General features: G+C 67.0%; 53 protein-coding genes and 1 riboswitch (2 of these 54 only partly in view). Of the genes, 32 read left to right on the top strand and 21 right to left on the bottom strand.

Annotated features, from left to right (window positions below; all coding sequences use genetic code 11):
• A protein-coding gene (locus tag AC07XB_RS21285) for a copper chaperone PCu(A)C (RefSeq protein ID WP_416050237.1) crosses the window boundary here: on the top strand, positions 1-153 show its 3' portion. Its footprint begins 327 nt before the window's first position; 153 of the gene's 480 nt are visible here — the last part of the coding sequence; the start codon falls outside the window, past its left edge; the stop codon is at positions 151-153.
• Positions 154-187: 34 nt separating this feature from the next.
• Here AC07XB_RS21285 and AC07XB_RS21290 read toward each other — a convergent pair whose 3' ends face one another.
• Positions 188-1,123 (bottom strand): LysR family transcriptional regulator, encoded by a 936-nt coding sequence (locus AC07XB_RS21290; protein WP_492830313.1) that lies wholly within the window; start codon positions 1,121-1,123, stop codon positions 188-190.
• A 94-nt stretch (positions 1,124-1,217) separates the two neighbouring features.
• Between AC07XB_RS21290 and AC07XB_RS21295 the strand changes: the two genes are divergently transcribed.
• On the top strand, positions 1,218-1,730 hold the full coding sequence (locus tag AC07XB_RS21295; protein WP_492830315.1) for a DMT family transporter: 513 nt from the start codon (positions 1,218-1,220) through the stop codon (positions 1,728-1,730).
• Here AC07XB_RS21295 and AC07XB_RS21300 read toward each other — a convergent pair whose 3' ends face one another.
• The 3 genes from AC07XB_RS21300 to AC07XB_RS21310 form a co-directional block, all read right to left on the bottom strand.
• Positions 1,731-1,958, bottom strand: a complete 228-nt coding sequence (locus AC07XB_RS21300; protein WP_492373909.1) for a cysteine-rich CWC family protein — start codon at positions 1,956-1,958, stop codon at positions 1,731-1,733.
• Positions 1,955-2,182, bottom strand: a complete 228-nt coding sequence (locus AC07XB_RS21305; protein ID WP_492812879.1) for a zf-HC2 domain-containing protein — start codon at positions 2,180-2,182, stop codon at positions 1,955-1,957. Before AC07XB_RS21305 ends, AC07XB_RS21300 begins: the two co-directional genes overlap by 4 nt.
• Positions 2,183-2,272: 90 nt before the next feature.
• Positions 2,273-2,851: a sigma-70 family RNA polymerase sigma factor gene (locus AC07XB_RS21310; RefSeq protein ID WP_183032177.1), complete on the bottom strand. Its 579-nt coding sequence runs from the start codon at positions 2,849-2,851 to the stop codon at positions 2,273-2,275.
• A 259-nt stretch (positions 2,852-3,110) separates the two neighbouring features.
• Here AC07XB_RS21310 and argB point away from each other — a divergent pair, with 259 nt between their 5' ends.
• Genes argB through slmA form a run of 3 tightly spaced genes read left to right on the top strand, consistent with a single transcriptional unit; the run spans position 3,111 to position 5,734 of the window.
• Positions 3,111-4,040 carry an acetylglutamate kinase gene (gene argB, locus AC07XB_RS21315; RefSeq protein WP_006162725.1) on the top strand — a complete coding sequence of 310 codons (930 nt, stop codon included), beginning with the start codon at positions 3,111-3,113 and terminating at the stop codon, positions 4,038-4,040.
• 57 nt (positions 4,041-4,097) lie between these two features.
• The gene (locus tag AC07XB_RS21320; RefSeq protein WP_492373912.1) at positions 4,098-5,078 is read left to right on the top strand and encodes an HAD-IA family hydrolase; all 981 of its coding nucleotides are present in this window, start codon (positions 4,098-4,100) and stop codon (positions 5,076-5,078) included.
• Positions 5,075-5,734: a nucleoid occlusion factor SlmA gene (gene slmA / locus AC07XB_RS21325; protein WP_043343042.1), complete on the top strand. Its 660-nt coding sequence runs from the start codon at positions 5,075-5,077 to the stop codon at positions 5,732-5,734. Before AC07XB_RS21320 ends, slmA begins: the two co-directional genes overlap by 4 nt.
• Positions 5,735-5,788: 54 nt before the next feature.
• Here slmA and AC07XB_RS21330 read toward each other — a convergent pair whose 3' ends face one another.
• The 5 genes from AC07XB_RS21330 to creB form a co-directional block, all read right to left on the bottom strand.
• A complete protein-coding gene (locus AC07XB_RS21330) occupies positions 5,789-6,610 on the bottom strand; it encodes a DUF817 domain-containing protein (protein ID WP_492830355.1) in 822 nt (273 codons plus the stop codon).
• A 103-nt stretch (positions 6,611-6,713) separates the two neighbouring features.
• On the bottom strand, positions 6,714-7,271 hold the full coding sequence (locus AC07XB_RS21335; RefSeq protein WP_492812884.1) for a metal-dependent hydrolase: 558 nt from the start codon (positions 7,269-7,271) through the stop codon (positions 6,714-6,716).
• A gap of 16 nt (positions 7,272-7,287) precedes the next feature.
• Positions 7,288-8,718, bottom strand: a complete 1,431-nt coding sequence (gene creD / locus AC07XB_RS21340; protein WP_492373914.1) for a cell envelope integrity protein CreD — start codon at positions 8,716-8,718, stop codon at positions 7,288-7,290.
• Positions 8,719-8,828: 110 nt separating this feature from the next.
• Positions 8,829-10,271, bottom strand: a complete 1,443-nt coding sequence (gene creC / locus AC07XB_RS21345) for a two-component system sensor histidine kinase CreC (protein ID WP_492373915.1) — start codon at positions 10,269-10,271, stop codon at positions 8,829-8,831.
• Between the two features lie 41 nt (positions 10,272-10,312).
• The gene (gene creB, locus AC07XB_RS21350; protein ID WP_492830317.1) at positions 10,313-11,011 is read right to left on the bottom strand and encodes a two-component system response regulator CreB; all 699 of its coding nucleotides are present in this window, start codon (positions 11,009-11,011) and stop codon (positions 10,313-10,315) included.
• A 357-nt stretch (positions 11,012-11,368) separates the two neighbouring features.
• On the opposite strand from creB, the gene metX reads away from it, so the two are divergent.
• Together metX and metW are read left to right on the top strand one after the other, a co-directional pair.
• Complete coding sequence (gene metX / locus AC07XB_RS21355; protein WP_416050246.1) at positions 11,369-12,541, top strand: homoserine O-succinyltransferase MetX; 1,173 nt, start codon at positions 11,369-11,371, stop codon at positions 12,539-12,541.
• A complete protein-coding gene (gene metW / locus AC07XB_RS21360; RefSeq protein WP_416050247.1) occupies positions 12,538-13,149 on the top strand; it encodes a methionine biosynthesis protein MetW in 612 nt (203 codons plus the stop codon). The genes metX and metW overlap by 4 nt, the downstream gene beginning before the upstream one ends.
• A gap of 40 nt (positions 13,150-13,189) precedes the next feature.
• On the opposite strand, the gene AC07XB_RS21365 is transcribed toward metW, so the two are convergent.
• Positions 13,190-14,107, bottom strand: coding sequence for a LysR family transcriptional regulator (locus tag AC07XB_RS21365; RefSeq protein ID WP_492830319.1), 918 nt, complete (start codon positions 14,105-14,107; stop codon positions 13,190-13,192).
• A 121-nt stretch (positions 14,108-14,228) separates the two neighbouring features.
• Here AC07XB_RS21365 and AC07XB_RS21370 point away from each other — a divergent pair, with 121 nt between their 5' ends.
• Together AC07XB_RS21370 and AC07XB_RS21375 are read left to right on the top strand one after the other, a co-directional pair.
• A complete protein-coding gene (locus AC07XB_RS21370) occupies positions 14,229-15,176 on the top strand; it encodes a DMT family transporter (RefSeq protein WP_492830321.1) in 948 nt (315 codons plus the stop codon).
• A 99-nt stretch (positions 15,177-15,275) separates the two neighbouring features.
• Entirely contained in the window at positions 15,276-16,106 is an 831-nt protein-coding gene (locus AC07XB_RS21375) for an acyl-CoA thioesterase (protein WP_492373919.1), read from the top strand.
• Between the two features lie 60 nt (positions 16,107-16,166).
• Here the strand turns inward: AC07XB_RS21375 and AC07XB_RS21380 are convergent, their stop codons facing one another.
• Positions 16,167-17,423 (bottom strand): muropeptide transporter, encoded by a 1,257-nt coding sequence (locus AC07XB_RS21380; RefSeq protein ID WP_174426061.1) that lies wholly within the window; start codon positions 17,421-17,423, stop codon positions 16,167-16,169.
• Positions 17,424-17,608: 185 nt separating this feature from the next.
• Here AC07XB_RS21380 and AC07XB_RS21385 point away from each other — a divergent pair, with 185 nt between their 5' ends.
• Positions 17,609-18,607 (top strand): M48 family metallopeptidase, encoded by a 999-nt coding sequence (locus AC07XB_RS21385; protein WP_492373920.1) that lies wholly within the window; start codon positions 17,609-17,611, stop codon positions 18,605-18,607.
• A gap of 75 nt (positions 18,608-18,682) precedes the next feature.
• Positions 18,683-19,156 (top strand): excinuclease ATPase, encoded by a 474-nt coding sequence (locus tag AC07XB_RS21390; RefSeq protein ID WP_492812900.1) that lies wholly within the window; start codon positions 18,683-18,685, stop codon positions 19,154-19,156.
• A 97-nt stretch (positions 19,157-19,253) separates the two neighbouring features.
• Here AC07XB_RS21390 and argC read toward each other — a convergent pair whose 3' ends face one another.
• Positions 19,254-20,201 (bottom strand): N-acetyl-gamma-glutamyl-phosphate reductase, encoded by a 948-nt coding sequence (gene argC / locus AC07XB_RS21395; RefSeq protein WP_183032188.1) that lies wholly within the window; start codon positions 20,199-20,201, stop codon positions 19,254-19,256.
• A gap of 108 nt (positions 20,202-20,309) precedes the next feature.
• On the opposite strand from argC, the gene AC07XB_RS21400 reads away from it, so the two are divergent.
• Positions 20,310-20,477: a type II toxin-antitoxin system MqsA family antitoxin gene (locus AC07XB_RS21400; protein ID WP_492373922.1), complete on the top strand. Its 168-nt coding sequence runs from the start codon at positions 20,310-20,312 to the stop codon at positions 20,475-20,477.
• A 30-nt stretch (positions 20,478-20,507) separates the two neighbouring features.
• Here AC07XB_RS21400 and AC07XB_RS21405 read toward each other — a convergent pair whose 3' ends face one another.
• A complete protein-coding gene (locus AC07XB_RS21405; protein ID WP_492373923.1) occupies positions 20,508-21,284 on the bottom strand; it encodes an exodeoxyribonuclease III in 777 nt (258 codons plus the stop codon).
• A gap of 30 nt (positions 21,285-21,314) precedes the next feature.
• Here AC07XB_RS21405 and pyrE point away from each other — a divergent pair, with 30 nt between their 5' ends.
• The 4 genes from pyrE (at position 21,315) to AC07XB_RS21425 (ending at position 25,301) form a co-directional block, all read left to right on the top strand.
• Entirely contained in the window at positions 21,315-22,004 is a 690-nt protein-coding gene (gene pyrE / locus AC07XB_RS21410) for an orotate phosphoribosyltransferase (RefSeq protein ID WP_492373924.1), read from the top strand.
• Between the two features lie 185 nt (positions 22,005-22,189).
• The gene (locus AC07XB_RS21415; RefSeq protein WP_492812905.1) at positions 22,190-22,930 is read left to right on the top strand and encodes an acetoacetate decarboxylase; all 741 of its coding nucleotides are present in this window, start codon (positions 22,190-22,192) and stop codon (positions 22,928-22,930) included.
• Between the two features lie 96 nt (positions 22,931-23,026).
• A complete protein-coding gene (locus tag AC07XB_RS21420; RefSeq protein ID WP_441640848.1) occupies positions 23,027-23,809 on the top strand; it encodes a 3-hydroxybutyrate dehydrogenase in 783 nt (260 codons plus the stop codon).
• A gap of 139 nt (positions 23,810-23,948) precedes the next feature.
• The gene (locus AC07XB_RS21425; protein WP_492373925.1) at positions 23,949-25,301 is read left to right on the top strand and encodes a DUF3734 domain-containing protein; all 1,353 of its coding nucleotides are present in this window, start codon (positions 23,949-23,951) and stop codon (positions 25,299-25,301) included.
• 47 nt (positions 25,302-25,348) lie between these two features.
• Here the strand turns inward: AC07XB_RS21425 and AC07XB_RS21430 are convergent, their stop codons facing one another.
• From AC07XB_RS21430 to AC07XB_RS21445, 4 genes are all read right to left on the bottom strand, one after another.
• Complete coding sequence (locus tag AC07XB_RS21430) at positions 25,349-26,158, bottom strand: polyphosphate kinase 2 family protein (protein ID WP_492373926.1); 810 nt, start codon at positions 26,156-26,158, stop codon at positions 25,349-25,351.
• A 48-nt stretch (positions 26,159-26,206) separates the two neighbouring features.
• The gene (dapF, locus tag AC07XB_RS21435; protein WP_459372642.1) at positions 26,207-27,073 is read right to left on the bottom strand and encodes a diaminopimelate epimerase; all 867 of its coding nucleotides are present in this window, start codon (positions 27,071-27,073) and stop codon (positions 26,207-26,209) included.
• A 100-nt stretch (positions 27,074-27,173) separates the two neighbouring features.
• Complete coding sequence (locus tag AC07XB_RS21440) at positions 27,174-28,067, bottom strand: lipid A biosynthesis lauroyl acyltransferase (protein ID WP_492373927.1); 894 nt, start codon at positions 28,065-28,067, stop codon at positions 27,174-27,176.
• Entirely contained in the window at positions 28,064-29,002 is a 939-nt protein-coding gene (locus AC07XB_RS21445) for a lysophospholipid acyltransferase family protein (RefSeq protein WP_492373928.1), read from the bottom strand. Before AC07XB_RS21445 ends, AC07XB_RS21440 begins: the two co-directional genes overlap by 4 nt.
• 386 nt (positions 29,003-29,388) lie before the next feature.
• Between AC07XB_RS21445 and metK the strand changes: the two genes are divergently transcribed.
• The gene (gene metK, locus AC07XB_RS21450) at positions 29,389-30,552 is read left to right on the top strand and encodes a methionine adenosyltransferase (RefSeq protein ID WP_043343105.1); all 1,164 of its coding nucleotides are present in this window, start codon (positions 29,389-29,391) and stop codon (positions 30,550-30,552) included.
• Between the two features lie 253 nt (positions 30,553-30,805).
• Positions 30,806-31,759, top strand: a complete 954-nt coding sequence (gene kdoO / locus AC07XB_RS21455) for a Kdo hydroxylase KdoO (RefSeq protein ID WP_492373929.1) — start codon at positions 30,806-30,808, stop codon at positions 31,757-31,759.
• 187 nt (positions 31,760-31,946) lie between these two features.
• Here the strand turns inward: kdoO and AC07XB_RS21460 are convergent, their stop codons facing one another.
• Positions 31,947-33,368 carry a coniferyl aldehyde dehydrogenase gene (locus tag AC07XB_RS21460; RefSeq protein WP_492373930.1) on the bottom strand — a complete coding sequence of 474 codons (1,422 nt, stop codon included), beginning with the start codon at positions 33,366-33,368 and terminating at the stop codon, positions 31,947-31,949.
• 292 nt (positions 33,369-33,660) lie between these two features.
• Between AC07XB_RS21460 and AC07XB_RS21465 the strand changes: the two genes are divergently transcribed.
• Positions 33,661-35,340, top strand: a complete 1,680-nt coding sequence (locus AC07XB_RS21465; RefSeq protein ID WP_492830325.1) for a GMC family oxidoreductase — start codon at positions 33,661-33,663, stop codon at positions 35,338-35,340.
• 42 nt (positions 35,341-35,382) lie between these two features.
• Here the strand turns inward: AC07XB_RS21465 and AC07XB_RS21470 are convergent, their stop codons facing one another.
• Entirely contained in the window at positions 35,383-36,927 is a 1,545-nt protein-coding gene (locus AC07XB_RS21470) for a methyl-accepting chemotaxis protein (protein ID WP_492812914.1), read from the bottom strand.
• Between the two features lie 186 nt (positions 36,928-37,113).
• Positions 37,114-38,775 (bottom strand): acyl-CoA dehydrogenase family protein, encoded by a 1,662-nt coding sequence (locus AC07XB_RS21475; protein ID WP_492830327.1) that lies wholly within the window; start codon positions 38,773-38,775, stop codon positions 37,114-37,116.
• A gap of 267 nt (positions 38,776-39,042) precedes the next feature.
• Here AC07XB_RS21475 and AC07XB_RS21480 point away from each other — a divergent pair, with 267 nt between their 5' ends.
• From AC07XB_RS21480 to AC07XB_RS21520, 9 genes are all read left to right on the top strand, one after another.
• Entirely contained in the window at positions 39,043-40,434 is a 1,392-nt protein-coding gene (locus tag AC07XB_RS21480; protein WP_492812918.1) for an RtcB family protein, read from the top strand.
• Between the two features lie 191 nt (positions 40,435-40,625).
• Positions 40,626-40,727, top strand: a riboswitch (TPP riboswitch).
• A 103-nt stretch (positions 40,728-40,830) separates the two neighbouring features.
• On the top strand, positions 40,831-42,717 hold the full coding sequence (gene thiC, locus AC07XB_RS21485; protein ID WP_441641114.1) for a phosphomethylpyrimidine synthase ThiC: 1,887 nt from the start codon (positions 40,831-40,833) through the stop codon (positions 42,715-42,717).
• 141 nt (positions 42,718-42,858) lie between these two features.
• Positions 42,859-44,037, top strand: a complete 1,179-nt coding sequence (locus AC07XB_RS21490) for an FAD-dependent oxidoreductase (protein WP_492812920.1) — start codon at positions 42,859-42,861, stop codon at positions 44,035-44,037.
• Between the two features lie 12 nt (positions 44,038-44,049).
• Positions 44,050-44,247: a sulfur carrier protein ThiS gene (thiS, locus tag AC07XB_RS21495; RefSeq protein ID WP_150989923.1), complete on the top strand. Its 198-nt coding sequence runs from the start codon at positions 44,050-44,052 to the stop codon at positions 44,245-44,247.
• Positions 44,248-44,253: 6 nt separating this feature from the next.
• Positions 44,254-45,102, top strand: coding sequence for a thiazole synthase (locus AC07XB_RS21500; protein ID WP_492830329.1), 849 nt, complete (start codon positions 44,254-44,256; stop codon positions 45,100-45,102).
• Positions 45,099-46,232: a thiamine phosphate synthase gene (locus AC07XB_RS21505; RefSeq protein WP_492812922.1), complete on the top strand. Its 1,134-nt coding sequence runs from the start codon at positions 45,099-45,101 to the stop codon at positions 46,230-46,232. Before AC07XB_RS21500 ends, AC07XB_RS21505 begins: the two co-directional genes overlap by 4 nt.
• A gap of 343 nt (positions 46,233-46,575) precedes the next feature.
• Positions 46,576-47,079: a GNAT family N-acetyltransferase gene (locus AC07XB_RS21510; protein ID WP_492373936.1), complete on the top strand. Its 504-nt coding sequence runs from the start codon at positions 46,576-46,578 to the stop codon at positions 47,077-47,079.
• A 59-nt stretch (positions 47,080-47,138) separates the two neighbouring features.
• Positions 47,139-47,915, top strand: coding sequence for an AAA family ATPase (locus AC07XB_RS21515; protein ID WP_492830331.1), 777 nt, complete (start codon positions 47,139-47,141; stop codon positions 47,913-47,915).
• A complete protein-coding gene (locus tag AC07XB_RS21520; protein ID WP_492830333.1) occupies positions 47,916-48,233 on the top strand; it encodes a hypothetical protein in 318 nt (105 codons plus the stop codon).
• Between the two features lie 20 nt (positions 48,234-48,253).
• Here AC07XB_RS21520 and AC07XB_RS21525 read toward each other — a convergent pair whose 3' ends face one another.
• Positions 48,254-50,023 carry a sigma-54 interaction domain-containing protein gene (locus AC07XB_RS21525; RefSeq protein WP_492830335.1) on the bottom strand — a complete coding sequence of 590 codons (1,770 nt, stop codon included), beginning with the start codon at positions 50,021-50,023 and terminating at the stop codon, positions 48,254-48,256.
• 162 nt (positions 50,024-50,185) lie between these two features.
• Between AC07XB_RS21525 and AC07XB_RS21530 the strand changes: the two genes are divergently transcribed.
• The 4 genes in view from AC07XB_RS21530 to AC07XB_RS21545 are tightly spaced (at most 51 nt apart) and all read left to right on the top strand, a layout consistent with a single transcriptional unit that may run on beyond the window.
• Complete coding sequence (locus AC07XB_RS21530; RefSeq protein ID WP_043343137.1) at positions 50,186-51,733, top strand: acyl-CoA carboxylase subunit beta; 1,548 nt, start codon at positions 50,186-50,188, stop codon at positions 51,731-51,733.
• A gap of 51 nt (positions 51,734-51,784) precedes the next feature.
• Positions 51,785-52,795 carry a tripartite tricarboxylate transporter substrate binding protein gene (locus tag AC07XB_RS21535; protein WP_492830337.1) on the top strand — a complete coding sequence of 337 codons (1,011 nt, stop codon included), beginning with the start codon at positions 51,785-51,787 and terminating at the stop codon, positions 52,793-52,795.
• Position 52,796: 1 nt separating this feature from the next.
• Positions 52,797-54,908, top strand: coding sequence for an acetate--CoA ligase family protein (locus tag AC07XB_RS21540; protein WP_492830339.1), 2,112 nt, complete (start codon positions 52,797-52,799; stop codon positions 54,906-54,908).
• Positions 54,905-56,051, top strand: the 5' portion of a protein-coding gene (locus AC07XB_RS21545) for an acetyl-CoA carboxylase biotin carboxylase subunit (protein ID WP_492830341.1). It continues 302 nt past the right edge of the window; 1,147 of the gene's 1,449 nt are visible here — the first part of the coding sequence; its start codon is at positions 54,905-54,907; its stop codon lies beyond the right edge, outside the window. The genes AC07XB_RS21540 and AC07XB_RS21545 overlap by 4 nt, the downstream gene beginning before the upstream one ends.

The following is a 56,051-nucleotide window of genomic DNA, read 5'->3' on the forward strand; positions in this document are numbered from 1 at the left end:
CTCAAGGCGCCGCTGAAGAAGGGTGACACCGTGCCGCTGACGCTCAAGATCGAGCAGGGTGGCAAGGTGACCGAGCAGAAGGTCGACGCCGAAGTGCGCGACCTCACCGCAACGGCGCCGGCCGCCGGCGCGCACGGTGACCACAAGCACTGAAGCACTGAGCCGTACAGGCAGCTAGCTGGGCTGCCTAGCTGCGCAGGCTGATCGCGTCGTCCGGCTCGTCGCCTGCGGCCACCGCGATCACGCGGTCGCGCAGCCAGCTATGGCCGGGATCGGCGTCGGTACGGTCGTGCCAGATCAGGCTGAAGCCAAAGCCCGGCAGGGGGAAGGGCGGATCGAACACCGCGAAGCGTGGGTCCTCCTCGAACGCGGCCAGGCTGCGGCGCGCAGTGGTCAGGACCAGGTTGGTGCCGGCAATCAGCGCTGGCGCCACGCTCCAGTGGGGCAGCACGCAGGCAATCTTGCGCCGCCCGCCCACCTTGGCCACAGCGGCGTCGATGGCATCTTCGCGCTCGCTGTGGGCCGCCACCAGCACATGCGAGCGGGCCAGGTACGCCACCTGGTCAAGCTTGCCCAGGCCGCGCACCGTGGCCGCATCCACCATGCAGGCATAGGTTTCCTCAAATAGCTCCGTGCAGTGCACGCCTTCCGGGGGCTGCCCGAACACGCCCAGCGCCAGGTCGATCTCGCCGTCCGCGACCTTGGCTGTCATGGCTTCGCGGCTGGCCTGGCTGACCACCAGGTCGATGCCAGGCGCGATCTTGCGCACCGCGCGCAGCAGGCCGGGCAGCAGCGCCATGGCGCCGTAGTCGGACATGGCCAGGCGGAAGCTGCGGCGCGCCGTGGCGGGCTGGAAGCCGGAAGGCCCCAGCAGGATGCGTACCTGCGCCAGCGCCTCGGCCAGCGGGCCCGCCAGTTCGTGGGCGCGCGCGCTCGGCACCAGGCCGCCCTGGCCACGCACCAGCAGCGGGTCGTCCAGCAACTGGCGCAGGCGGCCCAGCGCGTGGCTCACCGCAGGCTGGCTGAGGTGCAGGCGCAGCGCGGCGCGCGAAATATGTCGTTCGGCCAGCAGGGCTTCCAGCACCACCAGCAGGTTCAGGTCGATACCGCGGAGATCATTCATGCGGCGCATATTAACGCTACGAAACGAGAATTGGTAATTCGCGGCGCAATATTTCACACTGGGGCATCCAATTTTTGGCGAAGGAGATGCCGCAGTGCCTGGTATAAATCACTTTTCGCTGGCGCTTGCCGGCCTCGTTCCCGTCCTGGTGGCCATTGTTTCCGGGGCGGTGATCCCATTTCAGGCCGGCGCCAACGCCGCGCTCGGGCGCAGCCTGGGCCATCCGCTATGGGCCACTGTGGTGTCGCTGCTGGTCAGCCTGGCGGTGGTGGTGCCGCTGCTGTGGCTGCTGAAGGTTCCGCTGCCCTCGCTGGCGGTGGGCGGGCCGGGCTGGATGTGGGTCGGTGGCGTGGCGGGCGTGTTCTACATTACCGTGGCACTGGTGCTGGCTCCGCGCCTGGGCGCAGGCGGCTTTATCGCGGCGGTGGTGGCGGGGCAGATGGTGGGCGCGCTGCTGCTGGACCAGTTTGGCCTGGCGGGTTTCGCGGCGCGCGCCGTGACGCCGGGGCGCATGGCCGGCGCCGCGCTGGTGGTGCTGGGGGTGGTGGTGATGCAGTTCGCCGCGGCGGGCGCGGGCAGCACAACGCCAGCGCAGTCGGCGAACTGATCAGCCCTTGGTTTGCGCCTGGCCGGCATCCTCGCGGCGGCGTGCCAGGCAGGCGGGGCAGAGGCAGTGCTGGCCCGGCACGATCTGCCGGGCGGGCAGCAGTGGCTGGGTGGCGCACCAGCAGTGGGGCAGGCCGGCGGCATAGCCGCAGACAAAGCCGGCGCCGCAGGCGCTGCAATGCTCGATGGGGCGCAATTGCCCCGTCAGCACCGTGGCCGGATCGCTCACGGCTTGTCCCCGGGCAGCTCGTCTTCCTGGCCCAGCCGGGACATGGCGGAGCGCATCAGCCGCATCTGGCCCGAAAAATTGGTGCATGCATCGCAAATGGCCATGTGTCCGCGCATGCGCACGCGCTCGAACCAGCTCAGCGGCCGGTCCATGCTTTCCATGGTCAGGTGGTGGATCTCGCGGCAGTTTGGCAGCAGCCGGCGGTGGGGTGGCGTGTCAGGCATGGCTTCCTTCGGTCGGAGAGGCGGTTTCGGGCCGGGGCAGCTTGCCTGGCTGCCCCGGCCTGCTTACAAGCTCGGGCGAGCGTCAGGCGCTCACGCCTTCTGCCCAAACCAGTTCAGTTCCAGGCACTCGCGCAGGCGCATGCGGGCTCGGTACAGCATGACCCAGGCATTAGTCGTCGTGATCTCGAGTTCCTGACAGATTTCTTCGGTTTCCAGCTCCAGCCATTCCCGCATCATGAAAATCCGGCCGATCTTGGCGGGCAGCTTGTCCACGCACAGCTGGAGGATCTCGAAGAACTCGCGGCGCTCCAGCGCGCGGTCCGGGTTGCCCCAGTCGGAAGGTGGCGTATGGTAGTGGCCGTTCTTGGCGAACAGGGCGTCGAAGGCATCGATATCCGACTGCGCCTCGCCGTCCTCGTCGCCGCCGCCCAGCGTCAGGCGTACTTCGCGCCGGCCGCTGCGCAGCGTATCGATGATCTTGTGCTTGAGGATGCCGATGAGGTAGGTCTTCAGCGCGGACTGGCCGCTGAAGCGCTCAGGGTGTTCCAGCGCGGCCACCAGGGTGTCGGAGACGGTATCCTCGGCCAGTGCCTGGTCGCGTAGTTGCAGGCGGGCGAAGCGCAGCAAATGGGGGCGCAGGGCGCTAAGATCGTCGGGGTGCAGGCTCATTGTGTTGCCGCTATTCGATGGCGATGCGACTGTTGGACAACCGTTGGACAACTGTTGCGTGGATAGAACGCCATGGTGCGCCGCAGTACGCATGCACCGGTTTTGAACCCCGCTGCACCACCGTCTGCACGCGTGCGCCACGGTTTCTTGTAAAATCGGCGCCTGCCGCGGCCGGAGGTGGCCTATTCGGGGTAAAAAGCCCCTTAACCAATCGCTCACCGCCGGTCAGAATTGCCATGATACCTGTTGAATCTCACGGATGTCCCTTGCCATGAACGCCGACACCCCTGGGCCTGCCGCTACCGCGGTGGCCGCAATTGCCCCAGCCCTCAAGGCCGAAATCCTTGCCGAGGCGCTGCCCTATATCCGCAAGTTCCACGGCAAGACCATTGTGGTCAAGTACGGCGGAAACGCGATGACCGAGGAAAAGCTCAAGCACGGCTTCGCGCGCGACGTGATCCTGCTCAAGCTGGTCGGCATGAACCCGGTCGTGGTTCACGGCGGTGGCCCGCAGATCGACGAAGCCCTGAAGAAGGTCGGCAAGGTCGGCACGTTTATCCAGGGCATGCGCGTCACCGATGAAGAGACCATGGAAGTGGTCGAATGGGTGCTTGGCGGCGAAGTGCAGCAGGACATCGTCATGCTGATCAACCAATATGGCGGCCAGGCCGTGGGCCTGACCGGCAAGGACGGCGGCCTGATCCGCGCCAAGCGCCTCAAGATGCCGGACCGCGAAAGCCCCGGCGCCTTCATCGACATCGGCTTCGTGGGCGATATCGAGGCCATCAACCCGGCGGTGGTCAAGGCCCTGCAGGACGACGCCTTCATCCCGGTGATCTCGCCGATCGGCTTTTCCGACGACGGCCAGGCCTACAACATCAACGCCGATGTGGTGGCGGGCAAGATGGCCGAGATCCTCAAGGCCGAGAAGCTGGTCATGATGACCAACATCCCGGGCGTGATGGACAAGGCCGGCAACCTGCTGACCGACCTGTCGGCGCGCGAGATCGAGGAACTGTTCGCGGATGGCACCATCTCCGGCGGCATGCTGCCCAAGATCTCGTCGGCGCTGGACGCGGCCAAGAGCGGCGTGAATTCGGTGCACATCATCGACGGCCGCATCGAACACTCGCTGCTGCTTGAAATCCTGACCGAACAAGCGTTCGGTACCATGATCCGTTCGCACTAGAACGCATCTACGGCAGCGCGCGCCGCGCGCTGCCGCTTCACTTCTTTTTCTTCCTGCGTGCCCACTATTTCCCCGCCCTTGCGCCGCAGCCTGCGCGGTGCGCGCCGACGCCGCCCCGCGGGCGACAATTCCGGCCGCACGGTCTGGCTGTTCGACCTCGACAACACGCTGCACGACGCGTCGCATGCGATCTTTCCCGCCATCAACCAGTTGATGACGGCGTATGTCGCGCGCGTGCTGGGCAGTGACGAGGCCATCGCCAGCGAGGTTCGGGTGAAGTACTGGCAGCGCTATGGCGCGACGCTGCTGGGCATGATCCGCCACCACAACGTGGACCCGGCCGACTTCCTGCGCGCCGCGCATGATTTCCCCGAACTGGCGGAGATGGTGCGGGTGCAGCGCGGCCTGGTCGGCCACCTGCGCCGCCTGCCCGGGCGCAAGATCCTGGTGACCAACGCACCGGAGCAATACGCGCGCGCGGTCATGAAGGTGGCTGGCATCCAACAGTGTTTCGAGCGGGTGGTCGCGATTGAGGACATGTGGGTGCACGGCCATCTGCGGCCCAAGCCGGACCGGCGCATGTTGCGCCGGTTGCTGGTGCAGCAACGGGTGGCGCCGCACCGTGCGGTGCTGGTGGAAGACACGTTGTCCCACCTCAAGCGCTACGCGGGCACGGGCATTCGCACGGCCTGGGTGACGGGCTACCTGCGCACGCTGGCGCCATCGCGTCCGCACGACGTGCCGATGCCCGCGGGCTCCGCGGTGGCGGGCGCCAGCGGTGACGCCGTGCTGCGCAGCACGCTGGATGCGCAGGACCGGCAGCACACCGGCCACGCCGCGCAGGAACATTCGGTGACGCTGGTGGCGGCCGAGACGCAGGATCCGCCCGCGCTGGCGACTGGCACGACAGCGCCGCAGGCGCTGCCGGCATCGGCGCCGCGCGTGCGGGCGCGGATCGTAAATCGCCCCGGCTATGTGGACGTAAAAGTACAATCCATGCATCAACTCCAACGACGAATGCGGAGAATCGGGTCATGATGCACAGTAACGGGCACCCATCGGGTGCGGCTCCGGCCGCTGCCGGGCAGGGCGCAGGCGCGGACGGGGCGCCGGCACGCAAACGCCCGCGTCCTGGCGAGCGGCGTGTGCAGATCCTGCAGACGCTGGCCGGGATGCTGGAAGTGCCGCGCGGGGAAAAGGTCACCACCGCGGCGCTGGCGGCCAAGCTCAGCGTATCGGAGGCGGCGCTGTACCGCCATTTCGCCAGCAAGGCGCAGATGTTCGAAGGCCTGATCGGCTTTATCGAGCAGACCGTCTTCGGACTGATCAACCAGATCACCACCCAGGAAGAGCATGGTTTGCGCCAGGCGCACGCCGTGGTGCGCATGCTGCTGTCCTTTGCCGAGAAGAATCCCGGCATGACGCGCGTGCTGACCGGCGAAGCGCTGGTGGGCGAGCATGATCGCCTGCAGGAGCGCATCAACCAGGTAGTGGACCGGATCGAGGCCTCGCTGCGGCAGTGCCTGAAGATCGCCATCAGCCAGGGTGCGTTTCCGCCCGACGCCGATGTGCCGGTGCGCGCCGCGCTGATCGTGGCGACCGTGCAGGGGCAGTGGCATCGCTATGCCAAGAGCGGCTTTCGCAAGCTGCCGAGCGAGAACGCGGACGCGCAGTTGCGCGTGTTGCTCGGCTAGGCCGCGCCATCGGCCATGAGAAAGGGCAGGCTCGCGCCTGCCTTTTTTTCGTCATCAGGCCGCCGGCACATGGATGCTGGCCTTGATGTGCTTCAGGTTGGCCACGATGGTAAACGTCATCACGATCAGCAGGGACCAGGAACTCCACTTGCCCACATGCACCGCCGACCACGCGCCAAGCTGGTTGGGGTAGTGCCATACCGCGAAGAACGTGCTGATGTTCTCCGCGATCCAGACGAACAGCCCGATCAGCACGAAGGCCAGCAACAGCGGCATCTCGCGCTCGCGGTCCAGCGGGCGGAAGCGGACTGTGGTGCGCGCGTACAGGCCTGCGATGCCACAAGCCAGGTACCAGCGGTAGTCACCGATAAAGTGATGGGTGAAGAAGTTCGCGTAGACCAGCGCCGCCATCAGGCCCGCCATCCAGTACGGCGGGTGATTGCGCACATTCACGTCCAGCATGCGCCAGGCCTGGATGATGTAGCTGCCTACCGCCGCGTACATGAAGCCCGAGAACAGCGGCACGCCCAGCACCTTGGTGTACGCAAAATCCGGGTAGCTCCAGGACTGGATGCCACCCGAGACCTTGAACACCTCCAGCGCGAAGCCCACGACGTGGAACAGGCTGATGGCCTTTAGTTCGTCCAGCGTTTCCAGGCGCGCCCACACCATCGCCGCCTGGATGCCGAGCGCGGCTGCCAGCAGCAGGTCGTAGCGCGGGATACCAAGCAGGCCGCCGCGCGGGACAGCGAACACGCAGAGGAAGAACAGCCCCGCGAACAAGCAGGAGCGCGCCTCCTTGACGCCGAAGGCCAGGAACTCGCACAGCCCGCGCCGCGCGCCGGTCAGCGCAAGGCCAGGGCGTGGCGCGGTCAGGATACGGTCGAGCCGGTTATGCGCGGGGCCATGGCCGTAGTGCAGCCCAGGGCGCAAGCGGGGCGAATCGCGCATGCGTGTAGCGGTGGTTGTCATGCTGGCGTCAGTCCGCACAGGCGCGCACCGGCACGCGGCGATCGACAGGCCTGATGCGATCGCACCAGCGGCGCAGCGCAGCACCGAGCGTGGCGAACGCCAGCAGCGGCAGGCCGATCCACGCACACTCCAGCCAGAAGCGCGCAGCGCCAAACAGGCCCGCGCCGGCCAGCGGCAGCGGCCGCCATGGCAAGGTCACGCGCTGCGCCGTCAGCGGGTAGAAGAGCGCCGTGCCGATGCCGCGGTCGGTCAACAGGTCCAGCAAGGGATGCGACACGGTGCTCAGTGCGATGAACAGGAACGCGATGCCGCGCTGCCAGCCGCAGCGCCGCGCCGCCAGCGCGGCCAGCAGGCCAAGCGCCACCGCGAAGCCGATCGAGTGGGTCAGGCCGCGGTGGCCCAGCAAGGTGTTGTAGCGCACCCCGGCGTACCAGACGTTGAGCATGTCGACATCCGGCACGATGCTCGCCGCGACGCCAGCCAGCACCAGGCCGGCCGGCACCCGCCGCCGTCCCAGCACGGCCGCCAGCGCGAGTGGCGGGGCGCAATGAAGGTAGGTTGGCATGGCGTTGCGCCTTCGCTCAGGCTGATGCCGAGGCGGCAGCGCCGGCGTCTTCTTCGCCGGCCGGGGCGGCAGGCTTGTCGCGCAGCGGCTGCCATGCGGCGCCCGCGGCGTACCAGTCGATGCGCCGGGTCATGACCATGATGGCAGCCAGGATCACGAACATCAGCAGCGAGCCCAGCATCAGCGCATTGTCCTCCGACAGCAGCAGGCCATAGAGCGCGCCGTACAGCACCGTCAGCAGCGTGGCAAAGGCCAGCCCGCGCCGCCAACTCTGCAGCACGAACGACAAGTAGAAGCCCAGCAACCCGATGCAGGCACCGCTGGCCGCCAGGTAGGCCAGCGCGAACGAGATATGCTCGGACAGGCTCAGCAGCAACAGGAAGAACACCGCGAGCGCCAGGCCCACCAGCAGGTACTGGATCGGGTGGATGCGCAGGCGCTTGATGAGCTCGAACATGAAGAAGCCGGCGAAGGTCAGCAGCACGAACATGGCGCCGTACTTCACCGCGCGCTCCGCCTGCAGGTAGATGTTGACCGGATCGATCAGCGTCACCGACACCGTTTCCAGCGTGCCGTCGCCCGAGCCAGCGAGCTGGCCGCGAGCCTTGGTGTTGTACGAGGTCACGCTCCAGTTGCTGCGAAAGCCTTGCGCGGTCACGCTGCGGGTGCGAGGCAGGAAGTCACCGTCGAAACTCGGATGCGGCCAGGCGGAATCGAGCGAGATATCGTTCTGGTCGCCCACCGGGGTGAAGGCCAGCGACTGCGCGCCCAGCAGCGGCAAGGTCAGCGAGAACGGCACCACGCGCTGGGCCTGTGCGGACCTGCCATCCAGGCCGGGCTTGGCGGCCTTGGCGGGCGGCAGGTCGATCTCGGCGTGCAGGCCTTGGGACAGGCTCTTGAGCAGTGCGCCTTGCTCCAGCTTAAGCGCCTTGCCGTCCAGCTCGAACGCAGGCGCCGCCATCAGGCCGCGCGTGTCGCTGATGCCGATCGTGATGTATGGCTGGCCCACCTCAAAGCCGACGTGGCCGGCCGAGCGCGGCAGCTCGGCCGGATCGGGCAGCGCGATGGTGCCCTGCCAGCGGCTTTGCATCTCATACACCAGCACCTTGTGAATGCCGCGATAGCGCTCGCTCGGCGTGACCTCGCCCTTGACGCGCAGCGTGGTGGGGAAGACCAGCAGCTGCCCGGCCTCCGCCTGCAGCACGGTGGCATTCGGCCGCTTGGGGTCGCTGCTGTCCGTCACACGCAGGATCTCCTTGTACGGCAGCACCAGCACCGGGCCGGTCAGGGTTTGCGGGCCGGCGTAGCTCTGCCAGACGCTGCGCACCGCTTCCTCGCGGTAGTGCTTGCGGTCCTGCACGGCGTTGCCCACGAGGTGCAGCGGGATCAGGATCAGCAGGATCAGGAACGCCGTGATGGCGGACTTGAAAAACAGGATTCGGTTCATGGCGGCAGGCGCGCGGGAGTGACGATGCCGCTAGCTTAGGCTTGCCATGTGAGCCGCCGCGGAAGCCTGCGTGAAGCGATTCGCGCGCTTGTGTGTTGAGTGTGAAGCCGCTATGCCGCAGGTAGCGTCAGCGTCGCGCACGCGCCACCCTCGGCGCGGTTGGCCAGCGTGATGTCACCGCGATGCAGCGTGGCGATCTCGCGTACGAAGCACAGGCCCAGCCCGGTGCTCTTGTCTTGCCCGCCGGGGCGCGGCAGCGAGTAGAAACGCTCGAACAGGCGCGGCAGCGCATAGTCGGGAACGCCGGGGCCGTGATCGGTGACGCGCACGGCGATCATGTGAGCGGGCTCATTGCCGTGCGCCACGGACACGTCGACCGTGCTGGCCGCTGGCGCAAAGTCGATGGCATTCTCCAGCAGGTTGCCCAGCGCCTGGTGCAGCAGGAACGGATCGCCTCTCACCACCGCTGCGGGCTGGCCCGGCGGCAGCAAGCGCAGCGTCAGGTCGCGCTGGCGGGCGCGCGGCTCCAGCTCATGCAGCAACTGCTCGATCAGCGGCTCCAGTGCAACTGGCGCGTGGGTCTCCAGGCTCTGGCGTTGCTCCAGTGCCGCGAGCGCCAGCAGCTTGCGGATCATTTCCTCAAGCCGCTGCGCCTGCCGCCGGATATTGGCGACGAAGCGGTTGCGGTCGGCGGCCGGCATGTCCTCCTGCAGCAGCTCGGCGGCGCCGCCGATGGCCGCCAGCGGGCTCTTCATCTCGTGCGTCAGCGTGTGGATATAGTGCTCGACGTACTGCTTGTCCTCCAGCCGCAGGCGCATGCTCTCCACCGAGCGCCCCAGCTCGGCCAGCTCGCTGGCGCCGCGCAGCGGCATCTCGGCACGCTCGCCCGACGCCACCGCACGCGCGTAGCGCTGCAGGCGGCGCAGGCCGTGCACCAGCCACAGCGTGCAGGCCAGGCCGATCACGAACGCACCGCCCATCAGCAGCAGGCCGTTGAGCAGGATCTTGCGCTGGCTGCGCTCGATGAACGGCGCCATGGTCACATTGGGCTTGGCCACGGTCAGCACGCCGATGGTCTTGTTGCCGTCGCGGATGGGGGCTGCCACGTGCATCACCGTGCTGGCGTCGTCGTCGGGGTTGGCGCGGGTGCTGCGCGCGCCGTACTCGCCGCGCAGCGTGCGGTAGACGTCGTTCCAGCGCGAGTAATCCGCGCCCACGGCGGCCTCGCCGGAATCGAAGCGCACGATGCCGCGCTCGTCCGTGATGTAGATGCGGTAGCCCACCGCATCCTTGTGCATGCCCCACACATTGGCGTCGACCTTGTCCTCGCGCAGCCGCGCCAGGCGGCGCGCGAAGGCGCCGTTGGCAATGCGGCCGCTCTTCATGTCGTCGGCGGCCAGCACCGCCAGCACGTGGGCGGTGTCGACCAGCGTGTCTTCCATGGCCTGCCGCACGCCGGGCTTGACCTCCTGCACGAACACCCGCAGCGTGAGGAAAGCCGCCAGCCCGACGATCAGGAAGAAGCCGAGGAAGATGCGAAGCCCGATATGCATGCGTGGCCGTGGTTGGGTTGTGAATAAAGTGGAAGCGCGGCTCAGCTTTCGAGCGAATACCCCATGCCGCGATGGGTGCGGATCGAATCGCACTCGGGATCGAGCGCGCGCAGCTTGGCGCGCACCGTCTTGATATGCGTGTCGACGGTGCGGTCGATGGTGTCGACCGCGTCGTGCCAGACCAGGTCCATCAGCTGCGCGCGCGAATAGATGCGCCCGGGGTGCTGCAGCAGCAAGGCCAGCAGCCGGTACTCGTAGCGGGTCAGGTCGAGCCACTGGCCGCGCCAGGCCAGGCGCGCGCCGTCGGCATCGAGCGTGAAGCCTTCAGGCGGCGCCGGGGCTTGCACCGGCTCCTGCGGTGTTGCGCGCTTGCCGGCACGCCGCAGGATCACGCGTACCCGCGCCGCCAGCTCGCGCGGCGAGAAGGGCTTCACCACATAGTCGTCGGCGCCGATCTCCAGGCCGACGATGCGGTCGATTTCCTCGTTGCGCGCGGTGAGGAAGATCACCGGCACATCGGAGAAGGTGCGCAGCGTGCGGCAGACTTCGAAGCCATTGATGTCGGGCAGGCCCACGTCCAGGATCACCAGGTCCGGCGCCTGCGCGCGCAGGCGCGCCAGCGCGGCGCTGCCGAGCGCGCAGTGCTCGACCGTCATGCCTTCGGTGGAGAGCGCATAGAGGATGGTGTCCGCGATCGCGGATTCGTCTTCGATGACCAGGATGCTGGGTGGTTTCGTCAAGGCTGGATTGGCGTTTGGTTGGCGTCTGGCGGCGCGCCGCCGCCGGCGCGTTTGTTTGCTCTATAATAAGCGGGTCGCGCCGATTTGAAGACTGGCTTGCGGGCGCGCGGCGGCATGGTAACCCCTGGAGGATTGGTTTTGGGGGTTCCGGCAGCCAATATAAATGCGGCTAAAGAGGTGGGTCGGTTCCCTGCCACGCAAGGCACCGGCACGCGGGACGCAAGACCCGTGCAAAACCCGATTTGGCTGCGCCGTCGTTGATGCTGTGCTTGATGTCAGGTTTGATGTCATCCGCAGGCAACGTCCACGCAAGGCCGGTCGGGTTTTTTTACGCCTGTTTGCCAACGGGCTTATTCCATGACAGACGTAGCTCCGCCTCCTGCCGCGCTTGCCCTGCCGACCGACTCGGTCGGCATCGTCGCGCCGCAGTGCATGCATTTCACCGAGCCGTTGAAGCTGCGCAACGGCACCTCGCTCGCCGACTACGACCTGATGGTCGAGACCTACGGCACGCTCAACGCCGCCCGCTCCAACGCTGTGCTGGTGTGCCACGCGCTTAACGCCTCGCACCACGTGGCCGGCGTGTACGAGCACGACCTGCGCGATGTCGGCTGGTGGGACAACATGGTCGGCCCGGGCAAGCCGCTCGACACCGACCGCTTCTTCGTCATCGGCGTCAACAACCTTGGCTCCTGCTTCGGCTCGACTGGCCCGATGAGTGCCAACCCCGCCACCGGCCAGCCCTACGGCGCCACCTTCCCGGTGGTCACCGTGGAAGACTGGGTCAATGCCCAGGCGCGCGTGGCGGACCGGTTCGGCATCACCCAGTTCGCGGCGGTGATGGGCGGCAGCCTGGGCGGCATGCAGGCGCTGGCCTGGAGCCTGATGTACCCGGATCGGCTGCGCCACTGCATCGTGGTGGCCTCCACGCCCAAGCTGTCGGCGCAGAACATCGCCTTCAACGAGGTCGCGCGCAGCGCCATCCTGTCGGACCCCGATTTCCACGGCGGCAACTACTACGCGCACGGCGTCAAGCCCAAGCGCGGCTTGCGCGTGGCGCGCATGATCGGCCATATCACCTACTTGTCCGACGAGGACATGGCGGAGAAATTCGGCCGCGAGCTCAAGACCGATGACATCCGCTTCTCCTTCGATGTCGAGTTCCAGGTGGAGAGCTACCTGCGCTACCAGGGCGATAAGTTCGCCGAGTACTTCGATGCCAACACCTACCTGCTGATCACGCGCGCGCTCGACTACTTCGATCCGGCGCTGGCCTTCGGCGGCGATCTCACGCGCGCGGTGTCGCAGACGCAGGCCAGCTTCCTGGTGGCCAGCTTCACCACCGACTGGCGCTTCGCGCCCAATCGCAGCCGCGAGCTGGTCAAGGCCCTGCTCGACAACAAGCGCCCGGTCAGCTATGCGGAGATCGATGCGCCGCACGGGCACGATGCCTTCCTGCTGGACGACCCGCGCTATCACAACCTGATGCGCGCCTACTACGAACGCATTGCCGAGGAGATAGGCGCATGAATGCCGCGGCCAACCCCAATATCCTGGCGCTGCGCCCCGACTTCCGCGCCATCGCGCGCTGGATCGAGCCCAATTCCACTGTGCTCGACCTGGGCTGCGGCGACGGCAGCCTGCTGCGCGTGCTGCAGGACGAGCTCGACGTGCAGGCCTACGGCATCGAGATCCAGGACGAAGGCGTGCTGGCATGCGCGCAGAAGGGCGTGCATGTGATCCAGCAGAACCTGGAAGGCGGCCTGGCGCTGTTCGAGGACAAGAGCTTCGATACGGTGATCCTGTCGCAGACGCTGCAGACCATCCACAACACTGCGCAGGTCCTGCGCGAGACGCTGCGGGTGGGGCGCGAATGCATCGTGTCCTTCCCCAACTTCGGCTACTGGCCGCACCGGCTGTCGGTGTTCCGCGGGCGCATGCCGGTGTCGGAGGCGCTGCCGTACCAGTGGTACAACACGCCGAACGTGCGGGTGCTGACCATCAGCGACTTTGAATCGCTGGCGTCCAAGGTCGGCCTGCGCATCCTTGACCGCGTGGTGATGCACGAGGGCGTGACGGTCAACTGGGGCTCGAACTGGCGCGGCAGCCTGGCGGTGTACCGGGTTTGCGCCACCTGAGCCGGCGAGGGCGCGGGGCTGCGCTTAGCCGCCCGCCGCGCTAGCCGCTGGTTTCCAGCGCGGCCTGCGCCACCAGGTAGTCGATAAAGGCGCGCACCTTGGGGGCCAGGTGGCGGGTTGGCGTGTAGACCGCGAAGGCCGTGCCCACGTAGGGTTCGAGGATTTCCCAGTTGTCCAGCACCGGCACCAGGCTGCCCGACGCCAGCGCCACGGCGGCTGAGAAATCCGGCACCAGCCCGATGCCGCCGCCGGCCTGCGCCATGGCGACAATGGCCGCGCTGTTGTTGAGCGTGACCTTCGGCGGGATGCGCAGCGCCACGGTCTGCCCGTCGCGCTTGCGCCGCAGGCTCCAGCGCTCGCCAAAGGCGCCATAGCCCAGGTAGAGGCAGCGATGCCCGGCCAACGCCGCCGGCTCGGCTGGCGTGCCATGCCGCGCCAGCCAGCCGGGTGCTGCCACCAGCCGGTAACGCACCGCGCGGATTGGCCGCGCCGCCAGCCCCGGCGCCAGTTCGCGCGCAATGCGGATGGCCACGTCCACGCCTTCTTCCACCAGGTCCACCAGGCGGTCCGCCAGTGTCAGTTGCAGGTCCAGCGCGGGGAAGCGGTCCAGCAGGGCCGGCAGCCGCGGCGCCAGCCAGGCTTGCCCGAACACCACCGGTGCGCTGACCCGCAGCACGCCGTGCGGCTCGCCGCCGTGGTCGCTGGCCAGCGTGCTGACTTCCTGCGCCGCGGCCACCATCCGGGCGCACGCGGCGTGCACTGCCTGTCCGAGCTCAGTCAGGGTGAAGGCGCGCGTGGTCCGTTGCAGCAGGCTCCCGCCGATGGCCGCTTCCAGCCGCGTCACATGGCGGCTGACGGCGGAGGGTGTCATGCCAAGCTCGCGGGCGGCGGCGGAGAAACTGCCGCATTCCACCACCCGGGCGAACACGGCCATGGCGTTGAGTTGCGCGACCGGCATGGACTGGCTCCCGCATTTGTGATTACAGATCAAATGGTAATTGCTTATCGGATGGATTGTTGACCTGAATGCACGATGGAACAATGACGTCCAAGCGTACGAAGCTCCGTAGGAGACATCCATGAATATCGATCGATCTGGCGCCGCCGTGGCTTCCCCGGCCGCCACCACCCCGGCCCCGCAGGCCACGGAACCCGCCCGGCGTGGCGGTGCCTGGCGCATGGTGGCCGCCATGGCCTTGTCGGGCACCATCGGTTGGTTCGTGGTGACCAGCGGGCAGTCGCCGCTGGACGTCGTGTTTTTCCGCTGCATCTTCGGCGGCGCCGCGCTGCTGGGCACGCTCGCCCTGCGGCGCGGCTGGCAGCCCATGCGCACCCGCGACTGGGGCTGGCTGGCGCTGGGCGGCGTTACGCTGATCCTCAACTGGCTGGCCTTGTTCTCTGCCTATTCGTACAGCGGCATCTCGGTGTCCACCGTGGTCTATCACACCCAGCCCTTCTTCCTGCTGCTGCTGGCGGCGCTGTTCCAGCGCGAGGCCATCGCGCCCGGGCGGCTTGCCTGGCTGGTACTGGCCTTTGGCGGCGTGGTGCTGATTACCGGGCTGGAGCACGGCGGTGCCACCGGCGGCATGCTGGCCGGGGTCGGGCTGGCGATGCTGGCGGCGTTGCTGTACGCCATCACCACCATGGCCACGCGCCGGCTCAAGGGGATTCCGGCGGGGCAGATCGCGGGCCTGCAGATGGCGATGGGGGTGGTCATGCTGTTCCCCCTGGCGCATCCGGCGGTCGAGACGTTCGGCGGGCGGACCTGGGGGGCATTGCTGGCGCTAGGCCTCGTGCATACCGGCGTGATGTACACGCTGCTGTATGGCGCCTTCCAGCGCCTCAACGTGCTGTCGATCGCCACGCTCTCGTTTGTCTATCCGCTGGTGGCCATCGTGATTGACGTGCTGGTGTTCGGGGTGGTGCTCACGCCGCTACAGCTCGCTGGCATGGCGCTGATCCTGTTGGCGGTGATCGGCAACCAGCTCGGCTGGAATCCGCTGCAGCGGGCGCGGGAGCGGGGCTGACCCGGCGGCGGATTGGAGGGGGCGCCCGGTTGACGCGGTGCCAGCGCCTGTCTGCCGTTTGCAGTATTATCGAACGATCGTACTTTTTTGGTCCCCAACATGTCCGCCACGCCAGCCAGCCAGACCATCCATTCCTTCGACCACGCGATCGCGCTGGAGCCGGCGGGAGGTAATCTTTTCCACGGCCGCACCACGCCGGCCTACTGGAACATGATCGGCCCCTTCGGTGGCATCACGGCAGCCACCTTGCTGCAAGCCGTGCTGCAGCATCCCGAGCGGCTGGGCGATCCGTCCGCGCTGACCGTCAACTTTGCCGGCCCGATCGTCGAAGGGCCGTTCGTGATCGAAGCGCGTCCGGTGCGCACCAACCGCAACACCCAGCACTGGACCATCGAGCTGCGCCAGGGCGACGAAGTGGCGACCACGGCTACCGCCTTCTTCGCCGTGCGCCGCGAGACCTGGAATTGCGGCGAGGCCGTGTTCCCGCAGGTGCCGCCGGCAAGCGATGTCGCCCCGATGGCCGGTTTCGCACCGGTGCGCTGGCTGGATGCGTATGAGTTGCGGCCGGTGCGCGGCGCCAAGCCGAATGTCGAGGCCGGCACCGAGAACCCGGACAGCGTGACCCAGTTCTGGCTGCGCGACGCGCCCGCGCGTACGCCGGACTTCGCCGCGATGGCGGCATGGTGCGACACCTTCTACCCGCGCATCTTTCTCAAGCGCGCCGGCTTCGTGCCGGCCGGCACGGTGTCGCTGACCACGTATTTCCATGCCGACGCCCCGACCCTGGCCGCGCTGGGCAACAGCCACGTGCTGGGCAGCGCCCAGGCGCAGGTGTTCCGCCAGGGCTTCTTCGACCAGAGCGCGCAGATCTGGAGCCCGCAGGGAGAACTGCTCGCGACCTCGCACCAGATCGTCTACTACAAGCAGTAAGAGGCCATTCTGAAACAGCCTCCAGGCGAGTAAGCGTTCGTGCTGCCGGGTGTCGGGGGGCTAGGCCGCGGCGCGGGCCCGGGCTTCGTAGCGATGCACGGTGTTGCGCATCGCCCATAGCAGCACGACGCCGGGCACCGCCGCCACCACGGTACTCAGGTAAAAGGCCGACCAGCCGAAGGCCTCCACCAGGTAGCCCGAGCTGGGGCCAACATAGACGCGCCCGACCGAGGCCAGCGCCGAGAGCAGCGCGTACTGGGTGGCCGAGAACGAGCGGTTGCACAGCGTCATCAGCAGCGCCACGAAGGCCGCCGTGCCCATGCCGCCACAGAGGTTCTCCACCGCGATGGTGGCGCCCATGGTCCACAGGTGCGGCGGCGTCACCGCCAGGATCCAGTAGCCGAGGTTGGACACCCCCTGCAAGATGCCGAACAGCATCAGTGAGCGGTACAGGCCAAGGCGCACCATCAGCGTGCCGCCGAACAGCGCGCCCACAATGGTGGCGGCCAGCCCTAGCGTCTTGTTGACCAGGCCGACTTCACCGGCCGAAAAGCCCACGCCGCGGATCAGGAAGGTGGTGGACAGGCTGCCGGCAAACGCATCGCCCAGCTTGTAGAGCACGATCAGCAGCAGCAGCCACCAGGCGCCCGGGCGCGAGAAGAAGTCGCGCAGCGGGCCCAGGATGGCTTCCTCCATGGAGCGTGGCGTGCGCGCCGGCGATTCCGCCTCGGGCGCCCACAGCAGGCTGACGATGCCGATGCCCATCAACCCCGCCATGAGCAGGTACATCTGCTGCCAGCCCATCACGCGGTCGGCCAGCCACAGTGCCAGCCCGCCCGACACCAGCATCGCCAGCCGGTAGCCCAGCACCTTGACCGCCGCTCCCACGCCACGCTCCGGCGCGCGCAGCACGTCGGTGCTGTAGGCGTCGAACACGATGTCCTGCGAGGCAGACAAGAAGGCCACCAGCGTGGCCAGCGCCGCCAGTGTCCACAGCGCCTCGTGCGGCGGGCAGAAGGCCATGCCCGCGATGCCCAGCACCAGCCCGATCTGGGTCACCAGCAGCCAGCCGCGGCGCCGGCCCAGCAGCGGCGGCGTATAGCGGTCCATCAGCGGCGCCCACAGGAACTTGAAGATATAGGCCTGGCCCACCAGCGAGAAGAAGCCGATGGTCTTGATATCCAGCCCTTCCACCGTCATCCAGGCCTGCAATGTGCCGGAGGTGAGTGCCAGCGGCAGCCCGGACGCGAAGCCCAGCGTGAGCATGGCGCCGATGCGGCGATTGCGGAAAATGTCGAGATAGGCTTGAAAGGTCATGAATCAGGATGGCGAGCGGGGCTGTCGGGGCAATCGGGGCAATCAGGCTGGGCAAGGCGCCGTGTATTATTGCATTACCGTCAGCGCCGCCCCGATGCGCGGGATGCGCAGGGCCCGGACCGTGTCCTGGCCGCATCAACCCTTGCCCACCCTGCTTGCCGAAAATCGCATCCAAGGAATCGTCCATGTCCGATCGCCAGCGTTGTCAGTACCGCCACCGGCGGGCCGGGATTGCGTTGCCACGTCGACTGGCCGCGCTGGCGCTGGCGGCCAGCGCCGCGCTGAGCATGAGCGCGGTCCAGGCCCAGGGCCAGGCCCAGCCGCAGGACGCTGAAGATGGCATCCGCGTGCAACGCGGCGGCGCGTCCATCCGCCAGATCGTGCCGGTCGAGGTCATCGAGCAGCAGGCCTCGCAGGAGTACGAGCAACTCAAGGAAGAGGCGCAGGCCAAGAAGACGCTGGTTGGCGACAACAACCCGCAACTGGTGCGCCTGCGCGCCATCGCCAAGCGCATCCTGCCGCAGACCCCGCGCTGGAACGAGCGCGCGAAGCAATGGAAGTGGGAAGTCAACCTGATCAACTCCAAGCAGGTCAATGCGTTCTGCATGCCCGGCGGCAAGATCGCCTTCTACTCCGGCCTGCTCGACCAGCTCAAGCTGACCGATGACGAAGTCGCCATGGTGATGGGGCACGAAATCGCCCATGCACTGCAGGAGCATGCGCGCGAGCGGGCGGCCAAGTCCGAGATCACCAACCTGGGCGCCAACGTGATCTCGCAATTGTTCGGTTTCGGCAACCTCGGCAATATGGCACTTGGCACCGGCGCGCAGTTGCTCACGCTGCGGTTCTCGCGCTCGGACGAGACCGAGGCCGATCTGGTTGGCATGGACATCGCCGCGCGTGCCGGCTACGACCCGCGCGCCGCCGTGTCGCTGTGGCAGAAGATGGGGGCGGTCTCGCAATCGTCGGCGCAGTCGGGCTCGGAGTTCCTCTCCACCCATCCATCGGGCCGCACCCGCATCGCCGAGCTGGAAAAGCACCTGCCTGAGGTGCTGCCGCTCTACGCGCGCGCGATCGATTCCAGCGTCGGCCAGCTGCCGGCCTATCGGGCCAATATGGCCAACCTGAGCGGCGCGCCGGTCGACAGCGGCGACGACGACCGGCAAAAGCCACTAAAAAAGTAAAGACGCCTGAGAGGCGCTCTTTATGGCGGATCCTGTACGATAAATACATCGAACCGGGGCAATGAGGAGAAGACCATGAAGCGTTGGGTGCGATTCAGCCTGATGGCCGGCGCGTTGCTGGCAGGCGGCAGCGCGCAGGCGGCCGACCAGCTGCTGAGCCTGCCGATCGACAAGGCGCTGGCGACACCGGGGGCCAAGGAACGCGTGGACCCGTCGATCCGGCTGCTGTTCGGTTTCAACAAGCTGCCGGGCGCGCAGGACGGCCAGTCTTTCAAGACAGTCAAGCGCATGCGCCGGCCTATCGACAACAGCCGCTCCACCGGCGGCCCGCCGCCGCCGGCCGACGACGAGTTGTGCGCCACCCTCTTCGTGCAGGCGGTGCAGGAGTTGCAGCAGCGCGCGACCAAGGAAGGCGGCAACGCCGTGGTCGATATCCGCAGCAACTGGAAGGACGACGAGACCGCCAGCGACAGCACCTACGTCTGCGCCAAAGGCAGCGCCTACCTTGGCGTTGCGCTCAAGGGCGTCGCGGTCAAGGCCGGGATCTGACCGACGGGATTTCCCGGGGCGAAAAAAAGCCGGCGAAACCATCGCCGGCTTTTTTTCATTCGTGCGGCTGGTGCCGCCGCACTAGCGCTTAAGCGTGTCAGGCGCTCAGGCCAGTCGCCTCGTCCGCCCCGACATGCACGTTCATGCATTGCACCGCAGCGCCGGCAGCGCCCTTGCCCAGGTTGTCCAGGCGCGCCATCAGCACGATGCGCTCGGCCGAGCCGAACACGAACAGGTCCACGCGGTTGGTGTCGTTGCTGGCCTGCACGTCGAAGAAGCCGCCGTCCAGGTTGGCCTCGTCGCCCACCGGCATCACGCGCACGAACTGCTCGCCTTCGTAGTGCTTGCGGTACAGATCGGCGATCTGTTCCGGCGTGACCTTGCGCGCCAGGCGATCCGGGTACACCGGCACCGTCACGGCCAGGCCCTTGAGGAAGTTGCCGACGATCGGGTTGAAGATCGGCGCCTGCGCCAGGCCGGCCTGCACGCGCATCTCGGGCAGGTGCTTGTGCGCGAGGCCGAGCGAGTAGGGGCGCGGGCTGTCCAGCTTCGGGTTACCGCCGGCTTCGAACTCGGCAATCATTTGCTTGCCGCCACCGCTGTAGCCGGTCAGCGAGAACGCGGAGACCGGGTAGTCGGCCTGCATCACGCCGGCTTCCACCAGCGGGCGCACTGCCATCAGGAAGGCGCTGGCGTGGCAGCCCGGCACGGCGATGCGCTTGCTGGCGCGGATCTTCTCGCGCTGGCCGCGCGTGAGTTCCGGCAGGCCGTAGGCCCAGCTGTCGGTGGTGCGGAACGCCGTGCTGGCGTCGATCACGCAGGTATTGGGATTGGTCACCAGCGCCACGGCCTCGCGGGAGGCAACGTCGGGCAGGCACAGGAAAGCGACGTCGGCAGCATTCAGAAAGCGTGCTCGTTCGGCCGGATCCTTGCGCTTGTCATCGGCGATACGCAGCAGCTCCACATCGGAACGGCCGGAGAGATAGTCGAGCAACCGGAGACCGGTGGTGCCTTCCTGACCATCTACGAACACTTTGAAAACCATGGCGGACTCACTCGGAAATACGAAGGGTCCCATGCCGGAATCGGATGGGAAGCAGCATTGTAACTAGGTTGGGGGAACTGGTGCAGGACACGCGCGACGTGCCCCGACGTGTCCAATACGTACAAGGGCGAAACGGCCACCGTTCCCGCGCTCTCGGGCGGCTTTTGTCCGGCGTGCGGGGAAATCATGACTGGCAAGACCAAACCGCCGCTGGCGCTGGTCAAGCTGCTCAAGGTGCTGGAGCGGCACCCGGAGCTGCTTGGAGAGGTGCGCTAGGCGTAACAAGTGCGCCCTCGGCCGCACCTGTTATAGCGGGAAGTCGTAGTCGATCGACAGCGGCGCGTGATCGCTGAACTTCTCGTCCTTGTAGATCGAGGTGGCGCGCGCGGTCTCGGCGATCTTCGTCGTGGCCAGGTGGTAATCGATGCGCCACCCGACGTTCTTCGCATAGGCCTGGCCGCGGTTGCTCCACCAGGTGTACTGCTCGGGGCGCGGGTCCAGCTTGCGGAACACGTCCACATAACCGTGCACGTCGAACAGCTCGCCGATCCAGCTGCGCTCTTCCGGCAGGAAACCTGAGTTCTTCAGGTTGCCCTTCCAGTTCTTGATATCGATTTCCTTGTGGGCGATGTTGACGTCGCCGCACAGCACGATCTCGCGCCCGCTGGCCTTGAGCTGCAGCAGGTGGGGCAGGAAGGCTTCCATGAAGCGGAACTTCGCCTGCTGGCGTTCTTCCCCGCTGGAGCCCGAGGGCACATAGACCGAGATCACGGCGAGGTGCGGATACTGCACCTCGACATAGCGGCCTTCGTTATCGAATTCGTCGATGCCGAAACCGGTGATCACGCGCTCCGGCTTGTGGCGCGTGTAAAGGCCGACACCGCTATAGCCTTTTTTCTCCGCATAATGGAAGTAGCCGTGGTAGCCGTGTGGCGCCAGGAACGCTTCCGTCATGTCGGCAGCCTGCGCCTTGAGCTCCTGGACGCAGACCATGTCGGCGTCCTGCTTGCCCATCCATTCGAAAAAGCCTTTCTTGGCCGCGGAGCGGATGCCGTTGAGGTTGGCGCTGATAATCCGTAACATCTCGGGAAATTTTGAAATCAGAGAGAAAAGATGACGCAGCAGACGACGCCGCAGTCCGGCGCTGGCGACCTGAGCCAGACCTTCATCCGCTTCGCGCTCGACGCCGGCGTACTGTCCTTCGGCGAATTCGTGACCAAAGCGGGCCGCAAGTCGCCGTACTTCTTCAATGCGGGCCTGTTCAACCAGGGTGCGATGTTGGGCCAGGTGGCGCAATTCTATGCGAAAACCCTGCTGGCATCCGGATTGGAGTTCGACGTGCTGTTCGGGCCGGCCTACAAAGGGATCACACTGGCGTCCGCCACCGCGGTGGCGCTGGCCGGGCTCGGACGTGACGTCGGCTTCGCCTACAACCGCAAGGAAGCCAAGGATCACGGCGAGGGCGGCACGCTGGTGGGCGCCAAGCTGCAGGGCAAGGTCGTGATCATCGACGACGTGATCTCGGCCGGCACCTCGGTGCGCGAGTCGATGGCGATGATCCGCGCGGCTGGCGCGGAGCCGGCCGCGGTGCTGATCGCGCTCGACCGCATGGAAAAGAGTGGCACCGCCGATCAGGTCGGCACGCATTCTGCAGTGCAGGATGTGCAGCGCGAATATGGCGTGCCGGTGATCTCCATCGCCAGCCTGAAGGACCTGCTGGCTTACCTGGACGCATCGCAGGATCCCGCGCTGGGCGGCTCGCGCGAGGCAGTGGCTGCCTATCGGCAGCGCTACGGCGTATAGTCTGGAATCTGTTGCCTGCCGCTTGCAACGCTTTGTCGCAATGCAGCAGATAACAGGGAACCGCGCAGGAAAATCGCCGGTCTGACTGATCTCGCTGGCCGCCCACCCGGATACCCGGGGACGCCAGCGATTCGCCTTGCCGCCCGGCAAGGCGGCGCAGCATCTCTTCAGGAGGTTGGCTGGCGATGGACATCAAGACGATCCGCGAGCAGGCATTCGCCATGCCGCTCACCAATCCGGCCTATCCGATGGGGCCATACCGCTTCATCCATCGCGAATTCTTCATCATCTCCTACCGTACCGATCCCGAGCTGTTGCGCGCGGTGGTGCCGGAACCCCTGGAGATCGCCGGCGCGGTGGTCAACTATGAATTCATCCGCATGCCAGACTCCACCGGGTTTGGCGATTACACCGAATCGGGCCAGGTGATTCCCGTCACCTACCAGGGCAAGCCCGGCAACTATACCCACGCCATGTATCTCGACGACCATCCGCCACTGGCGGGCGGGCGCGAGCTATGGGGCTTTCCGAAGAAGCTGGCCAGCCCCACACTGGCGGTCCACACCGATACGCTGGTCGGTACGCTCGACTATGGCCCGGTGCGCGTCGCCACCGGCACCATGGGCTACAAGCACCGCGAGCTCGACAAGGACGCGCTGGGCCTGGCGCTTGCGAGCACGCCAAACTACCTGCTCAAGATCATTCCGCACGTGGACGGCTCCGCGCGCATCTGCGAGCTGGTCTGCTACTTCCTGAAAGACGTGCAGATGAAAGGCGCGTGGACCGGGCCTGCGGCGCTGTCGCTGTCGCCCCATGCGCTCGCGCCGGTGGCTGGCCTTCCGGTGCTGGAAGTCCTCGGCGCCAAGCATTACGTTGCCGACCTCACCCTGGGGCTGGGCGAGGTGGTGTTCGACTACCTGGCCTGAGCGGCCAGGCATCCAACGATTTCCAACGGTTTCCATCGGTCCCGGCCCCTCCGGCCGGCCCGGCTAACCTGAATCATCCAGACAGGAGAAACGTCCATGAAGCTCCAAGGAAAATCCGCCATCGTGACCGGCGCTGCCAGCGGCATCGGCCGTGCCATTGCTGAGCTGCTGGCCAAGGAAGGCGCGGCGGTCGCCATCGCCGACCTGAATCTCGAGGCTGCGCAGAAGGCCGCCGCCGATATCGAAGCTGCCGGTGGGCGCGCCATCGCCGTGGCGATGGACGTCACCAACGAGGACGCGGTCAACAGCGCTACCGAGGAGGTGGCCAAGGCGTTCGGCGGCATCGACATCCTGATCTCCAACGCCGGCATCCAGATCGTCAACCCGATCCAGAACTACGCCTTCTCCGACTGGAAGAAGATGCAGGCCATCCACGTCGATGGCGCCTTCCTCACCACCAAGGCCGCGCTCCAGCATATGTACAAGGACAAGCGCGGCGGCACCGTGATCTACATGGGCTCGGTGCATTCGCACGAGGCTTCGCCACTGAAGTCCGCCTACGTTGCCGCCAAGCACGCGCTGCTTGGCCTGGCGCGCGTGCTGGCCAAGGAAGGGGCGGAGTACAACGTGCGCTCGCACGTGATCTGTCCGGGTTTCGTGCGCACGCCGCTGGTCGACAAGCAGATTCCGGAACAAGCCAAGGAGCTTGGCATCAGCGAAGAAGAGGTGATTCGCCGCGTCATGCTCGGCGGCACCGTGGACGGCGTCTTCACCACCGTGGACGACGTGGCGCAGACCGCGCTGTTCCTCTGCGCCTTCCCGTCGGCGGCGCTGACCGGGCAGTCCTTTATCGTGAGCCACGGCTGGTACATGCAGTAAGCGGCAAAAAAGCGGCCGGGCGGCGGTACCGCCTCCCGCCGCCATGACCGCATGCAAGGTCGGAAAGCAAAGTCATCAAGGAGGGGTCGTGGCAGGTGGACGTCGGCAGAAGCTGGATAAAGTGGCACAGGAAAATACAGTGGCACAGAAAAAGGGCACGCCGAAGCAGGCTGCAAAAAGCGCTGCGGCGGCCGTGGTAGCGAACCCGGCGGCACCCGCGCTCAAACGCGAGGCGCCAAAGCCCGAGGCGCTACGAGAGCCGGAGCCCAACCTCCTGCCTCCCGGCGGCTGCGCGCCGCCGGACCTCGCGCCCGAGGGTGCCAGCCGCACGCGGCCGGTTCACCATGAATACACGGTCAGGGCGTTGGTGCTGCAGGGCGGCGGCGCGCTCGGCTCGTATCAGGCGGGCGTGTACCAGGGACTGGCGGAGGCGGGCATCCAGCCTAACTGGGTGGCCGGGATTTCAATCGGCGCACTGAACGCAGCCGTGATCGCGGGCAATGCGCCTGAGCGCAGGGTCGAGCAGCTGCGTGCCTTCTGGGACTACATCTGCCAGCAGCCCTGGCTGCCCAGCCTGCTGCCCTACGAGGTGGCAGCACAGGGCGCCGCGCACTGGCCTGATCCGCTGCGCATCTGGTTCGACGGCATCGAGGCCGCGCGTGCCATCTTCGAGGGGCAGCGGGGCTTCTTCCAGCCTCGTCCGTGGTCCAGCCTGGTGGAGCGCCAGTGCGGCCCCGCCAATGCCAGCTATTACGACACCAGCCCGCTCAAGGCCACGCTGGAGCGCTTTGCCGATTTTGATCGCATTAACTCGCACCATAACGAGATGCGCGTGTCGGTGGGCGCGGTGAATGTGCGGACCGGCAATTTCGCCTATTTCGACAACACCCGACGCAAGCTGCATGCCGAGCATTTCATGGCCTCCGGCGCTTTGCCGCCCGGCTTTCCCGCGGTGGAGATCGATGGCGAGTTCTATTGGGATGGCGGCCTGGTGTCCAACACGCCGCTGTCGGAAGTGCTGACGGCCCAGCCCCGGCGTGACGCGCTGATCTTCCAGGTGGACCTGTGGAGCGCGCGGGGCAAGCTGCCGCACAACCTGCTGGACGTGGCCGAGCGGCAGAAAGACATCCAGTACTCCAGCCGCACGCGCACCATCACGGATTACATGAGCGAGCAGCAGAACTACCGGCGCATGCTGAGCGAAGTGATGGCGCTGGTGCCGCAGGGGCAGCGTGACAACGACTGGTACCGCAAGGCGGCGGAGTACGCATGCGATGCACGCCGCAACGTGATCCAGCTGATCTATCGCGACAAGACGTTTGAAGGCAACGCCAAGGATTATCAGTTTGGCTTGCTGACAATGAACGAGCACTGGACCAGCGGGCTGGACGACATCCGGGAAACGCTGAAGCATCCGGAGTGGCTGGCCATGCCGACGCACGAGAAGCCGTTTGTCACGCACGACATCCATCGCGGCAACGGGCATGCCTGACCCAAAGCGAAGGGGCTGGCCTGGTCCCTTCGCGTTGCCCTGGTGCCTCAGACCACCTTCAGCTTCGCCAACGCCGGCTTTCCCGGTGGATACGCCGGCTTCAATTTCTCGAACACCGCCATCAGGATCTCCGCCACCATCAGGTTCCGGTGCGTCTTCGAATTCGCGGGCACGATATACCACGGTGCTTCCGGCGTGCTGGTCGCGGCAATGGCGGCCCCATAGGCGGTCTCGTAGTTTTTCCAGTACTGCCGCTCTTCCAGATCCTTCGGGTCGAACTTCCACTGCTTCTGCGGATCCGCCAGCCGCGCTTCCAGCCGGGCCTTCTGCTCGTCCTTGGAAATATGCAGGAAGCACTTGACGATGGTGGTGCCGGTTTCCAGCAGCATCGTCTCGAATGCCCGTAGCTGCTTGTAGCGGCGCTCGCATTCGGCTTCGTCGATCCACTCGTGCACTCGCGTGATCAGCACGTCTTCGTAGTGGCTGCGGTTGAAGACCACGATCTCGCCGGCGCGCGGTACCTGGGCATGGATGCGCCACAGGTAGTCGTGCGCGAGTTCTTCGGCGGTGGGGGATTTGAAGCTGACGACGCGGATGCCGAGCGGGTCGAAGCTGCGAAAGACGCCGCGCACGGTGCCATCCTTGCCGCTGGTGTCCATGCCTTGCAGCACGATCAGCAGCTTGCGCTGGTGCTCGGCATAGAAGATGTCCTGCTGCGCGTCGAGCTGGGTGCTCAGTTCGGTGAGGCGGGCCTGGTCGGCGACCTTTTCGCCGCTGGAGAACGGCTTGGCGTCGGGGTTGAAGTCGGCCAGGCTGAAGTTCTTGCCCGAGGTGATGCGGAAATCGGCGAGCGACATTGGCACTCCATGGAGGGTGCGGCCGTGGCTGGCCGCAAGCCCCTATGGTCAGGCAGGCAGCCGGTCCAGGTCAATGCTGCCTTCGAACACCGTGGTCGCAGGGCCGGTCATGCGTACCGGCTCGCCTTCGCCGTCCCAGGCAATCGTCAGGTCGCCGCCATGGGTGTGCACCAGCACCGGCGAGTCCAGCAGGCCGCGGCGAATGCCGGCGACGACCGCCGCGCATGCGCCCGTGCCGCAGGCCAGGGTCTCGCCGGCCCCGCGCTCGAACACGCGCAGGCGGATCGTGTGGCGCTCCACCACCTGCATGAAGCCGGCGTTGACGCGGTTGGGGAAGCTCGCGTGATGCTCGATGATGGGGCCGTCCTGCAGCACCGGGAACGCCTCGGTGTTGTCCACCACCTGCACCGCGTGGGGGTTGCCCATCGAGACTGCCGAAATCCACCCGGTGCGGCCGTTCACTTCCAGCCCGTACAGCGTATCGCGGCCTTCGGCCTTGGTCGGCAGGCCTTCGGGGCGGAACGGCACGCGGGCGGGTTCGAGTTCCGGCGCGCCCATGTCGACCGTGACCTGGCCGTCGTCCTGCAGCGTCAAGGTGATCACGCCGTTCATTACCTGCACGCGCACCGAGCGCTTGTCGGTCAGGCCGTGGTCGGTGACGAAGCGCACGAAGCAGCGCGCGCCATTTCCGCAGTGCTCCACTTCACCGCCATCGGCGTTGAAGATGCGGTAGCGGAAGTCGACGTCGTCCCTGGTGGGTTTCTCGACCACCAGGATCTGGTCGGCACCCACGCCGAAATGCCGGCTGGCGAGCGCGCGCCACTGCGCTGGGGTCAGGTTCAGGGTCTGGTGGATGCCGTCAAGCACGACGAAGTCGTTGCCGGCGCCGTGCATCTTGGTGAACTGGAGTTTCATAGTGCGATTGTAGTCGGGCCGTCCGGCGCTTGCTGGCGGCGTGTCGAGGGTGGCGCGGGCTGCATGTTTGCCTGGCGATGCCGCCGCCGCGCCCACGTGGTCAGTAGTTTTCGCGCTCGCCGTCGGGGCGGTGCTTGAAGCGCTTGTGTACCCAGTAATACTCAGTCACGCGGGGGCGGATGCAGTCTTCGAAGAAGGCATTCATGCGGCGGGTGTCCTCGGTCACGCTTTCGCCAGGATAGTTTTCCCAAGCCGGCAGGATACGCAGCACATAGCCTTGGTAGTCGGGCAGCATCTCGGTATAGATCGGCACAACCTTGGCCCCCGTCAGCCGCGCCAGGCGTGATACCGAGGTCAGGGTCAGGGCCTCCACGCCAAAGAACGGGATGTACTCCGAGTCGCGCTCGCCAAAGTCCATGTCGGCGATCAGCTGCAGGGCCTCGCCCTTGCGCAGGCAGCGGATGATGTCGCGCGCGCTATCGTTGCGGGCAATCATCTTGGCGCCGAAGCGGCCGCGCGCGTGCTTGAGGAACCCGTCGAACAGGTCGTTCTTCTGCTTGGTGTAGAGCGACGCGCCGGAGCGTTTGACGTGTTCGCGCAGGTGGATGGTGAGGCGGATCGCGCCAGCTTCGACGCCGGAGAGATGCAGCGTGACGAGGATGTGGGGCGTGCCGTCCAGCGCCACCAGGTCGGCCTGGTCGTCGATCTGGACCCAGCGGCGCATCTGCGCCTCGCTGCCGGTCCAGAAGATGCCGCGCTCGGCAAAGCTGCGAAAGACGGTGCGGAAGGTTTGCCGCGAGAGCGTTTCGATCTCGGCGTCGGTCCGCTCGGGAAAGCACAGGCGCAGGTTGGTCTGCACCACGCGGCGCCGGCTGCTGGGAATGAGGTAGAGCAGGCTGCCCAGGCCTTCGCCGAAGCGTGCCACGAGCGGATAGGGAAGCTTGCCCAGCACGGTCAAGAGGCCGATGCCAAGCCAGGTGAAAATACGGCTCATCTTTGGTCGTTGGAGAGAGAGGCGGGTGCCGGTGCCGGCACCTCCAGGGGGTTGTGCGAGGCGTCTGCCGCCGGGGCCCGAGGGGGCTCCGCGGGCGGCAACTGCGCGCCGCCTGGATGCTTGTAGCGGTTGTAGCCCCACAGGTACTGCGTCGGGCATGCCTTCACCAGCTTCTCGACGGCCGCGTTGATCACCGCGACGGCTTCGGCCTGGTCATCGGGCAGCCGGTCCTTGATGACCTGCATATGGCCGAGGAAGCCGGCGCCGCGCGGCAGGCGCTCTGCAAAAATCACCGCGATTGGCGCACCCGTGAGCTGCTGCAGGCGCTGCACCAGCGTCATGGTGTAGGCTGGCTTGCCAAAAAACGGCGCCCAGGCGCCTTCGCCGCCGGTTGGGACCTGGTCGGGCAGGATGCCGATGGCCTCGCCTCGCTTGAGCGCCTTGACCAGCATGCGCACGCCGCGCGGCAGCGCCGGCGCCATGGCCAGGTTGGGGCGGGTGCGCATCTTGACGATCCAGTCGCGCAGCCAGGCCTGGTGTGGCGGCTTGTACAGGGCCGTGACCGGATGCCGCAGGGCAAACGCCTGTGGAAGCACTTCGAAGCAGCCAAGATGCGGCACCAGGATGATCAGCCCGCGGCCCTGCGCCATCAGCTTGTCGAGTTCCGGCCAGAGCCGGTCGGCAAAGCCGTACATGCGCACCTCGGGATTGCGCCGGCTCCAGAAATAGGGCATTTCCAGGATCATGCGCCCCGTCGAGCGGGCCGCCTCCGCCACCATTGCATCGCTGGCGTCAGGGTAGGCATGGCGAAGGTTTTCCCTGAGCCGCGTGCCATAACGTCCCGGCAGGCGTGCCGCCAGCAATCCGAGCGCACCGCCGATGGCGTGCAGCCAGGAGAGCGGCAAGCGGGAAATCAGCCAGAACAGAAAGGTCATCGAATTGCGATAGCGGCCCGGCGGGCCGGGTGGGTCATTAATGTTTTGCCGGGCGCTGCCGTTAGTGGGGCAATCAAAATGAATCTGGTGTTGTTACGGGGCCCACCGTACGGCTTGCACTGCCTGCAGGCTCGCGCCAGGCCGGAAACGCGTCGCCTATCGGGTGGCGCGGCCTGGCCGCGACAGCGTCCGGTATTTGGCAGGTGTGCCAGAAAACCGGGGTGCTGCAGCGTAGCTTGCAGGCGCGTATAATAGCGCGTATCGCCGAGTTAACTGACAACTTGCGGGGCGATACCGTTCTACCGGAACGGCATGAAAATACCGCTAAAGCGTCGCCGCCCGGGCTTAGAGGTTGGCGCGCAATAGCCAAACCTGGAGAAAAGTTCGTGGCAAACGACTTCTTGTTCACTTCGGAATCCGTCTCCGAAGGCCATCCCGATAAGGTCGCCGACCAAATTTCCGATGCTGTCCTCGATGCCATCCTGGCCCAGGACAAGTACGCGCGCGTGGCCGCTGAAACGCTGTGCAACACCGGCCTGGTTGTCCTGGCCGGGGAAATCACCACGACCGCCAACGTCGACTACATCCAAGTTGCGCGCGACACCATCAAGCGCATCGGCTACGACAACACCGAATACGGCATCGACTACAAGGGCTGTGCAGTGCTGGTCGCTTACGACAAGCAATCGCCTGACATCGCCCAAGGCGTGGACCGCGCCTCCGACGACTACCTGAACCAGGGTGCCGGCGACCAGGGCCTGATGTTTGGCTACGCCTGCGATGAAACGCCGGAGCTGATGCCTTTCCCGATCTATTATTCGCACCGCCTGGTCGAGCGCCAGTCGCAACTGCGCCGCGATGGCCGCCTGCCCTGGCTGCGTCCCGACGCCAAGTCGCAGGTGACCGTGCGTTACGTCGACGGCCGCCCGCACAGCGTGGATACCGTGGTGCTGTCGACCCAGCATTCGCCGGATATCACCCAGGCGCAGATCCGTGAAGCCGTGATCGAGGAGATCATCAAGCCGGTGCTGCCGGCCGAGATGCTCAAGGACACCAAGTACCTGGTGAACCCGACCGGCCGCTTCGTCATCGGCGGCCCGCAGGGCGATTGTGGCCTGACCGGCCGCAAGATCATCGTCGACACCTACGGCGGCGCTTCGCCCCACGGTGGCGGTGCTTTCTCGGGCAAGGACCCGTCCAAGGTCGACCGCTCGGCAGCCTATGCTGCCCGCTATGTCGCCAAGAACGTGGTTGCCGCCGGCCTGGCGCGCCAGTGCCAGGTGCAGGTCAGCTACGCCATCGGCGTGGCCCGCCCGATCAATGTGACGGTGTACACCGAAGGCACGGGCAAGATCTCCGACGAGGCGATCGCCGCGCTGGTGCAAGAGCACTTCGACCTGCGCCCGAAGGGCATCGTGCAGATGCTTGACCTGCTGCGCCCGATCTACGAGAAGACCGCTGCCTATGGCCACTTTGGCCGCGAAGAGCCGGAATTCTCGTGGGAAGCAACCGACAAGGTCGCGCTGCTGCGCGCTGCTGCCGGCCTGTAAGGCTGCCGCGAACCTCGCATCGGAAAAGCACCGCCTTCGGGCGGTGTTTTTTTTCGCGCTTGCGGTGGCGTTCCTGGCTTGCCACTGCCTTGTCCTGGATCAAGCGGGGCAAGGCGGGGCGTGGCGCGCCATGGCCGCGAGGGTAGAATCGCGGGATGGCAAGGCGGCCCGGCGAGTGGCGCTTTGTTCGCCTGCCGCGGCGCGCGCGCACGCGCGCTCACGACCGCCGGAGCCCGCATACCGAGGATGCCCAATGTCACTTGATTCGACCCTTACCCCTTCCACGCCCCCCCCTGCCACTGCGCTCGGGGCGGCCGCGCCCGGGTTCAACCTGATCCGGCCCCAGCCCTATACCGAGTGGGCTCCGCAACTCGATGCCGGCACCAAGGCGGGGTTGCGCCGCGAGCTGGAGCAGGGCGCCGTGCTGTTCTTCCCCCAGCTGCGCTTCCAGTTCGAGCCTGGCGAGGAGCGTTTCCTGGACAGCCGCTGGTCGGACGGCAAGTCAAAGAACATCAACCTGCGCGCCAACGACCAGGCCGTGCGCGGTGCGACGGGCGGCGAGCAGGACCTGAAAGACCTGTACGTGCTGATTCGCCGCTATGCCGAGTACAGCGAGAAACTCGTGCTCAGCCTGTTCCCTGAATATGGCCCGCATATGGTGCGTGCCGGCACCTCGTTGCGCCCGAGCGAGATCGCCGGGCGGCCGGTGAGCTGGCGCAAGGACGACACGCGGCTGCATGTGGACTCGTTCCCGTCGAACCCGATGCTGGGCCAGCGGCTGCTGCGCGTGTTCCACAACATTGACCCGCAGGCGCCGCGCGTGTGGCGGGTGGGCGAGCCGTTTGGCGATTTCGCCAAGCGTTTCGTCCCGAAGACCAAGGGCATGTGGCCGGGGCAGGCGCGGGTCATGGAGATGCTGCATATCACCAAGCGCCGGCGCTCGGAGTACGACCATCGGATGCTGCAGTTGCACGATCTTGCGAAGGCCGACCTGGAGTATCAGGCCAATGTCCCGCAGCAGGAATTTCAGTTCCCGCCCGGGTCGACCTGGATTGTATTCAGCGACCAGGTGCTGCATGCGGCTATGCGGGGCCGGGCCATGATGGAGCAGACTTACTACCTGTCGCCGAAGGCGATTTCAGACCATACGCATTCGCCGGAAGCGGTGCTGGCGCGGATGCTGGGGCGGCCGATGGTGGTGGGTTGAGTCTGGGTGGTCGTTACGCCAGCGGGCCGGAAAACACCACGGGCTTCGCTTTGCGTGGCTCCTAGATAAGCCACCCCTCTCCCCGGCCCTCTCCCCCTGAGGGGAGAGGGAGAGACAGCCGTCGTCAGGGCGCGCCGCGTTGGCCCGTTCGGCGGCTTCGATCAACGCCGCAGGTTTTCCTTGTCATTCAGCGCATCAGCAGCTTGATCATCGTTTCAAACCGCTTGCCATAAGGCGGCTTCAGCAGCCCGGCGCCATTGATGCCGGATTGGCGGAAGATCGGCTTGAGCTTGGAGAAGGTCTCAAAGCCCGCCTGGCCGTGATATGCGCCCATGCCGCTGGGGCCCACGCCGCCGAAGGGGAGGTCTTCCTGGGCGATATGCAGCAGCGTTTCGTTGATGCTGACGCCGCCCGCCACGGTTTGCGCCATGACGTGGTCGATCGTGCGGCGGTCTTTCTCGAACAGGTAGAGCGCCAGCGGGCGTGGGCGGGCGTTGATGTAGTCGATGGCCTCTTCCAGCGTGCGGTAGGTCACCAGCGGTAGCACCGGGCCAAAGATTTCCTCGCGCATCACGGTGGCGTCGGCGGGGACATCCAGCAGCAGCACTGGCGCGAGGCGGCGGCGCTCCGGGTCCGATGGCACCTGCGACAGCGGCACCACGCGCGCCCCGGCGCGGGCGGCATCGCTCACCAGGCCGTCCAGCCGCGCGAAGTGCCTCGGGCTGATGATGGTGGTGTAGTCGGGGTTGCCCGCATGGCCCGGCTGGCCCGGCAGGTCCGGATAGAGGCGGGCGGCGCAGGCGCGGGCGGCTTCGACGAAGGGCTCGCGCAGTGCCTCGGGCAGCAGCACATAGTCCGGCGCGATGCAGGTCTGGCCGGCGTTGAGCAGCTTGCCCACCAGGATGCGTTCGACCGCGCGTTCCAGATCGGCGCCAGGGCCGACGATGGCCGGCGATTTGCCGCCCAGTTCTAGCGTGACCGGCGTGAGGTTGGCGGCCGCCGCACGCATCACATGGTGGCCGACCTGGGTTGAGCCGGTAAACAGCAGGTGATCGAAGGGCAGGGCGGAAAAAGCGCTCGCCACTTCCGCGTCGCCATTGATCACCGTGACCTCGTCGGCGGCGAAAGCCTGTTGCGCCAGGCGCGCGAACAGCGCGGCGAAGCGCGGCGTGTACTCGGAGAGCTTGACCATGGCGCGGTTGCCCGCGACCAGCGCGCCCACCAGTGGGCCCACGGTCAGGTAGAGCGGGTAGTTCCACGGCACCACGATGCCGATCACGCCCAGCGGTTGCGGCATCAGCCGCGATGTAGCGGGCTTGAACCACAGCCCGGTGCGCATGCGCCGCACCCGCATCCAGCGCTTGCCATGACGCAGCGCATCGTCGATCCCGGCCACGCTGGGAAAGGCTTCGAGCAGCGCGGTTTCCTGGCGCGGGCGGTTGCCGAAATCGGCGCTGATGGCTTGCGAGATCTCGTCCATGTGCCCGGTCACCAGCTTGCGCAGGCGCCGCAGCCGGTCGGCGCGCACGGCCCAGGCCGGGGCCTGGTCGCGGCGCGAGGCGGCGCGCATGGCGTCGAATACGGATGACATCTCGGGCACTTCTCTCATGTCGCGCTCTCCTTGGGGTCGTGCGCTGCCCTTGGCGCGCGCGGCGTTTCGATCCCCGCACCATATGCCATGCGGCGGCGCCTGACAATGGAGGCCGGCCACTAGCCGCGTGCTTCAAACAACCGTATACACCGACCCGCCTTCGTCCTTTCCAGTGCCCTGGCAAAGCCCTACACTGATTTCGCGGCATGCTTTCGGCGTGCCAGCCAGACCGGGTTGACCGGCATGCGCGGCCTGCCGAAGCGTTCGGCGCAACCCCGGCACACTGACCTCGGACCAGGCGGGGAAACGGATGGAAACCACCTTTGACTATCTCGTCGTTGGCGGCGGTTCGGCGGGGTGTGCCCTGGCCGGGCGGCTGGCCGACAGCGGCAGCGACAGCGTGGCTGTGCTCGAGACCGGCGGCCACGATCACCATGTGCTGGTGTCGACGCCGGCGGGCTGCGCCGCCATGCTGCCACGTGCCGGCAGCCATAATTACGGCTACCGCACCGTTGCGCAGCCCGGGCTGAACGGGCGCCGTGGCTACCAGCCGCGCGGGCGTGGCCTGGGGGGCAGTTCCTCGCTCAATGCCATGATCTACACGCGAGGCACGCCGGCGGACTACGACCGCTGGGCTTCGGCCGGCTGCGACGGCTGGGCCTGGGACGATGTGCTGCCCTATTTCCGCCGGGCCGAATGCAATGAGCGCGTGACCGGGCGCGACGACGATCCCTGGCACGGCGGCAGCGGCCCGCTCCATGTGTCGGACCTGCGCACGCCCAATCCCTTTGGCCAGCGCTTTATCGAGGCGGCCCAGCAGGCTGGCTATCGCCGCAACGACGACTTCAACGGCGTGGACCAGGAGGGCGCTGGCTGGTACCAGGTGACCCAGCATGGCGGCGAGCGCTGGAATGCCGCGCGCGCCTACCTGCACCGCGGCGACACCGCAGACGGCGCCAGCAATGGCGGGCGCGAGAACCTGGCTGTGATGACGGGCGCGCAGGTGCTGCGCATCGCGTTCGAAGGCCGCCACGCGGTGGGGGTGGTGGCGCGGCTGGATGGCCGCGAGACCCTGTTGCGGGCGCGCCGCGAGGTGATCGTGTCGGCCGGCGCGTTCGGCTCGCCGCAACTGCTGATGGTGTCAGGCGTCGGCCCTGCCTCGCATCTGCGCGAGCTAGGCATTCCCGTGGTGCACGACCTGCCTGGCGTGGGCGCCAACCTGCAGGACCATCTCGACGTCATCGTGCACAAGCGGGTGGCGGCGTCCGAGCTGTTCGGCGTCTCGGTGGGCGGCGCGTTTCGCCTGCTGGCCGAGATACTGCGCTACCGGCGCGAGCGCACCGGCATGCTGACTTCCAATTTTGCCGAGGCAGGCGCCTTCCTGAAGAGCCATGCCGGGCTGGACGAGCCGGACCTGCAACTGCATTTCGTGGTCGGCATGGCCGACGACCATATGCGCCGAATCCACCTGGGCCATGGCTATTCCTGCCACGTTTGCGTACTGCGCCCGAAAAGCCGGGGCGAGGTACGGCTGGCTTCGCCCGATATCCGCGAGGCGCCGATGATCGACCCGTGCTTCCTGTCGGACCCGCGGGATCTCGACGGCCTGGTGGCCGGCGTGCGGATTGTGCGCCGAATCCTGGCCCAGCCGCAACTGGCGGCGTTCGGCGGCAAGGAGCTGTATTCGGCGCACTTGCCAGCCGATGGCGGCGACGACAGCGCGATCCGCGCGATGATCCGCGCCCATGCCGATACCATCTACCATCCCGTCGGGACGTGCCGCATGGGCATGGACGAATACGCGGTGGTCGATCCGCAACTGCGCGTGCGGGGCGTGGAAGGCTTGCGCGTGGTGGATGCGTCGATCATGCCGACGCTGATTGGCGGCAACACCAATGCGCCGGCCATCATGATCGGCGAGCGCGCGCATGACCTGATCCGGCACGGCCCGCGCGTGGTGTTGCGGATGGCGGAGGTATTGGCCGTGTGAAGGGCCGTGTGAAGGGCGGGGGTCCGCCCCTCACACCCGCGCTCAGGCCGTAGCCAGGCGGAAGGTCGATACCGTGTCGCGCAGCTTGCCGGCCTGGTCATCCAGCGACTGCGCGGCAGCGGCCGCTTCTTCCACCAGCGCGGCATTTTGCTGCGTGACTTCGTCCATCTGGCCCACCGCCTGGTTGACCTGCTCGATGCCCGCGCTTTGCTCGTCGGAGGCAGCAGCGATCTCGGCAATGATGTCCGATACGCGCTTCACCGCGTTCTGGACTTCGCTCATGGTCTTGCCGGCATCCTCGGCTTGCGCCGAGCCCGTGCGCACAGTGTTGACCGAGCTGTCGATCAGGTCCTTGATTTCCTTGGCGGCGCTGGACGAGCGCTGCGCCAGGCTGCGCACCTCGCCGGCCACCACCGCGAAGCCCCGGCCTTGTTCGCCGGCGCGCGCGGCTTCCACCGCGGCATTGAGCGCCAGGATGTTGGTCTGGAAGGCGATGCCCTCGATCAGGCTGGTGATCTCCGCGATGCGGTTGGAACTGGTGCTGATCGCGCCCATGGTTTGCACCATCTGCTGCACGGCGGTGCTGCCGTGTTCGGCCACGCTGGCGGCATTGCCAGCCAGGCCGCTCGCCTGGCGCGCGTTGTCGGCGTTCTGGCGCACGGTGGTGGTGAGCTCTTCCATGCTCGATGCGGTCTGCTCCAGCGAGGCAGCCTGTTGTTCGGTCCGTGCCGACAAATCGGTATTGCCCGCGGCGATCTGGCGTGCCGCCACGCCGACGGAGTCGGTCGAATGGCGCACCTCGCGCAGCGCCACGGCTACCCGCTCCAGCAGGCGGTTGAAGGCAGCCGCGGTACGGCCGATCTCGTCCAGGCGGCCCACCGGTGCGCGGCGTTCCAGGTCCAGGGAGTCGCTGACGTATTCCAGGGTCTCCTCGATTTCGGCCAGGCTGCCGTGGATGCGGCGATACAGCGTCACGGCCAGCAAGCCGGTGACCAGCACTGCCACGACGATGACCGCCGAGAACACGCGAACCGCCGTGGTGTACTGCTCGCGATTTTGCGTCACGGCGAGCTCGCCCAGGTCGCCGTTATAGTTGATGTGATCGTCGATTGCCTTGCGCAAGGCGATCGATGCGTCGTTCAGTTCGCCGCTCACCAGCATGGCGTGGGCCGTGGCGAAATCGTTGGCGCGCGATTTCTCCAGCATGGCGGCACGCCCGGCGCGGTAGCGCTTGAGCGCGGCGCGGTCGGCTTCGAGCATCTTGCGGTCGGTATCGTCGCTGATGTCGTCGCGCTCATACTTTGCGGCGGTGGTGTCGAACTTCTCGTCGGCGCGGGCCAGGGCGGCTTCCGCTTCGGCCTTGGCCTTGGGGTCTTCGCTCATGGCGTGCCTGTAAAGCGAGATACGCATGGCGTTGACGTTGTCCTTGAGGGTGCCCAGGGTGCGTACGCTACCTAGCGTGTTGTCGTTGAAGTACTCAAAGCGCTGTTCCGACTCGCTGAGTTGCCAGATGCCGCCGAGGCCCACAACGAGCAAGGCGAGCAGGGCCAAGGATAAAGATAGCAACAGGCGTTGGCTGATGTTCATGTCGGGATGTCGGCACCCGCCGTGTAGCAGGGCGCGCCGCTTGGTCATTTAAAGGGGATCAATACGCACTTATGTATTAAGTGCATGACATTAATACCAAGGGATTTACGGCAGGACCTGCGCCGCCTGTAGCGCGATGGCCAGAAAAAAAAAAGCGTGACGAGGCGTGTGGCGCGGCCGCGTGCCTCAGGCCGGCCAGGCACGTGCGATCACCCGCGCCAGCGCGGTATCGTCGCCCTCCAGCGTGCCGAACACGCGGCCATGCTGGCGTCCCAGCCGGCTGGCCACGAAGCGCTCGGCATCGTCGGTGTCGGCGTGGGCGAGCATCAGCGCCGCTTGCGCGGTCAGCACCAGGCCCTGGGCAAAGCGCCGCGCGCCGGCTTCGAGGTGATCCGGCGCGTCGCGCAGCATCGCCTGCAGCGAGGCGAGTTCGGCCCGCACCGCCGGATGGCCGCCGGCGCGCCGGCCGAGGTCCTGCAATAGCCGCCCCGCGTCCTCGGGATTGCGCTGGAGCGCGCGCAGCACGTCCAGGCACATGATGTTGCCGGAGCCCTCCCAGATCGAGTTGACCGGCGCCTCGCGGTACAGCCGCGCCATCGGGCCTTCCTCCACGTAGCCGTTGCCGCCCCACACCTCCATGGCTTCGCCCGTCACCTCGATGGCCCGCTTGCAGACCCAGAACTTGGCCGCCGGCGTGACGATGCGCTTCCAGGCGGCGGCCAGCGGATCGGCATCGGCGCGCTCGAAGGCGTGCGCCAGTTCCATCATGAGCAGGGTCGCGGCCTGGCTTTCCAGCGCCAGGTCGGCCAGCACGTTGCGCATCAGCGGCTGCTCCGCCAGCAGGCGGCCGAACGCCATGCGATGCCGCGCGTGATGGATGGCCTGCACCAGCGCCGCGCGGATGATGGCGGCGCTGCCGATCACGCAATCCAGCCGGGTATAAGTGGCCATCTCGATGATGGTCGGGATGCCGCGGCCTTCCTCGCCGATCAGGATGCCGGTGGCCTCGCGGAATTCCACTTCGCTGCTGGCGTTGGAGCGGTTGCCCAGCTTGTCCTTGAGACGCTGGATCTGCACCGGGTTCTTGCTGCCGTCGTCGCGAAAGCGCGGCACGAAGAAGCACGACAGCGGCCCATCCTCCGCGCCCATGCGCGCCACCACCAGGTGGGCATCGCACATCGGGGCGGAGAAAAACCACTTGTGCCCGGTGATCGCGTACTCCGCGCCGCGGCCCTCGCCACGTACGGCGCGCGCGACGGTGGTGTTGCTGCGCACATCGGAGCCGCCTTGCTTTTCCGTCATGCCCATGCCGATCATCACGGCGTGCTTGTCGCGCCAGGGCAGGTCGCGCGGATCGTGCTCGGTGGCAAACAGCTTCGGCCCCAGTTCCGCGAACAGCGCCGCTTCCTTCTGCAGCACCGGGATGCTGGCGAACGTCATGGTGGGCGGGCACAGGGATCCGGATTCGGCCTGCGCCTGCAGGAAATAGCCGGCGGCGCGCGCCACCCACGCGCCCTCCCTGGGCTGCGCGAACGGCAGCGCTTGCAACTGCTGGCTGCGCAGCAGGGCCAGCAAGGCGTGCCATGCTGGCGGAAATTCCACTTCGTCGATGCGCTCGCCGGTGCGGCTGTGCGTATGCAGCTCGGGCGCGTGGCGATTGGCCTCGGCCGCCCACTGCTGCACATCGGGTTTGCCCAGGCGCGCGCCGAAGACATCGAGCGCACTGGCGTGCCAGCCGCCTCCAAGCCGCTCCAGCGCGGCGCGCAGCGCGGGGTCGCCGGTGAACAGGTTGTAGCCGGTCAGGTCCGGGACCTGGTTGAACACGCGGTGGGTGGCGGCTTCGGTCATGAGGTCTCCTGTGCAGTCTTCTGCGCGCGCGGCGCATGGGCATGCCTGATTGCATGGTAGAGCAAGCGGCGCGCTATGTGCGCGGGCTCGCGCTGTGTCCGGCCCCCAACACTTTGCGCCGTCATGGCAGGGCTCGCGGGCCGGGCGCTTGCCGTTCGCCGCTCCCCAGAGATACACTGCACGCTCCCTTCTCGACGCTGCTGCGCAGAAGGTACTTTTTGCCCCGGTTCCCCGGAGGCACTCCCGTACCTTGTATTCCCAGCAGCCATGTCCTCACTTCCCCGTCTTGAAAAAGCCCTGCAGCGCCAGGGCATCCATGTCGAGCGCAGCCAGGGTGTCTATCACCTGCGCAACGAACACGCGCAAGCCTCGGTGCTGTTGCCCGCCACGCTTGCCCTGGAAGCGAAAGCCGTACGGCAGTTGCTCGACTTCGCCGCGGTGCGTTCTGCGGACGGCCACCACGGCGTTTGCAAAGCCTGCGCCACGCCGGACTTTCATCCCGGCGGCATCGCGCCGGTAGGATCGATCGTTGCCACCGACGCGGATTTCGTCATTCCCGCCGCGATCGGTACCGACATCAACTGCGGCATGCGCCTGATCACCACAGGCCTGAAGCAAGCCGCCCTGCTGCCGCAGCAGGATGCCCTTGTGAGCAGGCTGACGCGTGCCCTGCTCGATAACGGCCGCGACGTGCCGGTGCATAGCGCCGCATTCCGTGCCTTGTTCGACGAGGGACCCGCCGCGTTCATCGATCGCGTGGCCCCCCAAGGCTTGTGGGCGCAGGTCGATCGTGACCGGCTGGAGGCCGAACTTGCCGCTTGCGTCGGGCTGGATGCGTTTGGCGGCAGTGCCCGCTATGCGCCGGATGCGCACGTCGGCAATCGCGAGGTCTTTCGCGATCCCTGTCTCGGCACGCCGGGCGGGGGCAATCATTTTGTCGAACTGCAGGTCGTGGACGAGATTTTCGACAGGCACGCCGCGTATCGCGTTGGCCTGGCGCCCGGCGATGTCGTGGCGATGATCCACAGTGGCTCGCGCGATGTCGGCTTCTACGTGGGCCGGCGCTGGATGGACCGGGCGCGCCAGGCCTGGCCCACCGGCCTGAAGCATCCGACTAGCGGGCTGTACGGCTTGGCGGGCAGCCTGGCGCACGAGTACCTGGTGGCCATGGGTACGGCGGCACGCTATGCCTGGGCCAACCGGGTAGTGCTGGCCGAACTCGTGCGCAAGGAGCTGGCCGAATTGTGCGGCGCGACGGCTTCGCGACTGGTGGTCGACGTGCCGCATAACGTGGTGCTGCGCGAAAACGGCCTCAATATCCACCGCAAGGGCGCGACACCCGCGCATGACGGCGACCTGGCCCTGATCCCCGGTTCCATGGGGGATGCTTCCTATATAGTGAGCGGTTTGGGTCACACCGATTGGCTCTCGTCATGCAGCCACGGCGCCGGCCGCAGTGTCCGGCGCCAGGCCTTGCGCCGCTTGAAAAGCGATCATGCCAACGCCGAGTGGCGCTGCGTCACGCTGCGCGAGGAGCGCAGGGTGGAAGAAGCGCCCGAGGCCTACAAGCCGATCGGTCCGGTGCTGCAGGCACAGGAAGAGGCCGGGCTGATCGAAGCCGTGGCGCGGTTGAAGCCTTGGGTGACCTTCAAGGCTTGAAATCACGGCGGTGCTCGAATGGTGTTCGAATGGCAGTGCATGCGCACGCTAAGTCATGGTGCATTGCAGCGTAATGGTGTGCATGCCATTGTCTGGGGGCCGCATGGCCCTCAGCCATACCTCGACGCACGACACTCCAGATTGAAACAGGGGTGGTCAAGCCCCGAGCCTTGTGCTTAAATTCACCCCGTTGGATGAAACAGGGGTGCCGTACGGATGGGCCGTGCGGCTGAGAGAGTCCCTTCGAACCCGATCCGGCTAGTACCGGCGTGGGAAGTTTCATGGTTACCGAACAGCTCCTGCCTTCTCCAAGGCACATGACCCGGCCACACCGCCGCGGCCATGCTCACAGGGCTCCTGGTTTCGTCCATCCCCGCAAGAGAGAGGACGACACCCATGGCCCGCACAAATACCGCCCCCGCCGCATCTTTCGAGTCGCTTGAAACCGATCTCGACAAAAAGTTTGCCTATCCGGCATCCAGCAAGACCTACCTGACCGGCAGCCGCCCCGATATCCGCGTGCCGCTGCGCACGATCCTGCAGACGTCCACGCGCACGGACAAGGGCGAGATGTCCAATCCGCCGATTCCCGTGTATGACACGTCGGGCCCGTACAGCGATCCGGACATCCATATCGACCTGAAGGCCGGCTTGCCCTCGGTACGCGGCAAGTGGATCGAAGAGCGCGGCGACACCGAAGTGCTGTCCGGCCTGTCGTCGGAGTACGGCCTGGCGCGCGCCGCCGATCCGGCCACCGCCCACCTGCGCTTTGCCCAGCTGACCAACCCGCGCCGCGCCAAGGCCGGCGCCAACGTGTCGCAGATGCACTATGCACGCCGCGGCATCATCACGCCCGAGATGGAATACGTGGCGCTGCGCGAGTCGCTGAACCTGCAAGCGCTGTACGACAAGCCCGAATACAAGGCGTTGCTGCGCCAGCACCCCGGCAATGCGCTGGGTGCCGCGCTGCCGCTGCGCCCGGAAGACATGACGCCGGAATTCGTGCGCCGCGAAATCGCTGCCGGCCGCGCCATCATTCCCGCCAACATCAACCACACCGAGCTGGAGCCGATGGCGATCGGGCGCAATTTCCGCGTCAAGATCAACGGCAACCTGGGCAACTCCGCCGTGACGTCGTCGCTGGCCGAGGAAGTGGAAAAGATGGTGTGGTCGATCCGCTGGGGCGCCGACACCATCATGGACCTGTCCACCGGCAAGCACATCCATGAGACCCGCGAGTGGATCCTGCGCAACTCGCCGGTGCCTATCGGCACGGTGCCCATCTACCAGGCGCTGGACAAGACCGGCGGCGTCGCCGAGGACCTGACCTGGGAAATGTTCCGCGACACGCTGATCGAGCAGGCGGAGCAGGGCGTGGACTACTTCACCATCCACGCCGGCGTGCTGCTGCGCTATGTGCCGATGACCGCGGACCGTGTCACGGGCATCGTCTCGCGCGGTGGTTCGATCATGGCCAAGTGGTGCCTGGCGCATCACAAGGAAAACTTCCTGTACACGCACTTCGACGAGATCTGCGAAATCATGAAGGCGTACGACGTGTCGTTCAGCCTGGGTGATGGCCTGCGTCCGGGTTGTATCGCCGACTCCAACGACGATGCACAGTTCGGTGAGCTGCGCACGCTCGGCGAGCTGACCGACAAGGCCTGGAAGCACGATGTGCAGGTCATGATCGAAGGCCCGGGCCACGTGCCGCTGCAACGCATCCAGGCCAATATGGATGAAGAGCTCAAGCACTGCTATGAGGCCCCGTTCTACACGCTCGGACCGCTGGTGACGGACATCGCCCCCGGCTATGACCACATCACCAGCGGCATCGGTGCGGCCAACATCGGCTGGATGGGCACCGCCATGCTGTGCTACGTCACGCCGAAGGAACACCTGGGCTTGCCGGACAAGGAAGACGTGCGCGAAGGCATCATCACCTACAAGATCGCCGCTCACGCGGCCGACCTTGCCAAGGGCTGGCCGGGCGCGCAGCTGCGCGACAACGCACTGTCCAAGGCACGTTTCGAGTTCCGCTGGGAAGACCAGTTCAACCTCGGCCTGGACCCGGAACGCGCGCGTTCGTACCACGACGCCACGCTGCCGGCCGAAGGCGCCAAGATCGCGCATTTCTGCTCGATGTGCGGTCCCAAGTTCTGCTCGATGAAGATCACGCAGGAAGTGCGCGACTACGCTGCCTCGCTCAAGCCCGAAGCCGAGCAAGGCATGCAGGAAAAGTCGATCGAGTTCGTCAAGAGCGGCAGCAAGATCTACTCGTAAGGCGTAGGGCCATGGTGCGGCGCATGCCCGTGCAGCGCCGCACGCGAAGTACCGTGCCCCTTCCCCGAAGGGGCACGCCATGACTTAAAGGAGGCCGGTGCTCGCCGCGCCATCGCGGCGAGCACCGGCACAACCATCCCCATGACAACGCAGTCGTTTGATGTGGCCGTGCTCGGCGCCGGCCTGGCCGGGCGCCTTTCCGCCTGGCAACTGGTGCGTGCCGGCCTGCGCGTGGCGCTGGTCGAGCGCGGTGGCCCCGACGGCGTTGGCTCCGCCGCGCACGTCGCCGCGGCAATGCTCGCGCCCCTGGCGGAATCCGCCATTGCCGAGCGCCGCATCGTCGAGCTTGGCACCGCCAGCGTCGACTTGTGGCGCACCTGGGTGGCCGAATTGCCGGAGCCGGTGTTCTTCCAGGAAGACGGCACGCTGGTGGTATGGCATACCCGCGACCGCAGCGAGATGTCGCTGTTTACCAGCCGGGTGCGCGCCGTGGCGCCGCCCGAACTGGTGGCCGAGCGCATGCGCGCGCTGGACGGCAATGGCGTGGCCGCGCTCGAGCCCGCGCTCGCGGGCCGTTTCTCCCAGGGACTGCTGCTGGCCGGCGAAGGCCAGCTGGACAATCGCGGCACGCTGCGCGCATTGCTGGCTTGCGCGGTGGCAAGCGGGCTGCATTGCGTCTGGGAGGCTGGTGAAATCGAAGCGGGCGACCTGCCCGCGCTGGGTATCTGCGCGCGCACCGTGCTGGATTGCCGTGGCCTGGGCGCCCGCGCCGCCTGGCCGGGGCAGCCCGCCGCGCACGGCAGCATGCCGGGATTACGCGGCCTGCGCGGTGAAGTCGTGCGTGTGCACGCACCCGAGGTCAAGCTGCATCGCCCGGTGCGCCTGCTGCATCCGCGTTACCCGATCTATATCGCGCCCAAGCCCAACGACCTCTACGTGATCGGCGCCACCGAGCTCGAAAGCGAAGATGATTCGCCGATGAGCGTGCGCTCCGCGCTGGAGCTGCTTTCCGCGGCGTATTCGCTGCACCCCGCCTTTGGCGAGGCGCGCGTGCTGGAACTCAATGTGCAGCGCCGCCCGACGCGCCCGGACCACCTGCCGGCCATCCGGGTCGACCAGCATGCCCGCATCGTGCGCCTCAATGGCCTGTACCGGCACGGCTTCCTGATCGCCCCGGCGGTCACCGAGGCCGCCTGCCAGGTGGTGCGGGCTCTGCTCGACGACGATCCTGCCGCGCATGCCGTGCCCGCTTCGGTGCGCTGGCCGGGCATGATCGCGGCCGCGCTCGATACCGTCGCCGGCTCGCCGGTGCTGCACTGAACGACAATGACCATGGATATCCTGCTCAACGGCCGTCCGCTCGCCCTTGCCGATAACGCCACGCTGGCCGATGCGGTGGCGGGCGCCGGCATCGCGCCGCCATTTGCCGCCGCGCTCAACGGCCAGTTCGTGCCACGCGCCGCGCATGCGGCCACCGTGCTCGCCGCCGGCGATCGTATCGACCTCGTGCAACCCGTGACGGGAGGCTGACCCCAAATGACCTTCAATTCCGCAGAACCCCGGCGCGACCTGTTCGCCGACCCCTTCGTGCTCTATGGCGAGTCGTTTGCCTCGCGCCTGTTGCTGGGTACCGCGCGCTATCCGTCTCCCGCCACGCTGCAGGCCGCGGTGGAGGTGGCCCGGCCCGCCATGCTGACGGTGGCGCTGCGCCGCCAGGGCTCGGTCGGCGATGGCGAGGGCGGCCAGGCTTTCTGGCAGATGCTGCGCTCGCTGAACGTGCCGGTGCTGCCCAATACCGCTGGCTGCATGGCGCCGCAGGAAGCCATCACCACCGCCATGATGGCGCGCGAAGTGTTCGAGACCGACTGGATCAAGCTTGAGCTGGTGGGCGACGATTACACGCTGCAGCCCGATACGCTCAACCTGCCCGCCGTGGCCGAGACGCTGATCAAGGAGGGCTTCAAGGTGCTGCCGTATTGCACGGAGGACCTCGTACTGTGCCGCCGCCTGCTGGACGTGGGCTGCCAGGCGCTGATGCCCTGGGCCGCGCCCATCGGCACCGGGAAGGGCGCCGTCAATCCGCACGCCATGCGCCTGTTGCGCGAACGCTTGCCGGATACCCCGCTGATCGTCGACGCCGGCCTCGGGCTGCCGTCGCACGCGGCCCAGGTGCTGGAGTGGGGCTACGATGGTGTGCTGCTGAACACCGCAGTGGCGCAGGCTGCTTATCCGGTCAACATGGCACGCGCCTTCGCGCTGGCTGTGGACGCGGGCCGCACCGCCTACCTGGCCGGCCCCATGCCGGAGCGCGATATCGCGCAGGCCAGCACCCCGGTGGTGGGCATGCCGTTCTGGCACGCCGAAGGCGCGGAGGACCACGCATGACCCGCAATCTTCTCCCGGCCGGCATCGACGCCGCGCTGCGCGACACGCTGCTGGCGCGCTATGGCGCCACCTTCGGCACCAGCGACAAGGCCTGGCGCGCGTGGGTGCAGGGCAACGCCCCCGCCGCGCTCGGCGATGCCGACGTGGTGCTGTTCGACGGCGAGGCCGACGAGGCCACGCTGGCGCGCATTGCCGGCGCCGGCGCCATCGCCATCGAGAGCGACCGCGAAGGCGGGCAATGGAGCGACACCGTGCGCTCGCCGATGGGCACCTGGGTCTTCAGTGCCCATGCCGACGACGACACCGCGCATTCGCCGGCCTTCGTCGCCGCGCTGCTGGCTTGCCTGGCGCTGCATTTCCCCGCGCACGATGCGCTCTGCCTGGCGCGCGCCTGGCAGCCGGGCTCGCTGGACTGGCCGGTGGACTTCGCGCGCTTCCCGCACGTGCGCCACGCCGCGCTGGTCGCGCCGGAGCAGCGCGCCGAGCCCTTCGCACCGTGCCCGCCGCTGGGTTTGTACGCGGTGGTGCCCAGCGCCGAATGGATCGAGCGGCTGGTGCCGCTGGCGGTGCCCACCGTGCAGCTGCGCTTCAAGTCCGACGACGTGCAGGCCGTGCGCAGCGAGATTGAGCGCGCCGCCAAGGCCGCGCGCGGCAGCGCTTCGCGCTTGTTCATCAACGATCACTGGCGGGCTGCCATCGACTACCACGCCAGCCAGGGTGGCGACAGCGGCATCTATGGCATCCACCTCGGCCAGGAAGACCTCGACGAGGCCGACCTCGATGCGCTGCGCGCCTCCGGGCTGCGCCTTGGCGTGTCCACGCACGGTTATGCCGAGATGCTGCGCGTGGCCACCATCGGCCCGAGCTACCTGGCGCTGGGTGCGATCTTCCCGACCACCACCAAAATCATGCCGACCGCGCCGCAGGGCCTGGGCCGCTTCCACGCCTACGTCAAGCTGATGCAGCCCGTGGTGCCCTCGCTGGTGGGCATCGGCGGCGTCGATGCGGCGCGCTTGCCGGAGGTGCTGGCGGCTGGCGTTGGCAGCGCGGCCGTGGTGCGCGCGATTACCGAGGCGGCTGACGTGCCTGCGGCGGTGACGAATCTGCTGGGGATGTTTCCGGCGGCGTGATGCATGGGGCCCGGAGGATGGGCAAGCACGCGTGCGTGTGACTGTCCATACTCTGGGCCAGCGCCCGCCCTCTCCCCCGGCCCCTCTCCCACAAGTGGGAGAGGGGAGCAAACCAGCGGGCCTGAACGAAGCCGCAGAACGGGCCAAAGCTGCGCGCCATGACGACGGCTGTCTCTCCCTCTCCCCTCAGGGGGAGAGGGCCGGGGAGAGGGGTGGCTTAGCTAGGAGCCACTTGAAGCGGAGCCCTCGGTTTTGTCCCGCACGACGCTTATCGGGCTTCCGCCCTCTCCCGCGCAGCGGATGAGGGGGGGAGCCCGAACTTGCCACATACCGCCGCGCCCCGATGCCAGTCATTCGCTTAGCAACTCCCGAAGACGTACCCGGCCTGCCTGCCATCGAACGCGCGGCGGCTGAACTATTCCCCGAATCCGACCTGCCTCCCGCGCTGCGCCAGCAAGTCACGCCGCTCGAAGACCTGCAACGCGCGCAGCGTGAGCGCCGCCTGTGGGTCGCTATCGCCCCCGACGGCACGCCAGCCGGCTTCGCGCTCGCCAGCGTGCTTGGCCAGCATGCCTGCCTTGATGAGATGGACGTCCACCCCGCCCACGCCCGCCGTGGCATTGGCCGCGCACTTGTGCGCGCCGTAGCCGATGGTTTGCGCCGGCAAGGCCTGCAGTCGCTCCATCTCACCACCTTCAGCCACCTGCCGTGGAACGCGCCGTTCTACGCAAGCCTCGGCTTTCGCCATCTCGATGAAGCCGATCTCAGCCCGGCGCTCTGCGCCGCACTGGCGCGCGAGGCGGCGCTCGGCTTGCGCCAACGCATCGCCATGCGCCTGGCGTTGTGAGCCACGCCGGCGCCGAACGGCGTTACGATAGTGCCGTGCCATCCACTCCGGCGAACCCCATGATCTCGTCCCAGTTCATCAGCCGCGTCACCCTGCGGCGCGACATCGTCGACAGCTTCGAGCGCTACCCCTTCAGCCTGCCCGCGGTGCGCACGCTGGAAGCGATGGAGATGCACCCCAAGGTGACCTTCCTGGTTGGCGAGAACGGATCGGGCAAGTCCACGCTGATGGAAGCCATTGCCGTGGCCATGGGTTACAACGCCGAGGGCGGCTCGCGCAATTTCAGCTTCGGCACGCGTCGGTCGCATTCGGTGCTGCACGAATACCTGCGCGTTGCGCGCGGCTTCAAGCGCCCGCGCGATGGCTTCTTCCTGCGCGCGGAGAGCTTCTTCAACGTGGCCACGGAAATCGAGCGCCTGGACCAGGAGCCGGCCTTCAGCCCGCCCGTCATCAACGCCTACGGCGGGCGTTCGTTGCACGAGCAATCGCATGGCGAATCGTTTCTCGCGCTGATGATGCATCGCTTTGGCGGCAATGGGCTCTACCTGCTCGACGAGCCCGAGGCGGCGCTGTCGCCGCAGCGGCAACTGGCGGTGCTGTCGCGCATCCATGATCTGGCCGAAGACGGCTCGCAGTTCATCATCGCTACGCACTCGCCGATCCTGATGGCCTATCCCAACGCGTGGATCTACACCTGCTCGCCGGACGGCATGGCGCGGATCGACTATCAGGACACCGAACACTTTCGCGTGACGCGCGATTTCCTGGCCAATCCCGAGCGCATGCTGCGCGTGCTGTTTGGCGACGAGCCGGGCGGCGAGAGAGGGCCGATCTAAATGCTCCGCTATCCCACGCTGATCGTTTCCCTGTTGATGCTGCTTCTTACATTCAGTGCCGGGGATGGGCACTGGATCGCCGGTGCTGGCATGCTTGACCGAGCGTTACAGGGCGGCGCCTTTGTCTGGATTTTCCTGTTTTGCTTCCTGGCCTACATTCCGCTCCTGGTGCTGGTAGCCAGCTACACGCTGCGGGATCTGCTGGCGCTCTACCTGTATAAGAACCGGCGCGCTGTCGTCAGCCTGTTCTTGTTTTCCGTGATGCCAACCATTGCGCTTTACCGCTTCAATGCCTGGTTTGTCCGGGAGTTCCTGTAGGCGCTGGAAAACGCCTGCGCTCAGCCGCGCGCGCCACGCGCCAGGATCTTGTACAGATGCGAGCGTGAAATGCGCAGTTGCTCCGCCGCGCGCTTCTTGTTGCCACCGTGCCGCGCGATGGCCTGCAGCACGGCCTCGTACGCGACTTCCCGCAGGTCCGCCGGCGATGCGGCGCGCGCGTTGATCCCAGCCTCATTCGCCGCCTCATTCGCCGCCTCGTCCAGTGCCTCGCCATACGGCAACGGCGGCTCGCTCAGACCGTACGCCACCGCGCTTTCCTCGCCCCGGGCGAAATCCGCCGCGCGCAGCACGCGTGCGTCGCAGAACACCAGCGCTTCTTCGATCTTCTGCCTGAGCTGGCGCACATTGCCCGGCCATCGCCGCTCGGCCAGATAGCGCGGCACCTCGGAGGCCACTTCCGGCACCGGCACCTGGTTGCGCGCGCAGAAGCCGCGCACGAAATGGGTCAACAGGGCAGGGATGTCCTCGCGCCGCTGGCCCAGCGCGGGAATGCGCAGCACCACGCCGCTCAGGCGGTAGTACAGATCCAGGCGGAAGCGTCCGCCATCGATCAGCGCCTGGATGTCGCGGTTGGTTGCCGCTACCAGCCGGAAGTCCACGCGCTGCGCCTGCCGGCTGCCCAGCCGTTCCACCATATGGTCCTCCAGCACGCGCAGCAGCTTGACCTGCATCTCCATCGGGATATCGGCAACCTCGTCGAGGAACAGCGTGCCGCCTGCCGCCTGCTCCAGCTTGCCGGCCTGCCCAAGGCGATGGCTGCCGGTGAAGGCGCCCGCCGCATGCCCGAACAGCTCGGCCTCGATCAGCGTGGCGGGCAGCGCGGCCAGGTTCAGGCTGACCAGCGGCTTGCCCTGGGCCGCGCGGCTGGCGCCGTGGATGGCGCGTGCCACCAGTTCCTTGCCGGTGCCGCTTTCGCCGAGGATCAGCACCGGCACGTCCAGCCGCGCTACGGTGTCGATCTCTCGGCGCAGCCGCTGCATGGGTGCGCTATCGCCAATCAGCAGGCCGGGGCCGGCGCCGGCCTGCTGCTCGCGCAACGCGTCGAGCTCGCGTTGTGTTTGCGCCAGTTGCGAGCGCAATTGCGTCATCTCGCGGTGCATGCGGCCGATGGCTTCAGGCTCCTTGAAGAGGATCTGGCCGATGGCGCCAAGCACCTCGCCTGCGGCACTGATCGGGATGCGGTTCACCACGCGTGTCACCCCGTTCATCTCCTGCAACTGCCCGATCTCGGCTTTGCCGCTGACGGCCACCTGCGCTAGGCGCGAATTGGGGATGACGTCCACCGCGGGCCGGCCCGTGCCTTCACCGGTGCGCAGGCCGAGGAATTTTTCGTGCACCGGGCTGATGAAGCGCACGTTGCCCGCGCGGTCCGCCACGGTGATGGCCTGGTAGGGGTTGGTGATGAAGTGATCGAGGATCGCGCCGGCAAAGGGTACCGCGCCGAGGAAGTCAAAGAGGGCTGCGTCACGCTCGGCAGGGCGCAGCAGGATGACCTGCCGCTCGCGGTCGCTCAGACGCATGGCGATGAAGCGGTGCGCGGGCTTGCTGTCGGGGCCAGGCAGGCTGCATTCGAACAGGCGGCCGGCATCCTGGGGGGTGTTGCCGTCGCCGGCGAGCCCTGCGCTGGCGGCTAGCGCGGCGGTTGCCAGCGTGGCGTTGGCGGCGAGTCCCAGGCTGGCTAGTACGTCTCCCGCGTGGCTGGCGACCAGTACGCCGAGGTTGTCTTCAGTGCCGGGGAAAGTGTCTTCGGGTGTCGCTGATGACGACATGTTGTGTCTCCGTCGTGGGCACTTTTGTGTCCTTATTGCGGACACAATATCAGCGAGCCATAAAAAGAACAATGAAATCAAGGGCCGGTGCGCCTGGCACGTTTGCTGCATTTATGCGTCTAGATAGCCCACGACCATAACAACAGCACTAAGGAGACCGCCGTGTCCTGGCAGCCCGAAATCGATGAACTGGCCTACCGCAAGCAACTCGCCGCGCAGCTCGGCGGCCCCGACAAGGTCAAGCGGCACAAGGACGCCGGCAAGCTGACCGTGCGCGAGCGCATCGACGCGATCGCCGATGCCGGATCGTTCCGCGAGGTGGGCGCGCTCACCGGCAGCGGCCAGTACGACAGCAATGGCCGCCTGGTGGGCCTCACGCCCGCCAACCTGGTGATGGGGCGCGCCAAGGTGGACGGCCGCCCGGTGGTGCTGGTGGGCGATGACTTCACCGTGCGCGGCGGCGCCAACGACGGTGCCGTTGGCGAGAAGCTGATCCATGCAGAGAAGATGGCGCACGACCTGCGCTTGCCCATGGTGCGGCTGGTAGACGGCACCGGCGGTGGCGGCTCCGTGCGCAATATCGAGAACAAGGGCTACACCAACATCCCCACCATGAAGGTGTGGCAGCACGTGGTGGAGAACATGTCGCTGGTGCCGGTGGTGTCGCTGGCGCTGGGCTCGGTGGCCGGCATGGGCGCGGCGCGCGTGGCCGCGAGCCACTACTCGGTGATGGTCAAGGGCACCGCGCAATTGTTCAACGCCGGCCCGCCGGTGGTGGCGCGCATTGGCCAGGTACTGGAAAAGAACGAGCTCGGCGGCAGCCAGATCCATACGCGCAATGGCGTGGTCGATGACGAAGTGGCGAGCGAGGAAGAAGCCTTTGCGCGCGCGCGCCGCTTCCTGTCCTACCTGCCGGGCTCGGTGCATGAACTGCCGCCGCGCGTTGAGCCAACCGACGATCCCGCCCGCCGCGATGAGTGGCTGCTCAGCGCGATCCCGCGCGACAGCCGCTCCGTCTACAAGGTGCGCCCCATTGTCGAGACGCTGGTGGACCAGGGCTCCTTTTTCGAGATGGGCCGGCACTGGGGCCGCGCCATCGTGACCGGGCTGGCCCGCGTGGATGGCTGGCCGGTGGCGGTGGTGGCGAGCGATCCGTATCACTACGGCGGTGGCTGGGACGGCCCCACCGCGGAGAAATTCATCCGCTTCGTGGACCTGGCCGAAGCCTTCCACCTGCCGGTGATCAATATGGTCGATATCGCCGGCTTCCAGATCGGCCTGGAAGCCGAGAAGGCCGGCACCATGCGCTACGGCGTGCGCGCGCTGGCCGCGGTGTACCAGGCCACCACGCCGTGGTGCTCCGTGATCCTGCGCCGCGCCTATGGCGTGGCGGCGGCGGGGCACCAGCATATGGGCCGCTTCAACTTCCGCTATGCATGGCCGTCCGGCAACTGGGGCTCGCTGCCGATCGAGGGCGGGCTGGAGGTTGCCTACAAGGCCGAGATCGAAGGCGCCGACGACCCCGTGCAAAAGCGCGCCGAGATCGAGCAGCGTGTGCGCAGCCTGACGTCGCCGTTCCGCAGCGCCGAAGCCTTCGTGGTGGAAGACATCATCGACCCGCGCGATACGCGCTCGCTGCTGTGCGAGTTCGCCAACCTGGCGGCGCCGCTGCGCGAGCCGGGCGTGCGCAAGTTCGGCATCCGGCCCTGAGACGAGAGACCGTCCGGCAAATCAGACACAAACAAAATAATGGAGACCGCCTTGCCCAATCACCGACCTATCCTTGCGCACCGCCCCACCCTCAATGCCATCGTTACCGCCACGCTGGCCGTTGGCGCCGCACTGCCGGGCGCCACCGGCGCGCAGGCGCAGGAGCACTGGCCGCAGAAGCCCGTCACCATCGTCGTGCCGTTTCCCGCCGGCGGCATGACCGACCTGCTGGCGCGCCGCATCGCGCGCGACATGCAGGCCGAGTTCAAGCAGCCGTTCGTGGTGGATAACCGCGCCGGCGCCAGCGGCCAGATCGGCACCGAGATCGTCGCGCGCGCCAACCCGGACGGCTACACGCTGCTGGTCAGCGCCACGCACCAGGTGATCAATCCCGCGGTGCGGCCCAAGCTGCCGTACAACGCCAGCAAGGACTTCACCCCGATCGCGCTGTTGGCGACCACGCCCAACGTGCTGGTGGTGAACAACAATGTGCCGGTGTCGAACCTGCAGGAATTCCTTGCGTACGCGAGGAAGCAAAAGGAAGGCTTGTCGTTCGGCTCATCCAGCATTGGCGGCGCCACGCATATGTCGGGGGAGTTGCTGCGGCTGATGACCAACACGCCGCTGACGCATATTCCCTACAAGGGCGCGGCGCCGGCGCTGTCGGACCTGCTCGGCGGCCAGATCCCCGCGCTGTTCCATGACGTGATGACGATGGCGCCCTATGTGAAGGACGGCAAGGTCAAGGCCATCGGCGTGACCTCGGCCAAGCGCAGCGAGGCCTTGCCCAATGTGCCCACCATTGCCGAGCAGGGCGTGCCCGGCTACGAGGCCACCACGTGGATTGGCTTCTATGGCCCGGCCAACCTGCCCAAGCCGCTGGTGGAGCGCCTGAACCGCGACGCCGTGAAGAGCATGAACACGGCGGAATCCAAGGCTAACCTGGCGCAGAGCGGCACCACGCCCGGCACGCTGAGTGCCGAGCAGTTCGGCGCGTTTATGCAGGCGGAACTAGTCAAGTGGAAGCGCGTGGCCACCGAAGCCAAGGTGAAGGTGGATTGAGATGAGCGACAACATGCTTGAACTGCTGGCCCCGCGTTCGGTTGCCATCCTTGGCGCCTCCGATAATCCGATCAAGGCCGGCGGCCGGCCGATCGATTACATGCGCCGCTACGGCTTTGCCGGGCGTGTGTATCCGGTCAACCCCAAACGCGCGCAGATCCAGGGCCTGCAGGCCTATCCCGAACTGGCCGCGCTGCCCGATGCGCCCGATGTCGTGGTGATCAGTGTCGCGGGGCAGGAGGTCGAACAGGCCATCGACCAGTGCCTGGCGGTCAATGCGCGCGCAGCGGTGATTTATTCCTCGGGCTTTGCGGAGCTTGGCGAAGCCGGCGCGGCGCAGCAGCGCAGGCTGGTCGAGCGCGCGCGCGCGGGCGGTTTGCGCTTGTTCGGCCCCAATACGCAGGGTGTGGCCAATTTCCGCGATGGGGCCATCCTGCATTTTTCGACCATGATCAACGAGGAGGCCGGCCAGGACGGGCCGGTCGCCATCGTCAGCCAGAGCGGCGCGGGCTCTTCCATCGTCTACGGTGGCCTGCGCCGCAAGGGCATCGGCGTGCGCTATATGGTGGCGACCGGCAACGAGGCGGACATCACTGCCGCAGAGGTGCTGCGCGCGGTCGCGGCCGATCCGGACATCCGGGTGCTGCTGCTCTATATCGAATCGCTGAAAGACCCGGCTGTGCTGGCGCAGGCCGCGCGTGTCGCGCATCAGCGCGACATTCCCATCCTGGCGGTCAAAGCTGGCCGCACGCAGGCCGGGCAACTCACCGCCAGCTCGCACACCGGCGCGCTGGCCGGTGAGGATGCACTAGCCGACGCCTTCCTGCGCCAGCACGGCATCCAGCGCGTGGCGGATTTCCGCGAGCTGGTCGAGTACAGCCAGGTGTTTATCGGCGGGCAGCGTCCGCGTGGACGCAAGGTAGTGGCGATCAGCAATTCCGGCGCCACATGCGTACTGGCGGCCGATGCCGCCGAGGATCAGGGCCTCGCGCTGTGCCAGTTCGAAGGCGAGGGGGAAGCCGCGCTCAAGGCAGTGCTTCCAGCGTTTGTGTCGGCGCGCAATCCGATCGACATGACCACTGCGCTGCTGGGCCAGCCGCACATCTACGGGCAGACGCTGGAAGTGGTGGCCGCGCAGCGCCAGGCCGACATGATCTACGTGGGCTTTCCTATCGGCGGCGAGGGCTACGACTTTGCCGATTTCTCCGCGCAGACCGGCCGCTTTGCCTCGGCCAGCGGCGTGCCGGTGGCGGTCAGCGCCAACCAGGAATGGGTGGCGCAGGCGTTCCGCGCGCAAGGCGTGCCGGTGTTCGACAGCGAGCGTGCCGCCATGCGCGCGCTGGGCATGCTCGCGCGGCACGCGGCGATGAATGCCGCCGCGTTGGCCGAGCCCGCCGCGCTGCCGCCGGTGTTCGCCAAGGACAATGCGGCTCCCAACGTATCGCTCGACGAAGTGGCAAGCCTGGCGGCGCTGGCGCAGGCCGGTCTGCCGGTCGTGCGGCACCGCCTGTGCCGCAGCGTGGATGACGTGCGCCGCGCGCTGGGCGAACTGGGCACGCCAGTGGTTGCCAAGGGCGTTTCGTCCGATATCACGCACAAGTCCGAGCTAGGGCTGGTGCGCCTCGGCCTTGCCGACGAGGCGCAGGCACTGGCTGCCTTCCATGACCTGGACCGTATGCTGCGAGGGCTGTCTGCCAGCCAGGGCATCCAGCATGGCGGCGTCTTGCTGGCGCGCCAGCAACGCGGCGCTTTCGAGCTGGCGGTGGGCGCGCACATCGACGACGTCTACGGACCGGTGGTGATGGTGGGGCAGGGCGGCGTGCTGGTCGAAGCGATAGACGACGTGCAGTTTCTCGTCGCGCCCTTCAACGCCGCGCAGGCGCGCGAGGCCATCGGCCGGCTGCGCATTGCGCGCGCCTTCGGCGCGCTGCGCGGCATGGAGGCGGTCGATGTGGACGCGCTGGCGCAAATGCTGGTGCGCGTGGGCGACTGGATGGTGGGCGCGCAAGGACAGGTACGCTCGGTCGACGCCAATCCGGTCATGGTGAGCCGCGCCGGCGTGGCGCCGGTGCTGGTCGACGCGGTAGTGATCCGCGCGGGAGAGACTTCATGATTGCCACGACGAAGGCTTGCGAATCGGTACGTCCGTTGCGTCCGTTGCGTCCGTTGCGTCCCTTGCGTCGCGTGCTGGTCGCGAATCGCGGCGCGGTAGCGGCGCGCATCATCCGCGCGCTGCGCGGGCTGGGCCTGGAATCGGTCGCGGTGTACTCGGATGCCGACGCTGGCTTGCCCTACCTGCGCGAAGCCGATGCCGCGCTGCGCCTGGGCGAAGCGCCGCCGCTGGCCAGCTACCTGGACCAGGACAAGCTGCTGGAAGCCGCGCGCGCCAGTGGCGCCGATGCGGTGCATCCCGGCTATGGCTTCCTGTCGGAAAACGCCGCTTTCGCCGAGCGCGTGGAAGCCGCCGGCCTGTGCTTTATCGGCCCGTCCCCGCATTGGATCCGGCGCCTTGGCCACAAGACCGAAGCGCGCGCTTTCATGGCCGCGCAAGGCATGCCGCTGGCGCCCAGCTCCGAGGTGCTGCCCGACGACATGGACACCGTCGCCGCTGCGGCAGAGCGTATCGGCTATCCGGTGCTGATCAAGCCCGCCGGCGGTGGCGGCGGCATCGGCATGGTGCCGGTACGTGACGCGGCCGGCTTGGCCGCTGCCTGGCAGCAGGCGCGCTCGGTGGCGCAGCGCAGCTTTGGCCAGGCCGAGCTGTACCTGGAGAAGCTGGTCGAGCAGCCGCGCCATATCGAGTTCCAGGTGCTGGCCGACCGCCACGGCGGCGTGCGCATCCTGTGGGAGCGCGATTGCTCCGTGCAGCGCCGTCATCAGAAAGTCATCGAGGAAGCGCGCGCGCACGGGCTGGACCGTGCCGAGGTGCAAGCCATGGCGGCCAAGCTCTCGGCGCTGCTGTCCGGCATCGGCTACGACGTGATCGGCACGGTGGAAATGCTGCACACGCCGGCCACCGGATTTGTCTTCCTGGAGATGAACACGCGCCTGCAGGTGGAGCACGCCGTCACCGAGCAGATCACCGGCGTGGATATCGTGGCAGCGCAGATCCGGCTGGCGCGCGGCGAGCGCATCGATGATGTGCTGCCGGGCGGCCAGGTCCACGCGCAAGGCCATGCCATCGAGGCGCGCGTGTATGCCGAGGACCCGGTGCGCTTCTTCCCGTCGCCTGGCCCGCTGGAGGTGTTCCGCCCGC

The sequence above is a fragment of the Cupriavidus sp. GW821-FHT02F09 genome (genome assembly GCF_059421605.1).

Excerpts from the sequence above, each read along its gene's own strand:
- AC07XB_RS21290 (WP_492830313.1), bottom strand. The coding sequence starts at position 1,123 with ATGAATGATCTCCGCGGTATCGACCTGAACCTGCTGGTGGTGCTGGAA.
- AC07XB_RS21305 (WP_492812879.1), bottom strand. The coding sequence starts at position 2,182 with ATGCCTGACACGCCACCCCACCGCCGGCTGCTGCCAAACTGCCGCGAG.
- AC07XB_RS21310 (WP_183032177.1), bottom strand. The coding sequence starts at position 2,851 with ATGAGCCTGCACCCCGACGATCTTAGCGCCCTGCGCCCCCATTTGCTG.
- argB (WP_006162725.1), top strand. The coding sequence starts at position 3,111 with ATGTCCCTTGCCATGAACGCCGACACCCCTGGGCCTGCCGCTACCGCG.
- slmA (WP_043343042.1), top strand. The coding sequence starts at position 5,075 with ATGATGCACAGTAACGGGCACCCATCGGGTGCGGCTCCGGCCGCTGCC.
- AC07XB_RS21335 (WP_492812884.1), bottom strand. The coding sequence starts at position 7,271 with ATGCCAACCTACCTTCATTGCGCCCCGCCACTCGCGCTGGCGGCCGTG.
- creD (WP_492373914.1), bottom strand. The coding sequence starts at position 8,718 with ATGAACCGAATCCTGTTTTTCAAGTCCGCCATCACGGCGTTCCTGATC.
- creC (WP_492373915.1), bottom strand. The coding sequence starts at position 10,271 with ATGCATATCGGGCTTCGCATCTTCCTCGGCTTCTTCCTGATCGTCGGG.
- metX (WP_416050246.1), top strand. The coding sequence starts at position 11,369 with ATGACAGACGTAGCTCCGCCTCCTGCCGCGCTTGCCCTGCCGACCGAC.
- metW (WP_416050247.1), top strand. The coding sequence starts at position 12,538 with ATGAATGCCGCGGCCAACCCCAATATCCTGGCGCTGCGCCCCGACTTC.
- AC07XB_RS21365 (WP_492830319.1), bottom strand. The coding sequence starts at position 14,107 with ATGCCGGTCGCGCAACTCAACGCCATGGCCGTGTTCGCCCGGGTGGTG.
- AC07XB_RS21370 (WP_492830321.1), top strand. The coding sequence starts at position 14,229 with ATGAATATCGATCGATCTGGCGCCGCCGTGGCTTCCCCGGCCGCCACC.
- AC07XB_RS21375 (WP_492373919.1), top strand. The coding sequence starts at position 15,276 with ATGTCCGCCACGCCAGCCAGCCAGACCATCCATTCCTTCGACCACGCG.
- AC07XB_RS21380 (WP_174426061.1), bottom strand. The coding sequence starts at position 17,423 with ATGACCTTTCAAGCCTATCTCGACATTTTCCGCAATCGCCGCATCGGC.
- AC07XB_RS21385 (WP_492373920.1), top strand. The coding sequence starts at position 17,609 with ATGTCCGATCGCCAGCGTTGTCAGTACCGCCACCGGCGGGCCGGGATT.
- AC07XB_RS21390 (WP_492812900.1), top strand. The coding sequence starts at position 18,683 with ATGAAGCGTTGGGTGCGATTCAGCCTGATGGCCGGCGCGTTGCTGGCA.
- argC (WP_183032188.1), bottom strand. The coding sequence starts at position 20,201 with ATGGTTTTCAAAGTGTTCGTAGATGGTCAGGAAGGCACCACCGGTCTC.
- AC07XB_RS21405 (WP_492373923.1), bottom strand. The coding sequence starts at position 21,284 with ATGTTACGGATTATCAGCGCCAACCTCAACGGCATCCGCTCCGCGGCC.
- pyrE (WP_492373924.1), top strand. The coding sequence starts at position 21,315 with ATGACGCAGCAGACGACGCCGCAGTCCGGCGCTGGCGACCTGAGCCAG.
- AC07XB_RS21415 (WP_492812905.1), top strand. The coding sequence starts at position 22,190 with ATGGACATCAAGACGATCCGCGAGCAGGCATTCGCCATGCCGCTCACC.
- AC07XB_RS21420 (WP_441640848.1), top strand. The coding sequence starts at position 23,027 with ATGAAGCTCCAAGGAAAATCCGCCATCGTGACCGGCGCTGCCAGCGGC.
- AC07XB_RS21430 (WP_492373926.1), bottom strand. The coding sequence starts at position 26,158 with ATGTCGCTCGCCGATTTCCGCATCACCTCGGGCAAGAACTTCAGCCTG.
- dapF (WP_459372642.1), bottom strand. The coding sequence starts at position 27,073 with ATGAAACTCCAGTTCACCAAGATGCACGGCGCCGGCAACGACTTCGTC.
- AC07XB_RS21440 (WP_492373927.1), bottom strand. The coding sequence starts at position 28,067 with ATGAGCCGTATTTTCACCTGGCTTGGCATCGGCCTCTTGACCGTGCTG.
- AC07XB_RS21445 (WP_492373928.1), bottom strand. The coding sequence starts at position 29,002 with ATGACCTTTCTGTTCTGGCTGATTTCCCGCTTGCCGCTCTCCTGGCTG.
- kdoO (WP_492373929.1), top strand. The coding sequence starts at position 30,806 with ATGTCACTTGATTCGACCCTTACCCCTTCCACGCCCCCCCCTGCCACT.
- AC07XB_RS21460 (WP_492373930.1), bottom strand. The coding sequence starts at position 33,368 with ATGAGAGAAGTGCCCGAGATGTCATCCGTATTCGACGCCATGCGCGCC.
- AC07XB_RS21465 (WP_492830325.1), top strand. The coding sequence starts at position 33,661 with ATGGAAACCACCTTTGACTATCTCGTCGTTGGCGGCGGTTCGGCGGGG.
- AC07XB_RS21470 (WP_492812914.1), bottom strand. The coding sequence starts at position 36,927 with ATGAACATCAGCCAACGCCTGTTGCTATCTTTATCCTTGGCCCTGCTC.
- AC07XB_RS21475 (WP_492830327.1), bottom strand. The coding sequence starts at position 38,775 with ATGACCGAAGCCGCCACCCACCGCGTGTTCAACCAGGTCCCGGACCTG.
- AC07XB_RS21480 (WP_492812918.1), top strand. The coding sequence starts at position 39,043 with ATGTCCTCACTTCCCCGTCTTGAAAAAGCCCTGCAGCGCCAGGGCATC.
- thiC (WP_441641114.1), top strand. The coding sequence starts at position 40,831 with ATGGCCCGCACAAATACCGCCCCCGCCGCATCTTTCGAGTCGCTTGAA.
- AC07XB_RS21490 (WP_492812920.1), top strand. The coding sequence starts at position 42,859 with ATGACAACGCAGTCGTTTGATGTGGCCGTGCTCGGCGCCGGCCTGGCC.
- thiS (WP_150989923.1), top strand. The coding sequence starts at position 44,050 with ATGGATATCCTGCTCAACGGCCGTCCGCTCGCCCTTGCCGATAACGCC.
- AC07XB_RS21500 (WP_492830329.1), top strand. The coding sequence starts at position 44,254 with ATGACCTTCAATTCCGCAGAACCCCGGCGCGACCTGTTCGCCGACCCC.
- AC07XB_RS21505 (WP_492812922.1), top strand. The coding sequence starts at position 45,099 with ATGACCCGCAATCTTCTCCCGGCCGGCATCGACGCCGCGCTGCGCGAC.
- AC07XB_RS21510 (WP_492373936.1), top strand. The coding sequence starts at position 46,576 with ATGCCAGTCATTCGCTTAGCAACTCCCGAAGACGTACCCGGCCTGCCT.
- AC07XB_RS21515 (WP_492830331.1), top strand. The coding sequence starts at position 47,139 with ATGATCTCGTCCCAGTTCATCAGCCGCGTCACCCTGCGGCGCGACATC.
- AC07XB_RS21520 (WP_492830333.1), top strand. The coding sequence starts at position 47,916 with ATGCTCCGCTATCCCACGCTGATCGTTTCCCTGTTGATGCTGCTTCTT.
- AC07XB_RS21525 (WP_492830335.1), bottom strand. The coding sequence starts at position 50,023 with ATGTCGTCATCAGCGACACCCGAAGACACTTTCCCCGGCACTGAAGAC.
- AC07XB_RS21540 (WP_492830339.1), top strand. The coding sequence starts at position 52,797 with ATGAGCGACAACATGCTTGAACTGCTGGCCCCGCGTTCGGTTGCCATC.